The organism is Mesorhizobium abyssinicae, from assembly GCF_049887195.1.
GTDB classification, from domain to species: Bacteria; Pseudomonadota; Alphaproteobacteria; order Rhizobiales; family Rhizobiaceae; genus Mesorhizobium; species Mesorhizobium abyssinicae.
In genome coordinates, this window is the sequence record NZ_JARAKC010000010.1 from 1 (window position 1) to 57,671 (window position 57,671).

Below are 57,671 nucleotides of genomic sequence, written 5' to 3' on the forward strand. Positions count from 1 at the left end.
GTCGGCAAGCCGAAGATCGTCGCCGTCGTGGCCGTCATGCGAAAGCTGCTGACCATTCTCAACGCCATCATCCGCGACCAAAAACCATGGCAAACAGCTTGACAGCCAAGACAGTCGCTCTCCCCGTCACTATACGGGGAGAGGGTGCCGGCAGGCAGGTGAGGGGCGGCGCGACGGTTGAAAATGGGAATGAGGCCGTCGCCTGAGGAGTTCGTTCCCTGCTCAAAGGCTTACCGTTGACGCCGCCTTCCAAATGCACTATTGAACAGGATTATACAGGTTCACTGAACAGGTATTGATATGGCCCGTCGCGCGACGCAGCTCACCCCCGGAACGGGCAAGCCCGAGCAGATCGCGACAGTTTTGGAGCACGAAATCCGCTCCGGGGTGCTCGGTTTCGGCGACCGCCTGCAGAGCGAGAACGAACTCGTCCAGCGCTTCTCCGTCAGCCGCAACACGGTCCGCAAAGGGCTCGAGGAATTGTCGAGCCGGGGCCTGATCACCACCAGGGTCGGCATCGGCTCCTTCGTCACCTTCGACGGCATGCCGGTCGACGATGCCGTCGGTTGGTCGCGCGCGCTTGCCAATGCCGGCGCCAATGCCGAGACGCGCACGCTGCGGCTCGAAGTCATCGAGGACGCGGACCTTGCCGCCAGACTCGGTGTCGACAATCCGGCCTTCATCGCCGTCGATCGCGTCCGCACCAATGCAAATGACGGCCATGCGATTTCGATCGAGCGCAGCCGCCTGCCGCTTTCGCCCGAGTTGGAAGACGTGCCGCTGCGCGGCCTGCGCGAAGGCTCGCTGCACCAGACGCTGCGCGGGGCAGGGCTGGTGCCCGACCGTGGCGAGGAATGGGTCGACATCGAGATGCTGAGCCCGGCGGATGCCGCCATCCTCGATTGCGCGCCGGGCACGCCCTTCCTGCGCACCCGGCGCCTGACCCGCGCCGCCGACGGCCGCGCCATCGAATTCGTCACCAGCCTGCTCAACCCGGCGCATTTCGCCCTGCATCTGGAGTTTTGAGATGACGGATGCGGCCGGGGCGATCGACCGCGCCATGGGCGCGCTGATCGGCGGCGCGCTTGGCGACGCGCTGGGCATGCCGACGCAGCTTCTGTCGCCGGCCCGGATCGCCGAACTTTATGGCCATGTCGAGGACTTCGTCGCGCCCGTCGACGACCATCCGGTGTCGAAGGGCCTTGCTGCCGGCACGATCACCGACGACACGGAACAGGCGCTGCTGCTTGGCCGCATTATGGTCGAGTCCGGCGACCGTTTCGACCACACGCGCTGGGTCAATGCGCTGCTCGACTGGGAGCGCGAGGTCAAGGCGCGCGGCAGCTACGACCTGCTCGGCCCGTCGACCAAGCGCGCCATCGACGCCATCAATGACGGCGTGCCGCCGGAGGAAGCCGGCAGCGGCGGCGATACCAATGGCGCGGCGATGCGCATCGCGCCGGTCGGCATCATGATGCCACCGGAGCCGCTCGACGCGCTGGTTGCGAAGGTCGCGGAAACCTGCCGGGCGACGCACAACACCTCGATTGCCATAGCTTCGGCCGCCGCGGTCGCTGCGGCGGTCAGCAGCGGAGTCTCAGGCGCCGACTGGCGCGCGGCTTCCGCGCGCGCCGTGACCGCGGCGCGGCTGGGGGCAACGCACGGGAATTGGGTCACCGGCGGCGATATCGCAGCGCGGATCGCCTGGGCGCAGGACCTCGTGCGCGGCAAGACGGAGAAAGAAGCGATCAGGCTGATCGTCGATCTGGTCGGCACCGGCGTCGCCAGCCAGGAATCGGTTCCGGCGGCGTTCGCCGTGCTGGAGGTCGCCGATGGCGATCCCTGGCGGGCGGCCGTCATCAGCGCCAATCTCGGCGGCGACACCGACACGATCGGCGCCATCGCCGCCGGCATGGCAGGCGCCTCAGCCGGACTGTCGCGCCTGCCGCAGCACCGCATCGCCAAGTTGCACGGCATCGATCTCGCCGAGGTTCGCGCGCTGGCAGACGATCTCGTCGCGGCACGCAAGGCAAAGATCCGCTCCGGCAAGGAGGCTGCCGCATGAGCGGACGGCTGGTCCATGTCGGCAGCGCCGTGGTGGACTATGTCTACCGCATCGACGCCTTGCCGGCGCCAGGCACCGAGAAGACCGCGTCAAGCTACGCGCGGGTCGCCGGTGGCGGCTTCAACATGATGGTGGCGGCGAGCCGCACCGGCATGAGGGTGGTGTTCGGCGGTCAGCTCGGCACCGGGCCCGACGGCGATTTCCTGCGCACGGCTTTTGCCGCCGAAGGCATCGCGACGTTGACGCCGCCATCGCCGTTGATGGACAGCGGCAATTGCGTCGCCATGATCAGCGGCGATGCCGAACGGACCTTCGTCTCCTGGCCGGGGGCTGAGAGCAGGCTCACGCTCGACATGATGAAGCCGGTCCAAATCCTTTCGGGCGATTGGGTTTTCACCTCTGGCTACACGCTGAGCTATCCGGGAAGCCGAGATACGCTCACCGACTGGATCGAGGCGCTGCCTGCGGAAGTCCCCTTCGTCTTCGATCCGACGCCGGTGATAGCCGAGATTCCGCGGCCGATCCTGGACCGGGTGCTGGCGCGCGCGACCTGGCTGAGCTGCAACACCATCGAGGCGGCCGAGATCGCCGGTTCGGGCGACGCGCAGACCGTCGCCATCCGGCTGCTCGCCGACCATTGCCAGAGAGCGGCGGGCGTCGTCATCCGCGCCGGCGCGCAGGGCTGCCTCGTACGACTTGCCGATGGCCGGACACAGGCGGTGCCGGGCTTTGACGTGGAAGCCATCGATACCAACGGCGCCGGCGATGCCCATATCGGCGCCTTCGTCAGCGGCCTGTCGCGCGGAATGCCGCCTTACGAAGCAGCGCGCTACGCCAACGCGGCGGCTGCGCTTTCCGTCACTCGTCATGGCGGATCGTCGGCGCCGACCGACGCCGAAATCCAGGAATTCCTTGCCCGGCGCGTTCAAGCGGCGAGCGCGCAGGACCGGGAACAAGAGGCCACAACTTAACAAGCCCGCAAACCGGGCAAACAATGAGAGGAAAGAAACATGCGCATGCCCAGACTGACCGCTTTTCTGACGGCGACAGCCGTCTTCGCTTCAGCATTCACGCTTGCCGCCAATGCCGGCGAAGTGCATGTGCTCAACTGGAAGGGTTACGGCGCCGACGAGCCATGGGCGATCGCAGCCTTCGAGAAGGCGACCGGCAACAAGGTGGTCAACGACTTCTTCAACTCCGAACAGGAGATGCTGACCAAGCTCAGGACCAATCCCGGCCTTTACGACGTCGTCATGATCAATGCCGCCTTCAACGATCAGTCAATGGCCGGCAAGCTGATCCAGCCGATCGACGTGTCGAAGCTTGCCAACTACGCCGACATCAGCAAGGACAAGGCCGGCTCACCGATGCTCAACCATGACGGCAAGGTCTATGGCGTGCCGTGGGTCTGGGGGCTGACCGCCTTGGCGATCAACGAGAAGTCGTTCCCCAAGCCACCGACAAGCATCGCCGAAATGTGGGATCCGGCGCATAAGGGCCGCGTCATCATCCGCGACGACGCCGTAGAGGCAGTGCAGTTCGGCGCCATTGCCAGCGGCCAGAACATCAACGACATCAAGGATATGGAAGCGGTCAAGGCGAAGCTCACCTCGCTGATGCCGCAGATCAAGACGTTCTGGAGCTCGGAGAACGACTGGAACCAGATGGTCGCCTCCAACCAGATCGACATCGGCACCTACTGGAGCGGCTCGGCCGACCGCGCCAAGACGCACTTCAAGCTGCCAGTTTCGCTGGTCATCCCGCAGGAAGGCGCCGTCGCCTGGCTCGACGCCTTCTCGATCCCGGCCGGCTCCAAGAATGTCGAGGGCGCCGAAGCCTTCATCAACTACATGATCGACCCGAAATTCTACGTCGAATGGGTCACCAAGGTCGGCGCGCCGGTGTCGGCAAACACCAAGGCGGTCGAGGCGCTGCCTGAGGATGCCTTCAACCGCAAGGTCATGGGCGATCCGGAGGTCGCCAAGCGCATCCAGTTCCAGGCGCCGGTCACCGACGAGCAGCGCGAGAAGTACCTGGCGCTCTGGCAGGAGCTGAAGGTCAACGTGAAGTAGTCGGCGTCTTTCGGGGAGGAGAGGCATCCATGGCTGACCAGCATGCGATCGGTTCGCGGCGCGGGCTGAAGCCGGCCCTGCCGCTTCTCCTTCCGGCCTATCTGTGGCTGACGGTGGCGATCTTCCTGCCGCTGTCGGCCATGGTCTTCTTCTCGTTCATGACCGACCTGCCGCTGGCCGGGAAGGAATGGGCGTTCACACTCGACAATTACGCGGCCTTCTTCTCGCAGAGCCTCTATCTGACGCTTCTGCTTGCCTCGCTGCGGCTCGGCCTCGAGGTCACCCTTTGGTGCGTGGTGATCGGCTATCCGGCGGCCTATGTGCTGGCCAAGGTGCTGAAGGGACGCAGCCGCGAGGCGATCTTCCTGCTCGTCATCCTGCCGTTCTGGTCGAACGGGCTGGTGCGCATCTTCTCCTGGGCGATGGTGCTGCGCGAGGGCGGCATCCTCGACACGGCGCTCAACGCCGTGCTGCCGTTCAAGATCAACATCGATCTGATGTATTCCTATCCGGCCGTCATCATCGGCCTGGTGCACTCCTATGTGCCCTACATGGTGCTGACCTGCTACCTGACGCTGCAGGCGATCGACGATTCGCTGATCGAGGCCGGCCGCTCGCTCGGCGCCTCGCGGCGGCAGGTTCTTTGGCGCGTGATCATCCCGCTGTCGATGCCGGGCCTGATCGCCGGGGCAGCGCTGATCTTCGTGCCCGTCGTCGGCTCCTTCATGGAGCCGCGCATCCTCGGCGGCCGCACCGGTACCTTCTACGGCACTGTCATCGAGGACCAGTTCGTCGCGGTCTTCAACTGGCCGCTGGGCGCGGCGCTGTCCTTCATCCTGCTCGCCGTCGTGCTGGTGATCCTGGCGGTGGCGTCGCCGATGCTGAAAAGGGCCGCCTGATGGCGACGACGCGCATCCTCGAATGGCTTGGGCGCTGCTACATCGTGCTGCTGCTCGCCTTCCTCTATCTGCCGATCATCATCATGGCGCTGATGTCGTTCAACGCCTCGCCCTTCTACCAATTGCCGCTCGAGTGGACGACGGACTGGTATGCCTCGCTCTGGCAGAACGACCAGCTGATCGCGGCGACCTGGAACAGCATCGAGATTGCGGTGATAACCACCGTCATCGCGACCGTGCTCGGTTCGGCCGCCTCGCTGGCGCTCTACCGCTACGACTTCCCGGGCAAGAAAGTCCTGCAGGCGCTGCTCTTCCCGCCGGTCGCCATTCCGTGGCTGATCACCGGCACGGCGATGCTGATCTTCTTCTTCGGCATTGGCATCGGCCGCGGGCTGGTGGCGATCCTGCTCGGCCATGTCGCGCTGGCGCTGCCTTACGTCATCGTGGTCGTGTCGGCCCGGCTGCAGACCTTCGCGCCCGAGCTGGAGGAGGCGGCGCGCTCGCTCGGCGCCAATCAGTGGCAAGTGACGAACCGCGTCACCTTGCCGTGGATCATGCCCGGCGTCATCGCCGGCGGGCTGTTCGCCTTCGCAGTGTCGTTCGACCAGTTCGTGGTTTCCTACTTCCTGTCGACGCCCGGCCAGACGACGCTGCCGGTCGAGATCTATGCCGCGATCCGCAAGGGCTTCACGCCCGAGATCAACGCGGTTTCCACCATCATCATCGTGGTCTCGATGGCGCTGATGCTGCTCACGGCGCGCTTCTTCAAATTCGGCGGAGAGAAATAATGGCAGGCGTCCAGGTAGCGAATGTCTCCCGCAGTTTCGTCGCGCACAGGGCGCTGGATAACGTCTCGATCGATTTTGCCGATGGCGGCTTCTATGCGCTGCTCGGGCCGTCGGGCAGCGGCAAGACCACCCTGTTGCGGCAGATCGCCGGTTTCGATTTTCCCGACACCGGCCGCATCGCCATCGGCGGCGAAAGCGTCGAGCGCGTGCCGGTCGAGAAGCGGCGGATCGGCATGGTGTTCCAGAATTATGCGCTGTTTCCCAATATGAGCGTCGCCGACAACGTCGCCTTCGGCCTGTCGGTGCGCGGCGAGCCGAAGGCGTCGATCGCTACCGAAGTGCAGCGCGCGCTCGACCTCGTGCAGCTCGGCAAGCTCGGCGGCCGTCGGCCGCACCAGCTCTCCGGCGGCCAGCGCCAGCGTGTGGCGTTGGCGCGCGCCATCGTCACCAGGCCGCGCGTGCTGTTGCTCGACGAGCCGCTCGGCGCGCTCGACAAGGCGCTGCGCGTCGACATGCAGATCGAGTTGAAGCGCATCCAGCGCGAGATCGGCATCACCACCATCTTCGTCACGCACGACCAGGAAGAGGCGCTGACGATGAGCGACCGCATCGGCATCCTGCGCGATGGCAGGCTGGTGCAGGAGGGGCCGCCGGAGGAGATCTACGACCGGCCGCAAAGCGAGTTCGCTGCGACCTTCCTCGGCGACGCCAACATCTTTCGCGGCGACGCGATCGGCAATGGGATCAGGCTGCCCGACGGCACGACGATCGCCGCTGCCTCTGGGCCTTCGCTGGCAGCCGGCGCCAGGGCGAGCTGCGCGGTGCGGCCGGAGCGGATCCAGATCTCGACCGGCGCGGCGAAGCCCGATGCGGACAATGCCAATACGCTCAAGGGACAGGTGTCCAAGCGTATCTTCGCCGGCAACAACAGCACCTATTTTGTCGACCGCGACGGCCAGACGCTGAAGGTGATCGTGCAGAACACCGGCGCCGAAAGGTTGGCTGAAGGTCAGCCGGTGGTGCTCAGCTGGTCGCCGGACAGTACTGTGCTGATCGCGGCGGGCTAATCGACGCCGTCGGGCGGTCATCTGAAGCGTGTCGCGCTGACGCCGATTCAAGAAACGCGGCTAACTCTTTGTTTTTCAGGCCCGCCAAGAGCCGTCGGCGAGCGCGGCGTAGAGCACGTTGGCGTTGGCTCCGAGCGGCCTGTCCTCCTTGAGTGCCGGGACATGCGTGCGGACAGAAGCGTGGATGACGGCGGTTGCCGGCGCCAGCGTGATCCCTTCACGCAGGTCAACGGCTTGGGCCGCCGCCATCAGTTCCATGGCGATCAGGCGTCGCCACAGCACGATCATGTCGGCGCATTTCGAAACCGCCAGAAGCGTTTGCGTTGCGTGATCCTCCACGCCTTCCGAGACCGGCAGGTAATCGAGCATCACGGGGTTGGCCTTATGGCGGATCGCGGCCAGGATCGCCGTAACGGTCTTCTGCAGAGGCACGAAGCCGGCGGAGGCGCCGCCGAGCGGCGACAGGTATTTGGGCAGGCCGTTGCGGCCGGAGCCGGTGAGCTGGATGAAGCGAGCGGCGCAAGCCCCCGCGCATTGCGCGATTGCCAGGCCAAGCGTCTCGAAGGCGAGCGCGAGTGACGCGGTGTGAAAGTTGCCGGTCGACAGCACCAACGCGTCTTCGACCAGCACCAGCGGATTGTCGGCGGCGGCGTTGAGCTCGATCTCGACCGCCAGCCTGGCATGATCGATCGCCTGGATCAGCGCCCCGTGGATCGAGGGCATGCAGCGGATCGACAGCGGATCCTGCAAGCTCGTCGGCGTCGTTTCATGATCGCGCGCGAGCAGGTCGCGCAGCGTCCTTGCCGCCAGCAATTGGCAGGCCGCGGGCCGCGCGACATGCAGGCGCGGATCGAGAATGGTGCGGTTGGCCGCAAGCGCTTCCATGGTCAGCGCGCCGGCCTGCTGCTGCTGTTCCATCGCCGACAGCGCGTCGACAAGTGCCAGTGCACCGGCCCCGGTGGAGACCGCCGAAGCATTGATCAGCGACAAGCCGTCCTTCGGCGCCAGGCTGACCGGTGGGAGGCGCGCCATCATAAGCGCCTTGGCCGAAGGCATGCGCCGGCTTTGGTAGTCGGCGTCGCCTTCGCCGATCAGCGTGTGGGCGATCGCCGTCATCATCACCAGGTCGCCGGCGCCGATCGAGCCGAGTGCCGGCATCACCGGATGCACGCCCGCGTTCAGCATTTCGACCAGCGCGCTGAACACATGCGGCGACAGGCCCGAGCCGCCGGCTGAAAGCATGGCGATGCGGGCAAACATCGCTGCCCGCACGAGCTGGATGGGCAACGCGTCACCCACGGCGGCGCCGCGCCCATCGAGAAGCTGGCGCTGGAAGGCGCTGGCGTCGCCCTCGACTGCGGTGCCTAGATTGGCGCCGAGCCCGGTGTTCAGGCCGTAGATCTGCTGGCCGGCGGCGGCAGCTTCATCGAGGACTTTGCGCGCCTTGGCCAGGTGTTCCATGACGGAGGGCGTGACCTCCACCTTGGCCGCATTGCGCGCGGCAGCGGCGACATCCTCGATGCTGACGCCGGCGCCGGTGAGGACGAGCGGGGTCATGCGAAACGCAGCCTCTGGCCGACGCCTTGCGTGCCGGCCTTGGCCAGCATCGCCTTGCCGAGCGCGATGTCTGAGAGCGACAGGCCGCGATGCCAGAACAGGATGGTCTCGTCGTCGCCCTGGCGGCCAGGCTTCAGGCCGGCGGCGATCTGGCCGAGTTCGGCATGCAACGTCGCCTCGCTCAGCCGCCCGGTCTCGACATGGGCGCGCAGCGAGCCGAACTTGCCGCTCTTGCACTGGCCCCAATCGTCGACGACGATCTTCCCCATGATATCGGTCAAGGACAGCTCCACCGCGCTCATCGTGCCATAGGGCACCACCAGCGCGCCCGGCTTGATCCATTGGGTCTTGAGCAGCGGCTGCGGTTCGTTGAGCCGCGAGGCCTCGACGACGATGTCGGCTCCGTGGACGCAGCTTTTCCAGTCGGCGACCGCGGTGACTTTCTTGCCGAGGTCGGCCGACAGTTTCGCCGCGAAAGCATCGCGGCTTTCCGGCCGGCGCGAATGGACGCGGATCTCGTCGAAGTCGAAAAGATGGTCGAGCAGGCGGGCGTTCCAGTAGGCGGTGCCGCGCGCGCCGATATGGCCGAGCACCTTGGATGTCTTCTTCGCCAGGTGCTTGGCGCCGATGGCGGTGACGGCGCCGGTGCGCATGTCGGTGATGACGGTGGCGTCGAGGATGGCGCGCGGCGTGCCGGTGCGTGGATCGAATAGATTGAGGATGCCGAATTCCGAAGGCAGGCCGTGCAAATAGTTGTCGACGTAGTCGCCGACGATCTTGACGCCGGCCGCGTCGAGCGGCGCCACATAGCCGCGCAAGACATTGAAATGGCCGTGGAAGGACGGGTCCGGCTCGAGATGGACGCGCGGTTCGATCACCGTCTGGCCCTTGCCTTGCGCGACAAGGCCGGCCTCGACCGCGCCGATGATCTCGGCATCGGTCATCGCCAGCGCTTCGATATCGAGAGCGTTGAGATAGTCGATATAGATGGGCTTCATCCCATTTCCCCTCTTAGGCCCACTTTCCCATAACAGGCGGCGAGGCACCACAAAAGTTTGTTGGATAACCACTGGACTAGGCTGGTCCAATGCTGTTCAAACCAGGTCCGTCATGAGCAGCATCCCCGACAATCCGATGTTGTCCCAGCCGTCGACAGCCATGCCAACGCGCCAGGCACGGCGCGTGGCGCTGATCGTCGCCGTCGCCTTCTTCATGCAGCTCTTGGATTCGACGATCATCTCGACGTCGCTGCCGCAAATGGGCCAGTCCTTCGGCGTGCCGGCGGTGGCGATGAGCATCGGCATCACCGTTTACATGCTGGCCATGGCCGTGTTCGTGCCGCTGTCCGGCTGGCTTGCCGACCGTTTCGGCGCGCGCAACGTCTTCCTGGTCGCCATCGCCCTGTTCACCCTGGCCTCGATGGCCTGTGGCTTCTCACATAACCTTTCCCAATTTGTCGCCGCCCGCGTCGTGCAGGGTCTTGGCAGCGCGCTGATGACGCCGGTTGGCCGCATCCTGGTGCTGCGCAATGCGTCGAAGTCGGAGCTGATCGCCGCCACCGCGCTGATCACCTGGCCGGCGCTGTTCGCGCCGGTGGTCGGACCGGTGCTTGGCGGCTTCATCACCACCTATCTCTCCTGGCACTGGAATTTCTTCATCAACATCCCGCTCGGCCTGGCCGGCCTGCTGCTGGTCGCCCGCTTCGTTCCGGGCGACCGCGAAGCCGAGACCAGGCCGCTCGACTGGCCGGGGTTCGTACTCACCTCGCTCGGGCTCGCCGCGATGCTCTACGGGCTGGAGCGCATCGCGCATCCTGAGGACGGCGTCTTGCCGACCGTGGCGCTGATTGCCGCCGGCGTGCTGGTCGGCTGGCTGGCGGTGCGGCACCTCGCGCGCACGCCGCATCCGCTGCTCGACCTCAAGGCGTTCAAGGTCCTGACCTTCGCCATCTCGACGCTGTCGGCCGGAACGATTTTCCGGGTGTCGATCAATGCCACCCCGTTCCTGCTGCCGCTGCTGTTCCAGGTCGGCTTCGGCTTGCGGCCGGTCGATGCCGGCTTGCTCGTCCTGGCCTATTTCCTCGGCAATCTCGGCATGAAGGCGGTGACGACGCCGACGCTGAGGCGTTTCGGCTTCCGTCGCGTGCTGGTCGTCAACGGCCTGATCGCCTCGCTCGCGGTGATGGCCTGCGCGGCGATCTCGCCTGAAACGCCGCAGGCGCTGGTGGTGGCGCTGATGCTGGTCGCCGGCCTGTCGCGTTCGATGCAGTTCACCGCGCTCAACACGCTGGCTTTCGCCGATATCTCGGGCGCGCAGCGCAGTTCGGCGGCGACGCTGTCCAGCATGCTGCAGCAGATATCGATGCTGTTCGGCGTGGCGGTCGCGGCGGCGGTCCTCAATCTGTCGCAGATCGCGAGGGGCGGGGCAGCACTCGATCTCGTCGATTTCCGCATCGCCTTCCTGGTGGTCGGCGGAATCGGCCTTGCGGCCGCCTTCCGCTTCCTGGTGCTGCCGCCGGCGGCGGGCGCCGAGGTTTCAGGCCATTCGCCGCGGAATTGACATCCGGATTTTGGGCCGATCGCCGAGATAAACTTCGCTCCGCCTTTGGTCGCGCCCTCATCCGTCTCGGGCCGCGCGCCGATCCACCGTCTCCCACAGGGGTGCAGGCTCTCATGCCGGTCGATAAACCCTTTCCGCAGTGATCCAGAAGATATCCGCTTCTGCCGCCGCGCCGTGCCTGGCCACCGCCGCGCGGTGCGCCTTGATCAGCTCGGCGTGGCTGGTCCACAGCTTCTCGATCGGGAAATTCGAGCCGAACATCAGATGGTCCGAGCCGAGGATATCGATCGCGTTGTCGACGATGTAGGCGATCAGCGCCGGATCGTTGCGGTGGACGAAGGTGCCGAGGCCGGACAGCTTGGCGTAGACATTGGGCGCGGCGGAGAGCGTGCGCAGGCCGGTCTTCCATGCCTCGGTGGTTTCCGGTTCCATGCCGGTCAGCATGCCGGCATGGGTGAGGATGAAGTTGGTCTGAGGGTTCTCGCCGACCAGCGTCAGGCCGTCCTTCATCTGCGCCGGGAAAAGCTGGAGGTCGAAGGACAGGCCGTAGTCCTTCAGCCGCGCCACATTCTTCCGCACTGTGGGATCGATGACCTGGTCTGCCGAGGCGGCGAAGCGGAAAGCCGGCGTCTCGTGCCAGTGCAACTGCATGCGCACGCCGCGCAGCAGCTTGTATTTCATCAGCCGGTCGATCTGCGGCCGGACATCGTCGACGGTCATGTCGGCAAAGCCGACGATGGCGTGCGGCCAGCCGGTTTCGTCGGCGGTCTTCTGTAGGAAGGCGACTTCCTTCTCGAAATCCTCCTTGGCCCAGTTGGTCTGGACATAGACGGTCTTTTCGACGCCAGACCCCCTCTGGTCTTCGAGGAATTCCTCGATTGGATAGTCGCGGCGGATCGGCTCGTAGGGGCCGAAGATGCGCGGCACCATCGGTCCCACCAGCCAGGGCTGGTCCTTCTGGCGCCAGATGTGGAAATGCGAGTCGATCGCCTTCTGCATCACGATACCCTTTTCCAGATGGCCTCGGCCGACGGAGCGGGCCGGGCGAGCGACAGGATGAAATCCGTGAGGCTCTTCAGCGACGAGCCGTCGACCAAATCGTCGAGCACCGGCAGGATGGCGCGCAGCGCCGCCGTCGCCGGCCGGAAACGCGGATCGCCGGCGAGCGGCGTCGCCAGCGACAATCGGAAGGCGCGGGCGCTCAGGCGACGCATCGCGGTCTCGAGATCGGCGTGGTCGCCGCGCTCCAGCGCATCCGAAAGGATGACCACCGCCGCGCCGCGGGCGAAGGCGGAAAACCGTGGCACCGAAAGGAAGGCGAGCAGCGTCGGCCCCATGCGAGTGCCGCCGTCCCAGTCGTCGACCAAAGCCGCCGCCCGGGCGAGCGCCTGGTCGCGATCGCGGACCCGCAGCGCCGAGGTGATGCGCGTGAGCCGAGTGCCGAAGGTGAAGACTTCGGCACGGTCGGCGCTCTGCACGGCGGCGTGCGCCAACTTCAGGTAATCGGAGGTGTGGAGCTTCATCGAGCCGGAGACGTCGATGAGCAGGAGCAGCTTGCGCGGCACGGTCTGCCGGCGGCGGAGCTGCGGCGAAGGAATGTCGCCGTCGGCGCTGACGATTTCGCTGAGTGAACGCCTGAGGTCGAGCGTGCCGCGCGAGCGGGTGCGGATGGTGCGGAAGGAGCGGCGGGCGGGCAGGGCGGAGGCGAGCCCGCGGCGGAATGCGCCAAGACCGTCGGCGTCGCGCTGGAAATCGCGGCTGCTCAACTGCTCGCGCGCCGAGGACAGCTCGCCGCCTTTCTCCTGGCGAGCGGCCTGGCTTTCTTCCTCGCGCGTGCCACGATCGTCCTTGATGCGGGTTTCATCCTCTTCGCCCTCGATCGACGGTTTTACGTCGCCATAGAAGTGGCTGCGGAAATGTGCGTCGAATTCGATGCGACGGTCGGGCGAAGGCGCGAGCGTGGCAAGTGCGGCCTCGCGGATGTCGTTCATCGAGCGCGGCCCAAGCAGTGTCACCGCCTGCATGAAGCTGGTGGCCTGTTCCGGCGCGACGGCGAAGGCGTGGCGCCGCAACAGGCGGGCAAAGCCAAGGAAGGGCGCGGCGGCGCGGGGCAAGCTTTCCTCGCCCCGTTCACGGGGAGAGGATGCCGGCAGGCAGGTGAGGGGCAGCGCCATCGTCTGCCCATGTTGGCGCCGCCCCTCATCCGCCCCTTCGGGGCACCTTCTCCCCGTGAACGGGGAGAAGGGATTGTTGAGGTCGCGGCTCACGCCAGTGACTCCTCGACGATCCTCCCAAGTTCCGGCGCGATCGCGGACAGATCCTCCTCGTCCTTGATCAGCAAGCCGATGGCGCGGCGAAAGGCTTCCGGCCACGGGTTGCCGCCCTTTTCGAGAATGGTGGCGGCATTCGCCCATTCCACCGCCTCGGCGATGCCCGGCGGCTTTGCCAGCGGACGGGCGCGGATCTGCTGCACGGCATTGGCCACCGCGCGCGCCGTAGCCTCGGCGACATCGCCCGCGCGCAGCATGATGATCTCGGCTTCGCGCGCGGCGTCGGGATAGCCGATCCAGTGGTAGACGCAGCGCCGGCGCAGCGCCTCGGCCAGCTCGCGGGTGCGGTTGGAGGTCAGGATGACGATCGGCTGCGTTGCGGCGCGGATCGTGCCGCGTTCCGGGATGCTGATCTGGAAATCGGAGAGGAATTCAAGCAGCAGGGCTTCGAATTCGTGGTCGGAGCGATCGATCTCGTCGACCAGAAGCACACGCTGTTCCGGCGCGCGCAGCACCTGCAGCAGCGGCCGCGCGATCAGGAAGCGGTCGTCATAGATGTCGATTTCGTGCTCGCCGGCATGGCGGATGGCGAGCAGCTGGCGCTGGTAGTTCCATTCATAGAGCGCATGCGCGGCGTCGATGCCTTCATAGCATTGCAGCCGCACCAGGTCGCGGCCGAGCAGTTCGGCCACTGCCTTGGCGGCTTCGGTCTTGCCGACGCCCGGCGCGCCTTCGAGCAGCAGCGGTTTTCCCAGCCGGATCGCCAGGAAGATTGCGGTCGCAAGGCTGTCGTCGGCGAGATAGCGCGAGGCGGCAAGGCGTGCCGCCACCGCTTCCGGCGAAGCCGCGATCTGTTCGGCGTCGGCGCGGGTCATTGTCCGCTCAACCCGCGGCTTGCGCCTTTAGCGCGCGCAGGATGCGCTCGGGCGTGATCGGTAAAGTGTCGATGCGCACGCCAACGGCGTCGAAGACAGCATTGGCGACCGCCGGGATCTGCGGGTTGGCGCACATCTCGCCCGGCCCCTTGGCGCCGAACGGACCGTCCGCTGACGGCCGTTCCAGCACGATGATCTCGGTCTCGGCGAGATCGCCGGGACCCGGCATCAGATATTGGTTGAAGTCGGTGCCGCCATGGTCGCGGTTCGGATAGTAGGGCTCGGTCGTCTCGTAGAGCGCGTGGCTGATGCCCATCCAGGAACCACCGACGAGCTGCTGCTCGACCATCTTGGGGTTCAGCGCGCGGCCGATCTCGAAGACGTTCTTGACGTTGAGCACCGTCACCTCGCCGGTTTCGTCGTCGACCTCGACCTCGGCCACCGTACAGGCATGCGCGTAGCAGGTCGACGGCTTCATCGCGCCGGTCTCCTTCTCCGGATAGGAGCGCGGGATCAAAAACATGCCGCGGCCGGAGATCGAGCGGCCGCGCTTGAAATGCGCCGACAGCGCGACGTCGAAGATCGAGATCGATTTCTGCGGCGCGCCCTTCACCAATATGTTGCCCTGGCCGTCGGTCTCGAGGTCCGAGGCGTTGACTTCCAGCTCTTCCGCCGCCACTTCCAGCATCACCTGGCGGGCTTCCCTGGCCGCCTGAATGACGGCGTTGCCGGCGCGGTGCGTGCCGCGCGAGGCAAAGGTGCCCATGCAGTGCGGGCCGGTGTCGGTGTCGGCGGTGTCGACGATGACACGGTCGGTCGGCACGCCGATGGTCTCGGCGCAGATCTGCGCCATGATCTGCTTCATGCCCTGGCCGAGGTCGACGCTGGAGAGCGTGACCATGAAATTGCCGGTCGGGGTCGAATGGACCAGCGCCTGGGTGGGGTCGCCACCGAGGTTCATGCCGGTCGGATAGTTGATCGCGGCGACGCCGCGTCCGCGCCGGATCGCCATCTCAGCCTCCCTTCCTGTAGGACGACATCGCCATGAATTTCTCCGCCACCGGCCAGTTGGCGGCGCGCGAGGCTTCCTGCATGCACTCGATCAGCGCTGCGCCCTCGGTCGGCTGGCGATGCGCCTTCATGTCGCCGTCGCGGTAGGCGTTGATGAAGCGGAACTCGAGCGGGTCCATGGCGATCAGCCGCGCCAGCTTGTCCATCTGCACCTCAAGCGCGAAGTCGCCGATGGTGACGCCGAAGCCGCGCATGGCGGAGGAGGGGGTGCGGTTGGTGTAGACGCAATAAGTGTCGATCCAGACATTGGGGATCGTGTAGGGACCGGGATAGTGCGCCGCACCCTTCTGCGCGCCATAGGGCGAATGGCGCGAATAGGCGCCGGCGTCGGTGTAGCCGGTCACCTTGCGGGCGACGATGCGGCCGTCCTTCATGACGCCGTCCTTGATCACGATCTTTTCGGCCGCGCGGGGCGACGAAATCTGCATCTCCTCCTCGCGGCTGTAGATGAAACAGACCGGTCGCCCGGTTAATTTTGCGCCGAGGATGGCAATCGGTTCGACGATGACGTCGACCTTGCCGCCGAAACCGCCGCCGACCGTGCCGCCGACGAAATGCAGTTTCGAGCCCGGCATTTGCAGGATGATCGAGGCGTTGTCGAGGGTGAAGAACATCGCCTGCGTGTTGGTGTAGCAGGTGAAGCGGTCGTTGCCCTCGGGCGCTACGACACAGCCGGTCGTCTCGGTCGGCGCATGCTCGATCGGCGAGGACTGGTAGGTCTGCTCGAGGATGTGGTCGGCCTCGGCAAAGCCCGCCTCGACATCGCCGAAGCGGACCTTGCGGCACTCGCCGCTGTCATACAGGTAGTGGTTCTGGCCGTGGTATTCGTTGACGAGCGGCGCGCCGGGCTTCAGCGCTTCCTCCATGTCGAAGACGGCGGGCAGCACCTCGTAGTCGACCTTGACCTTGGCCGCTGCCTCCTGCGCCGCACGCTCGGTCTCGGCCAGCACCGCAACCACCGCCTCGCCCTTCCAGCGCACCTTGCCGTCGGCGAGCACGGTTTCGTCCTCCGGCCCGATCTGGATCAGGATCAGGATGGTGTAGACATTGTGCGGCACGTCCTTGGCCGTCAGCACCTTTACCACGCCGGGGTGCTTCTCGGCTTCCGAGGTGTCGATCGCGCGGATGCGGGCGTGATGGTGCGGGCTGCGCACCATCTTCAAATGCAACATGCCCGGAAAATTGCGGTCGGCGAAATAGGCGGTCTTGCCGGTGACATGGCCGGGCGAATCGAGCCGCGGCCTCGGCTGTCCGATCTCGTTGAGCCCGTCCTTGCGCTGATCGGCGAAATAGCTCTTGCGCAGTTCCATTCTCTTGGTCCCCTCAGGCCACGTTCTGCGAATTGGAACGCGCGGCGCTCAGCACCGCCTGGATGATCGGCTCATAGCCGGTGCAGCGGCAGATGTTGCCGGACAGCGCCTCGACCACCTCTTCGCGACTGGGATTGGGCGTGCGGTCGAGCAACACCTTGGCGGCCATGATCATGCCCGGGGTGCAGAAGCCGCATTGGGTGGCGAAGGCATCGAGGAAGGCGCGCTGCAGCGGATGCAGCACGCCGCCCTCGGCGAGACCTGCCGTGGTCCTGATGACGGCGCCGTTGCAGGTCTCGGCCAGCGTCAGGCAGGAGAGCCTCAGCTCACCGTCGACGATGACCGAGCAGGCGCCGCAGGTGCCCTGGTGGCAGCCGCCTTTCGGCGAGGTGTCGCCGATCTTGTCGCGGAGCGCGTGGAGCAGCGTCGTGCCGCTTTCGATGAACTCGGCTTTTTCCGAGCCGTTGAGCGTGAACTGAACCGGGACCTTCGCCATGTGTTTCCTCCCAGCGCGCCTGCCCGGATATCCGGACAGACGCGCGCCCCCGACGTGTGAGACTTCCTGCCTGTCGCAATTCCAAAGCCGCTACGCGCTTTTGGGCGACAGGCATCATGCGAGCAGGAGCCGGCCGAGATGGACCGGCAGCACTTCGGCGCGATACCAGGCGCTGGCGACCGGATCGGTGATCGGTGCTATGCCCTCGTTTGCCACGGCCAGCGCCGGCGCGATCTCCCCGCGCGTCAGCCGGCAGCCGAGCAGCGCCTTCTCGGCCGCCCGGGCGCGCATCGGCCGGTCGGCCATGCAGCCAAGCCCAATGCGCGCGGAAGTGATCGTGCCGTCGTCCGCCCGTTCCAGCAACGCGGCGATGCTGAGGACCGAAATGCCCTTGGGCTTGATCCGCGACACTTTGAGAAAGCGGAAGCTCTCCGGGCGGGGCAAGGCGAAGGTGACGGAGGTGACGATGGAACGGCTGGCGTCGCGTCCGGCCAGGAAGGTCTCGATCGGCACTTCGCCATCCTCGGCGGCGACGCTCGCGTCCAGCGCAAGCAGCGCGACGGCGAAGTCGCCGTAGGGCGCAGGCGCGAAGAGATTGCCGCCGACGCTTGCCATGTTGCGGATCGCCGGACCGCCGACGGCGCGCGCGGCGGGCGCGAGCCATGCGAGCTGCGGGTGGCGGGCGATCGCAGCCATGGTGACGGAGGCGCCGAGGCGAACCTTGCCGCCGGAAACGGCGATCGCCGACAGTGACGGTTCGGTGGCGCGGACGAGGCTGGAGACAGAGACATCGCCTTCATTGGCGGCGCGCACGACCAGCGTGCCGCCGCCGAGATAGCGCGTGCCGGCGGCCTGCAGCGCCGCGTTCGCGTCCTTCACCGTCGGGAATGTCTGGAGGGCAAGCGCCATGGCACGCTCCTTGGCTCAGCTTTGGCCGGCGAAATGGCTCTTCAGCGCGTTGAAGCCGCCCTGGAAGACATTGGCGCCCATGCCTTCGGCGAGCTTGTCGGCTTCCTCGGGAGCGGCGTCGAAGCTCGCGCTCCATTCGGCAAAGGTGCGGTCGCCGTCGGTGACACGCCGCAACTGCAGCGTCGCCTTGTGATTGGTGATCGGCTGCGGGGTCTCGAGGATGGAGTAGCTGACCAGAAACTTCTCGTCGGAGAAGTCGAGCAGCTTTTCGCGCAGGCGGGCGCCGCTGACGAGCTGGAAGTTGCGCACGCAGCCAACCGTGCTTGCGTCCTTGCCGTCCTCGATATGGCTTTCGACCATTCGCGGGTGCCAGCCCGGCAGGCCGTTGAAGTCGCGTATCCGCGCCCAGACCTGTTCGACCGGCGCGTCGATGACGCTGGAGATGGTGACTTTCGCCATGGAGCCGTTCCCTTGCGGATGCGTATGGCGGAAAGGGTAGGGCGCACAGGCAGCCGGCGCTTATCAATGCGTCTTGAGTGCCTATCAATCAGTCTGAAAATAGAGCCGCTGCAGCCAGGGCCGCTCAAGCCATCGCTCGCGCGGCCTCGCGATAGAGCGTCGGCGGCACGCCGACATGGTCGCGGAAGAAGCGCGAGAAATTGCCCTGGGTGGTGAAGCCGAGATTGCAGGCGACCGAGATCAGCGGTTCCTGCGACCATTGCAGCTGGCGCACGGCTTCCTCCATCCGCAGCGTGTTCCAATAGACGTTCGGCGTCAGATTGGTCTGCTCCTTGAACAGGGCGAAGAAATGCGGCCTCGACAGGCCGACGCTGCGGGCCACGTCGTCGAAGGAGATGCGTTCGCAGACATTGGCCTTCATCAGCTGGATCGCCTTGCGGACGCGGAAATCCTGCATGGTGTTGACGCGGCCGCGCGCCACATGCGGCGCCGAGGCGTCGGCGGCGTCGAGCACGCTGTCGATGAAGCGCTCGATCTCGTAATTGGCGATGTCGTCGATGCTCTCATTGTCGCTGAGATGATCAAGCAGGTGCGCCGCCGCCTGGTGCAGCCACGGCTCCAGCGTGATCGCCGCCTGCGCGAACAGCGGCGCCGACGAGGGCAGGTCACGGCGCCGGCGAGCCCAGTCGGGATCGATGTAAAAGGCGAGGAACAGGCCCGGCCTGCCATCGTGCGACAAGGCATGGCTGTGCGGCTGGAAGGAGTTGATGCCGGCGGCGGTGTCTGGTCCGAGCCGCACCGTCTCGCGGCCGATGGTCATCTCGCCGGCCGTGCCGTCCAGCCAGATGATCAGATGCGCCTCGACATGGGCATGGGTGACGAAGTCGTTGGCGACATTCAGGACAGAAACATGTCCGAACCGGCCCCAGTAGAGCCTGATCGCTTCCGTCATGGGTATATCCTCCCGCGGGCGACTGGCCTCCCTTCGCCCGCCCAGCGATTGTGCGGCGGGCGTCGGGCGCTCGTCAAGGCGCGTGCGCCAGGCCTCACAGGCGCCTTGCGCCGCACGGGCGGATTTTCAGACTGAGCGATAGGAGCCGGATCCGGTCCGGCCTAGTCGCTGCGCCGGAAGTTGCGGATACGGTCGAACAGCACTGCGAGCAGGATGGCGCCGCCGATGAAGGTGCCTTGCCAGAAGGCGTTGATGCCGAGCAGGCCGAGGCTGTTGCGGATCACCTCGATCAGCGCCGCACCGACGATGGCGCCGAAAGCGGTGCCGACGCCGCCGGCGAGGTTGGCGCCGCCGATGACGGTGGCGGCAATCACCTGCAATTCCATGCCGGTGCCGATGTTGGTGGTGACGGCGCCCAGCCAGCCGGTCTCGATGATGCCGGCAATGCCGGCGGAGAGCGCCGAGATCATGTAGACCGCGACCTTGATCTGCTTGACGGGAACACCGGTGAGCGTCGCCGCATGCTCGTTGCCACCGATGGCGAAGATGTGCCGGCCGAACTTGGTCCAGCGCAGCGTGAAGCCGGTGATCAGCGCCAGAAGGATCATGTAGAGCACCGGATTGGCGATGCCGAACACCCAGGCGCCGCCGCCCAGCGCCAGCAGCTTGTCGTGGTCCGGACCGAACTGGAAGACGACGGTGTTGTTGGAGGCGACCATGGCGAGGCTGCGCGCGATGGACAGCATGCCGAGCGTCACCACGAATGGCGGAAAGCCGAGATATGCGATCAGAATGCCGTTGAAAGCACCGATGACGAGCGCTGTCAGGATGGTGGCGAGGATGCCGACTTCGATGCCGTAGCCGGCATGCATGGTCACGGCCAGCACCATCGAGCACAGGCAAAGCACCGAGCCGACCGACAGGTCGATGCCGCCGGTGATGATGACGAAGGTCATGCCGAGCGCGACGATGGCGACGAAGGTGATGTTGCGGGTGATGTTGTAGAGGTTCTTCTGCGTGGCGAAGGCGTCGGTGGCGAAGGACAGGAACAGGCAGGCGAGGATCACCGCGATCACCACCCAGAAAGTCTGGCTGCCAAGCAGCCGCGACATGAAGGTGTGCTGCTTCTGCGCGATCGTCTGGTCAAGGGTGACTGCCATTATCGACCTTTCCTGCCGGGCCGCGCCAGCACCGTAAATTCCGGGGTTGCCGTGCTCATGCGACCTGCTCGATAGCGCCGGTGATCAGACCGGTTACCTCCTCGGGCGAGCTGGACGCGATGGTCTTGTCGGCCACTTTCCTGCCGCGCCGCATGACGATGACGCGGTCGGCGACGTCGAAGACGTCGGGCATGCGGTGGCTGATCAGCACCACCGCGATGCCCTGGTCGCGCAAATGGCGGATCAGGTTCAGGACTTCCGCGACCTGGCGTACGGAGATCGCCGCGGTCGGCTCGTCCATCAGCACGATCTTGGCCTGCGACAGCATGGTGCGGGCGATCGCCACCGCCTGGCGCTGGCCGCCCGACATCTGCTTGACGAGATCGCGCGGGCGGGTCTCGGACTTCAGTTCGGCAAAGAGTTGGCCGGCACGCTTGTACATGGCGGCATAGTCGAGGATGCGGAACGGACCGACGCCCCTGCGCAGCTCACGGCCGAGATAGACATTGGCGGCGGCGGTCAGGTTGTTGCACAGCGCCAGGTCCTGATGGACGATCTCGATGCCGTGCTGGCGGGCCTCCGCCGGCTTGTGCAGGACAAGCTCCCTGCCGTCCAGCTGCATGTTGCCATGGCTCGGGCGGAAATTGCCGGCGATCATCTTGACCAGCGTCGACTTGCCGGCGCCGTTGTCGCCCATCAGGCCGACGACCTGGCCAGGCTCGATCGACAACGACACGTCGTTGACCGCCTGGATGGCGCCGAAATGCTTCGAGATGTTGGTGAGTTCGAGAACCGCCACCAGCCTAATGCCTCCCTGTTGCGGCCTGCGGTTTTGCCGCGGCCCCGCTCTCCCCGGCTCCCCCCGGGAACGGCGATTTGGCGCATTTACGCAAATGCTCATGCAGGCGTCAATCAATTGTCGGACGAATTGAAGGAATGTTTTTGCAAAAATCCGTTTTGTAGGACAAATAGCAATTGACGTTGGCCGCAAGCCGATATTACCTAAGCATCGGAGGAAGATTATGCCGATCTTTCGACCCGGCTGGGCGGGCGGAATCGGCGGGCGCGATACCGGTCCGGGACTTGGCGGCAGTTCTCGTCAGCGCGGTTCGGCATTGCATCTGGAAATGCTTATCGGCCTGGACTGGCGGGGCACGAGCGCTCGTGAAACGATGCTCTGTTTTCGCGCACCGGGTTGATCTGCGTGGCGGGCACGCCGTGCCCGTCTGTTTCAAGGGAGGACTGATATGAGGAAATCACTTTTGCTCGCCGCTGCCGCCGTCATGGCGTTGGGCGCCGGGCCGGCACTGGCCAAGAAACAGCTCGTCATTGTGGTGAAGGGGCTCGACAACCCATTCTTCGAAGCCATTCACCAGGGCTGCGAGAAGTGGAACAAGGAAAACGCCAGCTCGGAATATGAATGCTTCTACACCGGCCCGGCATCGACTTCGGACGAGGCCGGCGAGGCCCAGATCGTGCAGGACATGCTGAGCAAGCCCGACACGGTGGCGATGGCGATTTCGCCTTCCAATGCGCCGCTGATCGCGCAGACGATCAAGACCGCCAATCCCTCGATCCCGATCATGACGGTCGATGCCGACCTTGCCAAGGAAGATGCGGGCCTTCGCAAGACCTATCTCGGCACCGACAACTATCTGATGGGCAAGAAGATCGGTGAATACATCAAGAAGGCCAAGCCCAATGGCGGCAAGATCTGCACCATCGAGGGCAATCCGGCGGCCGACAACATCCTGCGCCGCGCGCAAGGCATGCGTGACGCGCTGTCGGGCAAGGACGGTCTCGCCGCGCTTGCCGGCGAAGGCGGCTGGACGGAAGTCGCCGGCTGCCCGGTGTTCACCAATGACGACGGCGCCAAGGGCGTGCAGGCGATGACCGACATCCTCGCCGCAAATCCCGACCTCGACGCCTTCGGCATCATGGGCGGCTGGCCGCTGTTCGGCGCGCCGCAGCCCTATCGCGACCTGTTCAAGCCGATGGCCGACAAGATCGCCAGCAACGCCTTCGTCATCGGCGCCGCCGACACGATCGGCGACGAGGTGGCGATCGCCAGGGATGGTCTGGTGACCGCGCTGGTCGGCCAGCGGCCGTTCGAAATGGGCTACAAGGCGCCGTCGGTGATGATCGACCTCATCGAAGGCAAGAAGGTCGACGATCCGGTCTTCACCGGCCTCGACGAATGCACCAAGGATACGGTCGACACCTGCATCCAGAAGTAGTCCGCGATAGCGGGGCGTCCTTTCGAGGCGCCCCGTCACTTCCCTCAGGGACAAGGACAGGCAGCATTGTCGGGGCGGCAGGCTCCGGCTTTGACGCGCCCATGCGTCTTGCTTTCGACGAGACATTGGCTTTTCGACGAAGACATCGGCGGGTGCGGACAATCCCGGACAGTTTCCCAACGACAGCGCGCCGACGCCGGAACGCCGATGCCGGACGACAGATCAAGAAAGCGCGCCGCCAGTACCGGGACGATAGCCGGCCCTGCCGTTACCGCTCGACGGCCCGAGATGGCCTGGACCCCGGGGTCCAGCGTGCATGCCTCCCTGGCCAGCGAGATCGGCCTCAGGATCGTGCGCGGCGACTATCCGCCCGGCACCATCCTGCCGAACGAAGCCAAATGGTCGGAGACCTTCAACGTCAGCCGCTCGGCGGTGCGCGAAGCGATCAAGATGCTGATGGCGAAGAGCCTTTTGGCGTCGCGCCCCAAGATCGGCAGTTGGGTCGAACCGAAAGAGCGCTGGAACCTGCTCGATCGCGATGTGCTTGCCTGGTACGCGACGGCGCCGGATCGCGAGCTGTTCCTGAAGACGGTGCAGGAGTTCCGCCACATCATCGAACCGGAAGCCAGCGCCTTCGCCGCCATGCGCAGGAGCGAGGAGCAGATGGCGGAGATCAGCCAGGCCTGCCGCGAGATGGGGGCTGCCACCAACCTGCAGGAGCGCACGCGCGCCGACACGCGCTTCCACCTCGCCATCCTGCGCGCCTCCGGCAACGAGCTTCTGGTGCCGCTCGGCGTGCTGATCGAATCGGCGCTCGACCATCTGTTCGTCTTCGTCACGCGCGAGCACAGCGACCAGCGGCGGGCGCAGTCGCTGCACGAGGCCATCGAGAAGAGTATCCGCCTCAAACGCCCGGCCGCCGCCAGAAACGCCGTGCACAGGCTGCTCGCCAACACCGACGAGGTCATCCAGCGGTCGCGGCGGTGAAGCGACGTCCGTCTTCCATGGCCCGGAGCCGTTCAGCTCCAGAATCAGCGTTCCGCTCTAAGCATTTATTTTACCGAAGCCGGACGGACGACCGGTACCGCTTTTCCTGGGTCGCGCTCAGATCTTTTGCTTCACGCGGTCCTTCGACGGCATCAGGTCGACGCCGTTGACCTTGCCGATATGGGTCGCCAGCATCGGCACGAACTGCTCGGCCGGGCCGGCGGCAAAGGCGCCGGCGAAGGAGTTCTTGGTGGCGTTGCCGAGCGGGTTGGCGATGCCGGCGGCGCCCGCCATGGACTCCAGATAGGTGAGGTCCTTGAAAGCGTTGGCGATGGAGAATTTATGCGCGTCGCGGTCGCCCTCCAGCGTCCAGCGCATGAAGGTCTGATAGAAGGGGCAGTCCATGCGGCCGTTGCGGATGACGCTGTCGAAGCGCGACGGCGAGATGCCGACCTTCTCGGCCAGCGCCAGTGCCTCGGAATAAATCGCGGCGTAGCCCAGCGAGATGAAATTGTTGAGCAATTTCATGCGGTGGCCGTCGCCGGTGTCGCCGATATGGACGATACGGCCGGCCCAGGTCTCGATCACCGGCTTCACCCTGTTGAAAACCGGGTCGGGCGCGCCGACCATGGCGTCCAGCGTGCCTTCCCAGGCCTCCTTCGGCGTGCGGCTGAGCGGCGCGTCGACATAGTCGACGCCAAGCGCCTTGAGTTCGGCCGCCAGCGCCACCGTCGAGACCGGGTCGGAGGTCGAGCAATCGACGACCACGGCGCCTTGCTTCAGCCCTTCCTTCAGGCCGCCGGGGCCGCGAATGATGGCTTCGACCTCGCGCGAGCCGGTGACGCAGATGAAGACGATGTCGGATGATGCCGCCACCTCGCGTGACGTCGCCGCTTCGGTGGCGCCGCGGCCAGCCAGGTCCTCCGCCGGTTTGCGGTCCTTGCGACCGAGGAAGGTCAGCGGATAGCCCTTGTCGACGATGTTCTTGGCGATGCCGTGCCCCATCAGGCCCAGGCCGATGAAGCCGATTTTTTCGCGTGCGGCGGTGGTGGTCATGTCGTTCCGTCCTGTCTGGGGATTATCGATAATTTCGCCGTTGTTCTTGCCGCATATGGTTGCGGAATGCAATATTGTCTGACAATACACGGCAATATCGAGCGATGTGGAGAGCGAAATGACGAAGCGGATCATGTTCACCGGCGGCAGCGGCAAGGCAGGGCGGCACGTCGTGCAGTATCTGGTCGATCATGGCTGCCAGGTGCTCAACATCGACACCAAGCCGCTCGACAATCCGAAAGTGCGCACGTTGATCACCGACATCACCGACAGCGGCCAGGTGTTCAACGCGCTGTCGAGCTATATGGGCCTGCACGAGTTCGATCCGTCGCTGCGTCCGCAGCCGGTCGACGCGGTTGTGCATTTCGCCGCCATCCCGCGCATCATGATCACGCCCGACAACGAGGTGTTCCGTATCAACGCGATGGGCACCTACAATGTCATCGAGGCGGCGGTGAAACTCGGCATCCGCAAGGTGGTGGTTGCGTCCAGCGAGACGACCTACGGCCTGGTCTTCGCCAACGAGCCGCGCGATCCCAAATATTTCCCGCTCGACGAGGAGTACGACGTCGATCCAATGGACAGCTACGCGCTGTCCAAGATCGTCAACGAAAAGACGGCGCGCGCCTTCGCGCAGCGCAACGGCACCGACATCTACGCCTTGCGCATCGGCAACGTCATCGAGCCGCATGAGTATTCGCTGTTCCCGAAATGGTTCGCCGATCCGGGCTTCCGCAAGCGGATCGCCTGGAGCTATGTCGACGCCCGCGACCTTGGCCAGATCACGCTCCGCGCCATCGAGAAGGACGGGCTCGGCTACCAGGTGTTCAACGCCGCCAACGACGACACCTCGTCCGACCTGCCGACAGCGGAACTCCTGAAGCGGTTCTATCCGAACGTGCCGGTCAAGGTGGAGCTCGGCGAATACGAGACGCTGCTCTCCAACCGCAAGGCGCGCGACCTGCTCGGCTTCCGTCCGGAGCACAGCTGGCGCAAATACGTCAAAACGGCCTGATGGGGCGCAAAGCCGTGGCTGATCTGTGCACAGCCGCCGGCTTTGCGCTCCATCAGCCTTGCCGTGCTTGACAGGGTCCGAAATCCGGACTTTCTGGGGCAGATGCGGAACGGGAAGCCGAACAAAGAAAAATCACCGGAGCAGGCGGCGTCCGCCGAGCGCCAGGCCGCCATTCGCCGAGCCGATGCGCCGCGCATTCCGGGATCGAGCGTGCATGCTTCGCTGGCCAGCGAGATCGGCCTTCGGATTGTGCGCGGCGACTATCCGCCGGGCACCATCCTGCCCAACGAGGCCAAATGGTCGGAGACCTTCGACGTCAGCCGTTCGGCCGTGCGCGAGGCAATCAAGATGCTGATGGCCAAGAGCCTTTTGGCATCACGCCCGAAGATCGGCAGCTGGGTGGAGCCGAAAGAGCGCTGGAACCTGCTCGACCGCGACGTGCTTGCCTGGTACGCGACCTCGCCCGACCGCGAGGTGTTCCTGAAGACGGTGCAGGAATTCCGCCATATCATCGAGCCGGAGGCGACGGCTTTTGCCGCGATGCGGCGTACCGAAGAACAGATGGCCGAGATAAGCCAGGCCTGCCGCGAGATGGGCGAGGCGCCGACGCTGCAGGAGCGGACGCGCGCCGACACGCGCTTCCATCTCGCGATCCTGAGGGCCTCGGGCAACGACTTGCTGGTGCCGCTCGGCGTGCTGATCGAATCCGCGTTCGATCACCTGTTCAGCTACACGACGCGAGAGGTCGACGACCTGCAGCATGCGCAGAAACTGCATGAGGCGATCGAGAAGAACATCCGGCTGCAGCGGCCGGACGCGGCGCGCGCCGCGGTGCGCAAGCTGCTCGCCAACACCGATGACGTCATTAAATCGAGATAGGCCACGCGACCCGAGCGAAATCAATCGTCTCGCTCGCGGCCGAAAGCGGCACGCAGCTCGTCCTTGGCCTTCTCCAGCACTCGCTTGCGTTCCGCCGGCAGGTTGCTGCCGGCACGGTTGATGTAGAAGTTCAGCATCGACATGGCGGACTGGAACGGCTCGGCCTTGCGCCGGTCGCTGTGCTCGGCCGATCGCTTGAGCGAGGCGGCGATCTTCCTGGCATCGTCGGATTCGAAGACATGCTCCTCGAGATCCATCGCGTTGCTGTGCCCGGTCACTTCGGCCGACCATTTTCGTTTCGCGGTCATGGCAGCACTCCTTTCATGACGGAAACTCAGCGCGGAGATGTCTGTTCCCGCGGGATCCTTGCTTCTGGAGCGACGGATTTGCCTGTCGTGGCGCTGCTCGATGCCCGTCGATGCGCCGAATAGTGGGGCCGAACCGCTCGATCCCGAAAACACCGCGGACAGGAAACGCCTTGGCCACCACCTTCTCCAGCAGCGCCCAGGGCCCAGGCATCGACAGCGCCTATGCCTGGATCCGGCTCGCCATCTCGGTGGTTCTGGCGACGATCGGCGGTGTCGGCATGTGGGCGGTGGTCGTGGTGCTGCCGGCGGTGCAGGCGGAGTTCGGCGTCGATCGTGCCGCGGCCTCGATGCCTTATACCGCGACCATGGTCGGCTTTGCCGCCGGCAATGTGCTGGTCGGCCGCGCCATCGACCGGGTGGGCTACCGGATCCCGGCGCTGGTTTCCGCGACGGCGCTCGGCACCGGTTTCCTGCTCGCCTCGCTCACCAGTTCGATCCTCGGCTTCACCCTGGTCCAGGGACTTCTGATCGGCGTCGGGACGTCGGCAATCTTCGGCCCGCTGATCGCCGACATCTCGCATTGGTTCAACCGGCGCCGCGGCGTCGCGGTGACGGTTGCGGCATCGGGCAATTACCTCGCCGGGGCGGTCTGGCCCTTCGTCATGCCGACGATCATGCGGGCGGAAGGCTGGCGCTTCACCTATGCGGCGATCGGCGTCGTCTGCCTGCTCACAATGGTGCCGCTGGTGCTGATGCTGCGGCGCGGCGCTCCGCATGAAGCGATGGCCGGCACTGCCGGCGGCCGTCCGGTGCGGCCGATCTCGCTTTCGCCGTCGGCGCTGCAGCTTCTGCTGGTCGTCGCCGGCTTCGGCTGCTGCATGGCCATGTCGATGCCGCAGGTGCACATCGTCGCCTATTGCATGGACCTCGGCTATGGCATGGCGCATGGCGCCGACATGCTGTCGATCATGCTGGCGGCGGGCGTCGCCAGCCGCATCGGCTCGGGCTTCCTTGCCGATCGCATCGGCGCGGTGAGGACGCTGCTGATCGGCTCGGTGCTGCAATGCCTGTCGCTGCTGTTCTACATCCCCTTCGACGGGCTTGCCTCGCTCTATGTCGTGTCGCTGGTCTTCGGCCTGTCGCAAGGCGGCATCGTGCCCTGCTATGCGATCATCATACGCGACTACATGCCGGCAAGGGAGGCCGGCCAGCGCGTCGGCATCGTCATGATGGCCACCATCTTCGGCATGGCGGTCGGCGGCTGGATGTCGGGCTGGATCTATGATCTCACCGGCTCCTATGCCGCCGCCTTCCTCAACGGCATCGCCTGGAACCTGGTGAATCTGGCGGCCATCCTCCTGCTGATGTGGAAGGCGCGGCGCAGCGCCATGGCGATGGCCTGACGGCGGGCCGCGGGGTCCCGCCTGCTTGACAAGGGCGGCAGGCTGCGCGACGCCAGAATGGCGCGGCGAGGGATTGGCATGGCGATACCGACAAAGACCATCGTTTCGCGGCCCAGCCTGGGAGATGGCGGGGCGTCGAGGGCAGGGCGGTGACCAAGCCGCGCTCGCGCCGCGGCGGCGGCCGTCCGACCATCGCCGACGTGGCGCGCAAGGCCGGCGTCGGCGCGATCACCGTATCGCGGGCGCTGCGCGAACCGGGGCGGGTTTCGGAAGAGCTGCGCCGCCAGATCCAGGCCGCCGTCGACGAGCTCGGCTACGTTCCCGATCCGAACGCAAGGGCGCTGGCCTCGGCCCGCGCCGAGGTGTTCGGCGTACTGGTGCCGTCGCTCACCAACAACGTCTTCGCCGAGGTCGTGCGCGGCATCTATGACAGCCTGTCGGACAGTCCCTTCCGCATCCAGCTCGGCAACACCCATTATTCCGGCCTCGAAGAGGAGCGCCTCCTGCAGGTGTTCGCGCCGCAACGTCCGGCGGCTTTGATCGTGGCCGGCATCGACCAGACGCCAACCTCGCGCCGCCTGCTGGAGACGGCCGGCTGCCCGGTGGTTCAGGTCATGGAGACCGGTCCCGATCCGGTCGACATGCTGGTCGGCTTTTCGCATTTCGACGGCGGCCGGGCGGCGACCGAGCACCTGATCGAGGCGGGCTACCGGCGGGTCGGCTTCATCGGCGCCCGCATGGACCCGCGCTCGCAGCGGCGCCTGGCCGGCTATCGCGCCGCCATGGAAGCGGCGGGCCTGTTCGACCCGCGGCTGGTGACCACCACGCCACTGCTGTCCAGCGTGACGCTCGGTCGCGAGCTTCTTCGCGATGCGTTGGCCAAGATGCCGTCGCTCGACGCGGTTTTCTGCAACAATGACGATATCGCGCTTGGCGTCCTGTTCGAATGCCATCGCGCCGCTATCGAAGTTCCCAAGACCATCGGCATCGTCGGCTTCAACGATCTCGACATGATGCAGGCGGCGTTTCCGTCGGTCACCAGCATCCGCACCCATCGCTATGAAATCGGCCGCCAGGCAGTCGCCATGGCGCTGGCGGCGATCGCGGGGGAGAGGCCGCGACAGCGTGTTGTCGACCTCGGCTTCGAGCTGATGCGGCGCGAGAGCACAGCACGGTGAAACACGCAGAAGCGACTGTGCAAATGCCGGTTTACACTGCGCAATGGTAGCGCTACCAGTTGTTTCGCGCGAAAATTCAAAGCAAGATCGAGGTCTGTTTATTATATATAAGCGACAGCTCATGCTTGTTTATTATATATAATATGCTAGCTTTGTTTTCTCCTTGAGGGAGATGGAGGAGGGGCATCGGGTGGCAAACCGCCACCCTGAAAGGCGTCATGGGCAAGGCTGGAGGGCCTTCCCAGATGTGGATAGGCGCCAGAACCACGCAGCATCAAGCAGAACTGCAACCGGGAGGAATATCAATGATCAAGTCACTTGTTGGTGGCATCGTTGCCGCCACTGCATTCGTCATGCTGAGCTCATCGGCGATCGCCGAGCCGGAAGTCGTCAAGGGGCCGGCAGCCGAGCCGGATTGCTTCGCGCCGTGGGCGGCCGACACCCAGTTCTTCAAATTCCCCAAGAAGGATGGCCCGTACCGCATCGCGCTCGCCAACGGCTATATCGCCAACACCTGGCGCATCCAGATGATCCAGACGGCCAAGGCCTATGCCGCGCAGAAGGACGTCGCGGCAAAGCTGAAGGAATTCAAGGTCGTATCGACCGGCGAGGATGTCCCGGCGCAGATTTCGGCGATCAACAACTTCATCGATTCCGGCTTTGATGCGATCGTCGTCAATGCCCAGAACCCGACGGCCTTCGGGCCGGTGATCAAGCGCGCCAAGGAAGCCGGCGTCGTCCTTGTCGCCTTCGACAACATCCTCGACACCAAGGATGCCATCAACGTCAATGTCGACCAGAAGGGCCTCGGAGAACTGTGGGCCAAGTGGCTGATCAGCCATATACCCGATGGCGGCAAGATCCTTGAAGTACGCGGTGTTGCCGGTACCTCGGTCGACACCGATCGCCACAATGGCATCCATGAGGTCCTGGACGCTTCGGGCAAGAAGTGGGACGTCACCGAAGTCGCCGGCAAATGGGATGATCCGACAGCGCAGAAGGTCACCGCCGACGCCATCGCCACCAACGGTCCGTTCGTCGGCATCACCGGCCAGGGCGGCGACACCGGCATCGTGCAGGCGATGATCGATGCAAAGCATGCTTTCGTGCCGTTCGGCGGCGAGACCGAAAATGGCTTCCGCAAGTTCTGCGCGGCGCACGCCGCCGATGGCCTGAAGTGCTCGTCTGCCGGCACCGGCCCCGCCCAGGTGGCGGTCGCGATCAAGACGGCGATCTCGGCGCTCGAGGGCAACGTCGTGCCGCAATCGGTGAAACTGCCGCTGGCGATCGTCGAGGATCCGAACTTCAAGGAAGGCCAGGACTACTTCCCCGATCAGTCCGACAATTTCTTCGTCGGCAATTCCTTCCCGACCTGCGGGATCAATTTCACCGCGCAGGAAATCATGGGCCAGACCAAGGAAAACAAGTAGTCTGACCGGCCGGAGCGGCGGGCATCTCCCGCGGCTCCGGCTGCTTGCCACCTGTCGACAGCAAATTGCCTCGGAGGGCTGATGGACGGCGCGGTTCCGCTCTTTAGCATGCAAGGCATATCCAAACGCTATGGCGGCGTGCGGGCTCTGGAAAAGGCGGAGCTGTCCGTCACGGCGGGCAGCATCCATGCCATTCTCGGCGAAAACGGCGCCGGCAAGTCGACACTGATCAAGGTGATGGCCGGCGTCGTGGCGCCCGATGAGGGCCGTATGCTGCTCGACGGAAGCGAGGTGAGTTTCGCCTCGCCGGCGGCGGCCAACCGGGCGGGGATCGTCTGCATTTTCCAGGAGCTGTCGCTGATCCCCGAGCTCAGCGTCGCCGACAACATCGTCATTTCCGATCCGCCGAAGCGTTTCGGCCTGATCGACCGCAAGGCGCAGCGCCGTATCGCCGAAGAGGCGCTCGCCCGCGCCGGTGCTTCCGACATCCACCCGCTGGCGCTGGTGAAGGACCTTCCACTTTCAAGAAGGCAGATGGTCGAGATCGCCAAGGCGTTGGCCCGCAAGCCGCGCATCCTGATCCTCGACGAGGCGACCTCGGCGCTGACCGCGACCGACGTCGCCAAGATCTTCGGCGTGCTGAAGCGGCTGCGGGAAGAGGGGCTGGCGCTGCTCTACATCTCGCACCGGATGAACGAGATCGCCGAGCTTGCCGACCAGTGCACCGTCTTCCGCAACGGCCGCAACGTCGCCAGCTACGCGGCCGGCTCGAAGAGTGACAGCGAGGTCGTCGAACTGATGATCGGACGCGAATACAGCCACATCTTCCCGCCGAAGCCGGCGCGGCACGGTGCCGCCGTCCCGGTGCTGGAGGCGCGCAACCTGTGCTGGACCGACCGGCTGGACAATGTCTCGCTCACCGTCGGGGCGGGCGAGGTCGTCGGCCTCGGCGGCCTCGACGGCCAGGGCCAGCGGGAGTTGCTGCTTGCCTTCTTCGGCGTGCTGCGCGGCCTTGCCGGCGAGATACTGGTCGATGGCAAGGCGGTTTCCATCGCCAGTCCCTCAGCCGCGCGCGACGGCCGCATCGGCATGGCGCTCATCCCCGAGGACCGCAAGACCGAGGGGCTCATGCTGCCGATGACGGTGCGCGAGAACCTTTCCTTCGCGGCGCTCGACCGGCTGTCGAAGGCCGGCGTCATCGACCGCGCGACCGAGCAGCGGCTGATCGACGACATGGTGGAGCTGCTCGCGATCAAGACCGCCGGCCTCGACATTCCGGTCGGCGCGCTGTCGGGCGGCAACCAGCAGAAGGTCGTCATCGCCAAATGGCTGATGCGGCAGCCGCGCATCGTCTTGCTCAACGACCCGACACGCGGCATCGATGTCGGCACCAAGCAGGAACTCTACCAACTGATGCGCAAGCTCGCCGACGCCGGGGCCGCGATCCTGTTCTATTCGACCGACTATGACGAACTGATCGGCTGCTGCAACCGGGTGCTGGTGCTCTATGACGGGGCGGTCAAGCGCGAGCTGGTCGGTGCCGAGATCACCGAGCATGCGCTGATCGCCAGCGCGCTCAACATCCACGGCGAGGGCGCCGGTCCGCTGCAGGGAGAGGGCGCATGAAGGGGATCGTAGCGTGAAGGATTGGCGTTACTGGCTGGCCGAGCAACGCGGAACGTTGCTCGCACTCGGTATCTTCGTCGCCATGTTCGCGATCTACAGCGCGAACCATCCGGCCGGCTTTACCGCCAATGTCGTGCAGACGGCCGCCAACAAAGGCGTGCTGCTTGCCTTCGTCGCCATGGCGCAGACACTGGTGGTGATCACCGCCGGCATCGACCTTTCGGTCGGCATGATCTTCACGCTGACCAATTGCCTGGCTTCCTGGCTGGTGATCGGCACCGGCCTCGAGACCGCCTTCGGCGTCATCGCCGTGCTCGGCACCGGGCTCGTCTGCGGCGCCATCAACGGCGCCATCGTCATCTATGGACGGCTGCAGCCGATCGTCGCCACCATCGCCACCGGTGCCGTCTATTTCGGCCTCGCGCTGCTGCTGCGGCCGTTTCCCGGCGGTTCGGTCAATGAGGATCTTGCCGACGCCCTCACCGGGCGGCTGTTCGGCCTGGTCCCGGCGAGCCTGGTCGCGCTGGCGGTCGTTGTGCTGATCGTGTGGGTGCCGTTCAGCCGCTCGGAGCTTGGCCGCGCGGCCTACGCCGCCGGCTCCTCGGAAACCGCCGCCTACATGTCGGGCGTGCCGATCCGGCGCGGAAAATTCGTCGCCTACACGCTTGCCGGGCTGCTGGCCGCGATCGGCGGGCTGTTCCTGACCTTCTTCACCTATACGGGCGACGCCGCCTATGCCAGCGGCAACGCCTACACGCTGTTTTCGATCGCCGCCGTGGTGCTCGGCGGCGTCTCGCTGTTCGGCGGCAAGGGCAGCGCGCTCGGCGCGATCTTCGGCGCGCTGGCCTTCCGCACCATCGGCGACCTGCTCTTCGTCTTCGACCTCGACCCGCTCTGGCAGCCGCTGTTCCAGGGCGTTATCCTGCTGATCGCGGTCAGCCTCGGCGCCTTCGCCCTGTTCAGGGTCCGCAACCGGCTGGAGTGGTTCCTGTGAGCGATACGACCCTCATCGGCGGCATTGCCGGGCGCATGCCGAAATTCCTTCGCCGCGCCGATCCGGCCGTCGTCACCGCCTTCGCCTGCATCGTGCTGCTCCTGCTTGTCGGCAGCCTCTATTCGCGCAGCTTCCTGTCGCCGGAATATCTGCTGCAGCAGCTCAAGGTGGCATCGTTCCTCGGCGTCATCGCCACCGGCATGATGCTGGTCATCCTGCTCGGCCAGATCGACCTGTCGGTGCCATGGTCGGTGGCGGTCGGCGCCATGATGGCGTGCGCGGCCGCGGCTTACGGGCCGCTCGGGTCGGTGCTCGCCATCCCGTTCGGCATTGTCTGCGGCATCGCGATCGGCGTCGTCAACGGCATCGGCGTCGCGTACCTGCGCATCCCCTCGATGATCATCACGCTGGCCACCAATGCCGTCGCGCAAGGGCTGATGGTGGTCTACACGGGAGGCTTCTCGCCGCAGGATTCGGCAACGCCGGCGATGCGCTATCTGGCGACCGGCTTTGCCATTCCGGCGGTGCCCAACGCCGTCATCATCTGGGCGCTGATCGGAGCGGCCATGGTCTTCCTGCTGACCCGCACCGGATTCGGCCGCGCCGTCTACGGCATCGGTAACCGGGAGCGCGCCGCCTATCTTTCGGGCATCGACACACGCCGCGTGGTGATGGTCGCCTTCGCGGTTTCTGGCGGGCTCTCGGCCTTTGGCGGCGTGCTTTTGGCCGGTTACGCTTCGAAGGCGGCGCAGTCGATGGGCGATGCCTATCTGTTGCCGTCGATCGCTGCTGTTGTGCTCGGCGGCACCTCGATCCTTGGCGGACGCGGTTCCTATCTGGGCACCGTCGCAGGCGTCATCCTGATCACGCTTCTGCAGTCCATCCTCTCGGTCATGCAGATGCCGGAGGCAGGGCGGCAGATCGTCTACGGCGTGGTCATCGTCGTCATGCTCCTGCTCTACGGCCGGGCGCCGGCGAGCCGCTGACCGTGACCGAAAAAGCTGGACCGCTGCCGAGCGAGGCACGGACGAGCGACGCCCGACCGCCACTGGCCATCGTGGCGATGGGGGTGGCCGGCTGTGGCAAGTCCGCAGTCGGCGAGTCGCTGGCGGCGGCGCTGGGTGCGGCATTCGTCGAGGGCGACAGGCTGCATCCGCCCGAGAACGTGGCGCGCATGGCAAGCGGTGAGCCGCTCACCGACGAATTGCGCGCCGGCTGGCTGGATGCGATCGGGGGGCGTATCGCGGCCGCGATCGCCGACGGGCAGAGCGTGGTCGCCGCCTGCTCGGCGCTGAAGCGCGGCTACCGCGCGCGACTGCTCGGCTTTTGCCCGGAGCTGCGCTTCGTCTATCTGGAAATCGATGCGGAAACCGCCAGGCGCCGTGTCGGCAGCCGCAAGGGGCATTTCATGCCGGCGAGCCTGGTCGACAGCCAGTTCGCCACGCTCGAAGCGCCGACGGCGGATGAACCGGCGTTGACCGTGGACGGCACCGGCCCGATCTCCGACATCGTCGCCGGCGTGCTTGACGAACTCAGGACAAAGACCTCATGAGGATATGTCGGCGCCCGCGTCCGTCGTGTCGCCCGACCGCTCGGTGAACCTCTGGGCGCCTGCCCATACCATCATCTGTTCCGGGTACAATTTCATCGCCTCCAGGAGGCGATCGCGCTTGAGCAGGATGTAGCGCGCCTGCGTTTCGAGGTTCTTCGCCGCCATGTCCCTTGTCGCGGCGGATGCCGGCCTTGCCGGCGGCGCCAGTTCGGGGCTGATGACCGCGCGGTATTCGCGAAAGGGCACGGTCTCGAAGGTCGACATGGCAAACAGCGCCGTTCCGCCTCGCGCGGCGAAGTTTGCCGGAGCCGAGGCCAGTTGGGTCCAGCCGCTTTCCCCGATGCCGACTTCTGTGAAGGTGGTGCCCGCGTGGGTCGTGTTGGTCATCAGGACGATGCCGTTTTCCCTCAGCATGCGTTGCATGCGCACCGTCACCTGGTAGGCATCGCCGCGCTCGAAGACGACCCGGCTTTTGAGGTAGCGGTTCTCCACCGCGATCAGCGGCCGGTTGAGGAAACGCAGGCCGAAAACCGAGTCTGAAAAGCCGTGGAAGTTGACGCTGACCTGGTGCGTTTCGAGGCCGGCGGCATGCAGGGCCCGCTTGCCGATGATGGTCTGGGCGGTGAACTGATCGCACCAGATGATGGCGCCGCGGCCGCGCCGCAGCGCCGCGCGCAGGCCCTCAAGCCCTTCCAGCCGGATTTCCGGCGACCAGCCGTGGCCGGTGAGGTGCGCGGCAAGCAGCAATTGCCGGCGATGAACAGCGGCAAGCAATTGCCTGAACAGCGCTTGCGCATCGACGCGGTCGCCAAGGACGGTGCGGACCGCTGCGGCGTAGCGTGGAAAATCCTTGCGGAGATGGCGCTTCAGCCGAAGCTTCGAACTCCAGGCGCAGATCGGCGCCCACCAGACGACCGGCAGTGTCGCGGCGACGACGAGAAGGAAAGAAAAGAGCAGGCTTTCGCGAAGATCGCGGTTCGAGAAGCGGCGCAGCCGGCCGGGCCCGACCAGCCTGCGGCTGAAGAAGCGCACCGCTTCGCCACGCTCCGGCACCGGCACGTCGGCGATGATCTCGGTGTGATGGACGGGGGACGATCTCCTGCGGTCGGCCCTGCGGGATTTTCCGAACCACGGCAGCCTCATCGGATCGGTGTCCCGCCTGTTCCTGGTTGCGTCCGAAAGGCCGCTCTACTGCGTCCATGGCCGCTGCGCAATCGGGCACGAGCATTCGAGCGCCCAGGGGACGGGCGCAGGCCTTGATGCGGAGCTTCAGGTCCGGGCTAATTATTTGTTTCTACGCAATTCCGGACGGAAGGCTACGGCGAAGTCGCCGAGCCTAACCGTTACATGCTTTTCCTGGAATTGCTCTAGATCTGCGACGTCAGCTCGACGGGGAAATCGTCATTGTCGGCGTCGCGCATGGCGGCGAGGCTGCGGTTGTCGAGCACTTCGGCGATCGCCTGGCGCACTTCCAGCATCATGTGCCGGACCTGGCAGGTCGCCTCGTCGCAATCCTCGCAGCGCTGGTACTGCGTGCGGCTGGCGCAGGGGATCGGCGCCAGCGGACCGTCGAGGACACGCACGACATGGCCGATCTTGATCTCGGAGGCCGGGCGGGCAAGGCGATAGCCGCCTTCCTTGCCCTTGCGGCTCTGGACGAAGCCGGCATTGCGCAACTCGCCCAGAATGGCGTCGAGGAATTTCTTCGGAATGTTGTTGGCGACGGCGATATCGTTGACGAATGCAAGCTGGCCGGCCGGCAGGCCGGAAAGATGCACGAGGGCCTTGAGGCCGTATTTGCCTTTTTTGGTAAGCATGCCCGATTCAGTTCATGAAAAACCCCAACCGCCTGCATCTGGCGGTTGTTTGTGTGCAAATCATGACGTCTCGGATCGCGTATTGCCGTTTCGCGCAAAACAAGCCGCCCGACGGCACGTTAGGCACAAACGCGTTGATTCTTTGTAACGTTTCTCACAGATGAGGTCGGGATTTTGCCAGGAATCGGCCTGCTGGCGCATGAAATGAGGAAAGCCGGCGAAGCCGGCTTTCCTGTTCAGGTCGACGCCGAGGCGCTGGAGCCGTCAGCGGCTGCCATAGGCCTGGTCGAGCAGGCCGCCAGCGGCGAAATGCTCGGCCTGCACCTTGGGCCAGCCGCCGAAGACGTCGTCCACCGTCAGCAGGCGGACATCGGGGAACTGGTCCTTGTACTTCGCCGCGACCGCCGTATCGCGGATGCGGTTGCCGTTGCGGGCAAGGATGTCCTGGCCTTCGGAAGTATAGAGGAAGTCGAGATAGGTCCTGGCGAGATCGCGCGTGCCATGCTCGTCGGCAACCTTGCCGACGATGGCGACGGGGAATTCCGCCAGCAAGCTGACCGAGGGCGTGACCTGCTCGAACTTGTCGTCGCCATACTCCTTGCGGATGCCGCGCGTCTCCGATTCGAAGGTGATCAGCACGTCGCCGATCTCGCGCTGCACGAAGGTCGTTGTGGCGGCACGGCCGCCGGTGTCGAAGACCGGCACGTTGTTGAACAGTTTGGTGATGAACTCCTTCACCTTGGCGTCGTCGCCCTTGAAGGCCTCCTTGGCGTAAGCGGTGGCGGCGAGATAGGTGTAGCGCGCATTGCCCGATGTCTTGGGGTTGGGGAAGATCACCTGCACGTCGTCGCGCACCAGATCGTTCCAGTCCTTGATGTGCTTGGGGTTGCCGGCGCGCACCAGGAAGGACGGCAGCGAATAGAAGGGCGAGGCGTTGTCTGGGAAATCCTTCTGCCAGTCGGCGGAAACGAGCCCCTTCTTGACCAGGAAATCGACATCGGTGACCTGGTTCAAGGTGACGACATCGGCGCCGAGCCCTTCGGCGATGGCGCGCGCCTGAGCGGAGGACCCGGCATGCGACTGGTCGATCGTCACGCCCGGATGTTCGGCGACGAAGGCCTTGTTGACTTCGGCGAACAGCTCGCGGCCGACGTCGTAGGACGCGTTAAGCAACCTGTCGGCCGACCAGGCCTCGGAGGATGCGAGGAAGAGGGTGGCCAGTGCCGCCGCGCCAAGCAAAAATCGCTTCATGAAAACCGGCTCCTTGAGAGTTGCAACAAGGGCGCAGGATAATAGCACAAGGCCGGCCAGCGCCAGACATGCGAGCCGGCGCTATCGTGTCGTCGTCGGAAAAGATTCCGCCGAAACAAATGCTTGTTAGGATTTTCTTTCAGGCTGATTCAGCTGGCTTTTCCGGGCTCGGACGCCGGGAAAAGTTTCCAGCGCCGCGGCCTGAATGCCACCCGGCTCTTCTGCGCCGCCGGATGATCGACGGGCAGCTCGACCTCGACCCGCTGGCGCTCGCCGCCGATCTCGAGCTCCACCCGCCTGGTGCCGGCGACGCGGCGGCTGGCGGCAACGGTGCCGGCGATGCAGCCGCTGCAGCCGTCGAGCAGTTCGACGTCATGGGGGCGGAAATACAGCAGCGCGTCGCCCGAGGCCGCATGCGGGGCGGACAGGCCGATCGACCGGTCGGCGATCCAGACCTCGCCGCTCTCGACCTTGACCGGCAGGCAGCTCGATTCGCCGATGAAGCTATAGACGAAGGGCGAGTTCGGGGTGTCGTAGATTTCATCGGCGGAACCGACCTGCTCGATGCGGCCCTGGCTCATCACCACGACGCGGTCGGCGAGCTCCAGCGCCTCTTCCTGGTCGTGGGTGACGAAGACCGTGGTGTGGCCGGTGCGGTCGTGGATCTCGCGCAACCAGCGGCGAAGCTCACGGCGCACCTGGGCGTCGAGCGCGCCGAACGGCTCGTCGAGCAACAGCACCTTCGGTTCGATCGCCATGGCGCGGGCAAGCGCGACGCGCTGGCGCTGGCCGCCCGAGAGCTGCGCCGGGTAGCGCTTCTCCAGGCCCGAGAGCTGGACGAGGTCGAGAAGCTCCGAGGCGCGGCGACGGATCTCCTGCGCCGGCGGGCGTGCCGCGCCGTGGCGGACCTTGAGGCCGAAGCCGATATTGTCGGCGACGGTCATGTGGCGGAACAGCGCGTAGTGCTGGAAGACAAAGCCGACATTGCGCTCCTGTATCGACTTCTGCGAGGCGTCATCGTCGCCGAAGAAGATCGTGCCCTTGGTCGGCCGCTCCAGCCCGGCGATCAGGCGCAGAAGCGTCGTCTTGCCGGAGCCGGACGGGCCCAGCAGCGCGATCAGCTCGCCCGACTTGATGTCGAGCGAGACGTCGTGGAGGGCAGGAAACCGCTCAAACTCCTTGCGCACGTTGGCAACGCGAACTTCCATAAACCGTCCCTTTTGTCGGTGCCTGCCGTTATCCCAAAACCGGTTCGCGCTTTTGGGCGATATGCATTCAGTGTCCGCGCGTGGCGGCGATCTCGGCGCCGTAGCGCATCTCGAGAAGTGTTTTCAAGACCAACGTCACCAGCGCCAGGCCGGCAAGCAGCGAAGCGACGGCGAAGGCGCCGACGGCATTGTACTCGTTGTAGAGGATTTCGACATGCAGCGGCATGGTGTTGGTGAGGCCCCGTATGTGCCCCGACACCACCGACACCGCGCCGAACTCGCCCATGGCGCGGGCGTTGCAGAGCAGGACGCCGTAGAGCAGGCCCCATTTGATGTTCGGCAGCGTCACGTACCAGAAGGTCTGCCAGCCATTGGCGCCGAGCGAAAGCGCGGCCTCCTCGTCGCCATTGCCCTGTTCCTGCATCAGCGGGATCAGTTCGCGGGCAACGAAGGGGAAGGTGACGAAGACGGTGGCGAGCACGATGCCCGGCACGGCGAACAGGATGACGACGCCATGCGCCTTCAACCAGGCGCCGAGCACGCCCTGGGCGCCGAACAGCAGCACGTAGACCAGGCCGGAAATCACCGGCGAGACCGAGAACGGCAGGTCGATGAGGGTGGTCAGGAAGGCCTTGCCCTTGAACTCGAACTTGGCGATCGCCCAGGCGGCGGAAATGCCGAAGACGAGGTTGAGCGGCACCGAGATCGCCGCCACCAGCAGTGTCAGCCGGATGGCCGAGCGCGTGTCGGAACTGGCCAGCGCCTCCGAATAGGCACCGACGCCCTTTGCCAGCGCCTCGTGGAAGACGACGATCAGCGGCATGAGCAGGAAGACGGCGAGGAAGGCGAAGGCCACGGCCATCGCCACGATGCGCACCGGCCGGCTTTCGGTGACCGCCGCCGACTGGCTTTCGTGATGCGGTTCGTAGGATTTGATTTCGGGGTCAGCCATAGCGTTTGCGGCTCCATGACTGTGCCAGGTTGACGACCAGCAGCATCAGGAACGACAGCGCCAGCATGATGGCTGCGATAGCGGTGGCGGCCGGATAATTGTACTCCTCCAGCCTGATCACGATCAGCAGCGGTGCGATCTCCGACTTGAACGGCAGGTTGCCGGCGATGAAGATGACCGAGCCGTACTCGCCGACACCGCGCGCGAAGGCGAGCGAGAAGCCGGTGATGATCGCCGGCGCCAGGCCCGGGAACAGGATGCGGGTGATGATCTGGAAACGGTTGGCGCCGAGCGTGGCGGCCGCTTCCTCGACCTCCTTGTCGAGCTCTTCCATGATCGGCTGCACGGTGCGCACGACGAAGGGCAAGCCGATGAACACCAGCGCGATGACGATGCCGAGCGGCGTATAGGCGACCTTGATGCCCAGCGGCATCAGCAATTTGCCGATCCAGCCGTTCGGCGCGTAAAGCGTGGTGAGCGCGATGCCGGCGACGGCGGTCGGGAGCGCGAAAGGCAGGTCGACCATGGCATCGACGATGCGACGGCCGGGAAAGCGGTAGCGCACCAGCACCCAGGCGACGATGGTGCCGAAGACGACATTGACGCCGGCGGCGATGAAGGCGGTGCCGAAACTGATTTCAAGCGCGTTGATGGTGCGGCGGTCGGCAGCGATCGCCCAGAAATCGGTCCAGCCGAGTGCCGCCGAGCGCCAGACCAGCCCGGAGAGCGGGATGAGGATGATGAGCGTGAGGTAGGCAAGCGAGAAGCCGAGCGTCAGTCCGAAACCTGGAATGACACTCGGCTGCTTGAATCGCCACCCCGCCGGAGCGGGTGCTGTGGTCATGGAATTCTGGTTCGTCCCTTCTTATTCAGACCAGACTGCCGTCGATGAATGTCCCGGCCGCGAGGCCGTCGCGCTTCACTGGGCGGGCTTGTAGATCTGGTCGAATATACCACCATCGCCGAAATGATAAGGCTGTGCCTTCTTCCAGCCGCCGAAAAGCGGATCGTCGATGGTGATCAGCTTGATCTCGGGCAGTTTGGCGAGGTCCTCGGCGGGAACCAGATCGGGCTTTGCCGGACGATAGTGGTTCTTGGCGATCAGCGTCTGGCCCTCCTTGGAATAGAGGTAGCCGAGATATGCCTCGGCGACCTTGCGCGTGCCCTTGGCGTCGACATTGGCGTCGACCACCGCGACAGGCGGTTCGGCCAGGATCGAGGTCGGCGGATAGACGATGTCGAAATTGTCGGCGCCGAATTCGTCGAGCGCGAGATAGGCCTCGTTTTCCCAGGCCAGAAGCACGTCGCCCAGACCCTTTTGCGCGAAGGTCACGGTCGAGCCGCGCGCGCCGGTGTCGAGGACCGGCACTTGGGAGTAGAGCTTGGCGATGAATTCCTTGGTCTTGGCCTCGTCGCCGCCGTCATTGGCGTTGGCATAGGCCCAGGCGGCGAGATAGTTCCAGCGCGCGCCGCCGGAGGTCTTCGGGTTGGGCGTGATCACCTGGACGCCGTCCTTGATCAGATCGTTCCAGTCATGGATGCCCTTCGGGTTGCCCTTGCGGACCAGGAAGATGATGGTCGAGGTGTAAGGGGCCGAATTGTTCTCGAACTTTTTGCGCCAGTCCGGATTGATCTTCTTCGCCTTCGAGACGATTGCGTTGATGTCGCCTTCGAGCGCCAGCGTCACGACATCGGCGTCGAGGCCGTCGATCACGGCGCGAGCCTGCGCGCCCGATCCGCCATGCGACTGCTGGATGGTCACGGTCTCGCCGGTCTCGGCCTTCCAGTGCGCGGCGAAGGCCTCGTCATAGGCCTTGTAGAGTTCACGCGTCGGATCGTAGGACACGTTGAGAAGGGTCGTATCGGCGAACGCCAAACCGAGCGTGCCGAACTGGACAGATGAGGCGACCAGCGCGCCAAGCAGTTTCTTGAAATGAGGTTTGGTCATTTCCGCCTCCGTTGATGACGGCCGAACTCTAGCGAATTGATAGAATTTAGATGCATTCAATGTTGCCTTTTTTGGCCTATCGGAGAAATTTTTCGCCGATCGCCTGCCCCTTGGGGAAATGGTTTCCTCATATTAGATAGACCGCCTCCTCGCCGGCCCGACGCTATCTAGAAGTGGGGCGCGTCCAGGCAAGGCTGCGCGGCGACAGGTCGGCCTTCGCGACCGGACCTCTAAGGCGCGGTGACGGGAAAGTCGAAGCGTTGCTTCGGGAACGGCTCGTCTGTCAGCGTGAAGTGCCACCATTCGCGGGCGTAGTTGCGGAAACCGGCGGCGCGCATGGCCTCGACCAGTCGCTTGCGGTTTGCCGCCGGGTTGCCGGGGAGCGGAAGGTGGTCGGTTTCGCTGGCTTGGTCGAAACAGTCGAAGCCGGTGCCGAAATCGAGCGTTTCGGCATCGGGCGCGCCGCAGGCAGGGCGGGGTGCGGCCGCGCCAGCAACGGGCGCAATGGCGAGATCCACGGTCGAGCCGCGCGAATGGTTGGAGAGCTCGCCGATATAACCCTTGGCGATGAGGTCGCCGCGTTTCACGGAGGGGTACCATTGCGGGTCCGGAGGTCCGCCCGATCGCGTCCACCCGACCATGTCGGCGACGGCCCGCGCCGGGCGATAGCAGTCGAAGACGACCAGAGTCTGGCCCTTTGCTGAAAGAGCTTTCTGGACGATGGACAGCGCCTTTGCCGCCTGCCTAGTCAGGATGCATACCGGCGCCTCATAGCCGTCGACCTGGCGGCGCAGGAAGTTTTTGTTCCCGGCATAGCGGATGTCCTGGCGAATGGTCGCATCGACATCGGCGAGCCTGACGAAGCCGAAGGGCGGGGCATCTGCGTAAGCCGAGAGAGGGCTCGCGATTGCTAGCGCCAGCGCTGCGAAGAATGCTCCCCACAGAGGTCGGCGCGAGGCCCCCCTCTCAGCCCTGCCGGGCATCTCCCCCTCAGGGGGGGAGATTGGCATTTTCGGCGCGGCTCCCGCCTTTCCAAGGTCGAAAATTGGCGAAGGTGGCGAAGCGAATAATCTCCCCCCTTGAGGGGGAGATGGCCGGCAGGCCAGAGAGGGGGGCCTCGCGCCATACATCAGGCGAAGAAGCGCAATCCCATGAATCGCTTGGCGCTGTCTATTCAACGAAAACCTTCACGCTTGCCGCGCGGCCGGCGGCGTCGATCACGGTGAGCGTCGAATAGCCGGCGCCGTCGGGCAGCCAGGTGGCGGTGCGGCGCCGGTCGATGCCGGACAGCGGCTTGCCGTTGGCCAGCCAGCGGAAGGGCGCGCGGCCGCCCTGCAGCTTCAGCACCAGCGGCGAGGCGTCGGCCGAATTGGCGGCGAGGTCAACGCGCGCGCCGTCGGGCGGAAAGACGATCGTCGGCGCGGGCTCGGCCGGCGTTGCCTGCACCAGTCCGTCCGATCCGGCGCCAAAGCGCGCCAGCGTCACCGGCAACTCGTCGCGTTTCGGGCGGTGGACGCCGGCCGGCTGGCTGGGAAGCGGAACGGTGGCGAGGCCGGAGCGGACAAAGCCCTCGAACAGGATCGGCGCGGCCGAGACGTATCCGGAAAGACCAGGCACGGCGCCGGCATCGGCGCGGCCGACCCAGACGCCCAGCACATAGCGGCCGTCGAAACCGACCGACCAGGCGTCGCGGTAGCCATAGGAGGTGCCGGTCTTGTAGGCGATGCCGCGCTGCAAGGCGCCCTCGGGCGGCTTCACGCCCGACAATATGTCGGTGATCTGCCAGTTGGCCTGGTCGTCGAGGATGGTGGCGGTGGTGCGTTCGGCGTTGGCCGGCTCGGTGCCGTCATGCAGCGTGTTCGCCTTGCCGCCATTGGCGAGGCCCGTATAGAGCTGGACGAGATCGCGCAAGGTCACGCCGACGCCGCCGAGGCCGATCGCCAGGCCCGGCGCCTCGTTGACCGGCAGCACCGGGTTGACGCCGGCCTGGCGGAAGCGCGCCGTCAGCCTGGCCGGTCCGACCGCGTCGAGGACTCGGATCGCCGGCACGTTGAGCGAGAGCTGCAGCGCCTGGCGGATGCTGACGTCGCCCTGATAGCCCATGTCGAAATTCTTCGGCCGGTAGCCGGCGAAATCCGCCGGGCTGTCCTCGATGATGGTCTCCTGTGCGACCAGGCCCTGCTCGAAGGCGAGCCCGTAGATGAACGGTTTCAGCGTCGACCCCGGCGAGCGGACGATCCTGGTCATGTCGATCCAGCCGGAGCGGCTGGCGTCGAAGAAATCGGCCGAACCGACCTCGCCGAGGATGTCGCCGGTGCGGGCATCGGCCAGCACCATGGCGACGGAAAGTTTCGGGCCGAGCCTGGCGGCGGCTTCCTTCGCCACCTGTTCCAGTCCTTGCTGGACGCTCCTGCGGATGGTGAGTTGCAGCGGCTTGCTCGGCTCGGCCTTGGGCAGCATGGCATAGGCGGCATGCGCGGCCAGCGCCGGCAGTTTGCGGCGCAGGCCGGAGACATCGTCCAGCGCAGCGCGCGCGGCTTCCCGGTCGCCGAGCAGGCCGGCCGAGACCATGCGCGTCAGCACGCGGTCGCGCGCGGCATGCGCGATGTCGAGGTTGCGGTCGGGCCGCCGCTTCTCCGGCAGTTGCGGCAGGGCGACGAGCAAAGCGGCTTCCGAGACCGTCAGCCGCTTCGGCTCCTTGCCGAAATAGGCGAGAGAGGCGGCGCGAACGCCTTCGAGATTGCCACCGTAGGGGGCCAGCGTCAGATAGCGTTCGAGGATCTCGCGTTTGGAAAGTCGCCGCTCGATCTGGATGGCGCGCAGCATCTGCTTGATCTTGGAGCCGAGGCTGCGGCTGTCGCGCGGCTCGATCAGCCGGGCAAGCTGCATCGACAGGGTCGAGCCGCCGGAGACGATGTGGCCGTTGCTGACGAACTGGCCGGCGGCCCGGCAAAGGGCCAGCACATCGACACCGTCATGGTCCCAGAAGCGCTTGTCCTCATAGGCGACCAGCATGTCGACGAACTGTTTGTCGACCTGGTCGAGACGGGTTTCGAGCCGCCAGTAGCCGTCGGGCGTGGCGAAGGCGCGTAGCAACTGGCCGTCGCGGTCCTGCACCTCGGTGGAGACTGCCAGTTTTTCTGGCAGTGGCGGCGGATAGGCGCGGTCGAGCTGCCAGAGGATGGCTGTGGAAAGGGCAACAACGCCGACGCAACAAGCCGCAGCTACGGCGCTGCGTCGCAGGAATTTTCTGGAGAGCATGGCGCCGCCCCTCATTGTCCTGCCGGACATTTCTCCCCGTATAGAGACGGGGAGAAAGGGGCTGTTGCCGATGGTTTCGCCAATCGCCAACGGTGCGGAATAGGCGGAGAAATTCGCGACAGCCCCCTTCTCCCCGTCTCTATACGGGGAGAAGGTGCCGGCAGGACAATGAGGGGCAGCGCCATCGCCACGTCTATCAAGGCGCTTACGGCGCCTTGACCTCCATCATGCCGCTGGCGGTGCGGGCCGAGTATTGCGGCCGGTACATATCCTCCACCGTTGCCGCCGGATGGGCATAGGTGCCGGGCGTCACCGCGCGCACGACGTAGGCCAGCGTGATGTTGCGGTCGCCGTCGCCATCGTTCGGGTTGAAGGCCGCGACGAAGCGGTCGTCGCGGAACTCGAGATGAGCGGCGTCGGTCTGCGCCAGCCAGGAGAAGTTCGACAGCTGGGCGCTGGACACCAGGCCCGGATTGTCGATCTCGAAGCCGGCCGGCAGCAGGTCGGTGATCAGCAGCCGCGAGGGCCAGCTGTTCTGCTCGTAGACCTTGAGCACGACGACATAGCGTTCGTTCTGCTTGACCTCGGTGACGTTGGCCTCGGTGCCATCGAGCCTGTAGTAGGTGCGATCGATGGTGAAGCCGTCGCCGTCGGCCGGCAGCGTCTCGACCGGCGAGGCCACCGTGGTGACCACCGCCTGCAGCGGCGTCTTGCCGGTGTTGGCGATGGTGAGCGGGCTGTCGGCGATGTCGCTGCCGCTGAAGCGGTCGGAATAGCCGCCGGCATGCGGCGCGCCGTTGACGGAGAGCGTGATGGAATCATTGCCCTCCTTCAGCGCCCGCGCCGCCAGGAGCATCCAGGACTCGTCCTGCGTGCTCGTCCAGCGGGCATCGGCGCGCGCCCTGGCCACCAGCTTGATCAACGCCGGCACAATGGTCGGCACCGGCTTCGATTCGGCGGCCAGCGCCAGGATCGCCGCGCCGTCGCGGAGCGGCGATCCATAGTCGGAGCGGTAGTAATCGTACTCGGTGGCCCCCTTCGCCAGCCGCAGCGCGGTCTGGAAGGTGGCTTCCGAGCGCTGCGCGTCGCCATAGAGCGCAAGGCTCGCCGCAAGCTGTGCGACGGCCATCGGGCTGGTGAAGGCTTCGAGTTGGGTGTCGGCGTAATAGCGCAGATCGCCGATCGAAGCCTTCTTGTTGCGGGCCAGCACATAGAGCGCGTAGGCGATCTCGCTGCCGCGGTCCTGGACGTCCTGGTCATAGCCGAGCGAGTTCTGCAGGTTGCTCAGCGCCTGGTTCATCGCCAGCGCCGGCACGTCGTATTTCTGCTCGCGCGCCCGGGTCAGGAAGTCGCTGACATAGGCGTCGAGCCAGAGGTCGCCGGAGCCGGGACCCCACAGGCCGAAGCTGCCGGCCGAGGCCTGGTAGCTCAGCACCTTGTAGATGGCATCCTGGATGCGGCCATGCAGGTCCGGATCGCTGGCCATGCCGATGCCCGAGGCCAACTCATTGACATAGAGCAGCGGCAGGGCGCGGCTGGTGGTCTGCTCGGCGCAGCCATAGGGGTAGCGGTCGAGCGTCATAAGCAGCGACGGCACGTCGAAGGCGGCCGCCTGCGAAACGCCGACGCTGACCGAAGCGCCGTCGAGCAAGCTTGCCGCCAGGAGTTCCTTGTCGACGCGCAAGGCGCCGACATTGGGCTTGAGGTCGACCACCAGCCGGGTGGTGACCGGCAGCTGCGCCGGCCGCACCGGCACATAGAGCGTCTGCTCGACCTCGGTGCCGTCGGCATGAGCGAGCTTGACGGTGATCGAGGCGTTGCCGGCGGTTTTGGCAACCAGCGGCACGGTCAGCGTCTGGCGCTTGCCCTGGGCGAGCGTCAGTTTCGCCGGCAGCGGCTTGTCGCCCGTCGACAGGTCGCCTGTCGTGTCGATCGACAGGGCATAGTCGCCGGCCGGGCCGTCGGTATCGGCGACGTCGAGGCGCATGACGGCGTTGTCGCCGGGTGCCAGGAAGCGCGGCAGGCCGGCGGTGATCACCACCGGATCGCGCACGATGACATCGGCCTGCGCGTGGCCGACCGCTTCTCTGGTCCAGGCAACAGTCATGACACGCACGGTGCCATTGAACTGCGGGATGTCGAAGTCGATCCTGGCCTTGCCGTCGGCGTCGAGCTGGACCGGACCGGAGAAGAAGGCAACCAGCTTTTCGGTCGGCGGATTGCCTTGCGCCTGCAAGGCGGCGCCGTCGCCGCCGGTGCGCAGCTTGCCGGTGGTGCCGAGCGAGCCGTCGATCAGGCGGCCGTAGAGGTCGCGGATCTCAAGCCCCAGCATGCGCTGGCCGAAGAACCAGTTTTCCGGATCGGGCGCCTTGTAGTTGGTCAGGTTGAGGATGCCGACATCGACGGCGGCAACCATCACATAGGCATTGCTGCCAGGCTGGACGCCCGCCACCGCGACCGGGATCGACAGTTGCTGGCGCGGCATTGCCTTCTCGGGCGGCGTCAAGGTGACGGCGAGCTTCTTCGAGCCCGGGTCGACCGTCAGCCATTTGACGCCGATGGCGCGGGCCGGCATGCGCGTCTCCTGCGCGTCGCCCGGCCGGAACAGCGTCGCCGTGACATAGGCGCCGGCGCCCCAGTCGTCGCCGACCGGGATGTCGACGGTGCCGCCGCCGGCCGGTACGCTGGCGGTGATGGTCTTCAGCAATTTGTCGGCGCCGATGGTGACCAGCAGTTCGCCGGCAAAATGCGGCGAGACCTTGAGCTTGGCCACTTCGCCGGCGGCGTAGGTGTCCTTGTCGAGGGCGACCTCGAGGCCGTCGGGGGTTTCGGTGGTGGTGGAGCTGACATACCAGCCGCCATCGAATTCGTAGCTGGTCGCCGGACCCTCGGGATCAGCCGTCTCGACCTCGAGCCGGTAGCGGCCCCAGTCGACCGGCAGCGACACGGTCGCCTCGCCATCGGCGGCAAGATCGACCTGACCGTTGGCCACCGATTTGGTGAAGGTGACCGGCTCGTAATTCCATGAGTTGTTTGAGCGGTACCACTGGTAATTGCGCTCGACCTTTACAAGCGACCACAGCGCGCCCTTCAGCGCCTCGCGCTTGCCGTCGGGGTCGACGGCGATCAGGCTGAACTTCGCCGTGCCGCCCTGCGGCACCTCGTCGTTCTCGAAATCCGGACGGATGCCGATCATGTGGCCCTGCGGGCGGATGCCGATGTTGAGCGAGCGCTCGACGGCGCGGCCGCCGGTTTCGCGCATGCGGACGGTGACCTTGGCGTCGACGAGCTTGGTGGTCGAGGGCAACTGGTCGACGGCGACCGGGAAGGTCGCCTTGCCATCGTCGCCGACCACGGGCAGGCCGGTGAGCGGCGTCACCGAAGGTTCGGCCGACTGCTCGTCGGCGAGGCCGAAGGAATAACCCTTGAAGCGGTCCCAGTCGCGGGCGGTCGACAGCGTCAATTCGCCTTCGAGTGCCAGTCCGGCGGCCGGCGCGCCATAAAGGAAGCGGCCGTCGACGGTGACGTTGGCGGTTTCGCCCTGCGCGATCTCCTTCTTGTCGGCGGAGAGGTCGAACTCGATGCGATCCGGCACGAAGTCTTCGACCAGGAACATCTGGCTGGCGACGGCCGCCTGCTTGGGATCGGTATGGATCGACACCGTCCAGGTGCCGCGCATGGCGTTGGGCTCGAGCGGCAGGTCGACGGCATGGCCGCCGGCGGAGGCGCCGTCGCTGACGATGCGGCGGTCCTCGACGCCGTCGGGGCGGGTGAAGATGAAGGTCAGCGGCAGGTTCTCGACCGCCTTGGCGGCGCCGTCGCGGGCAAGGGCCGCGACATGCACGTCCTCGCCGACGCGGTAGATGCCGCGCTCGGTCCAGGCATAGACGTCGAGCGCGCCGGGCGCCGGACGTCCGGTGACGCCACGGTCGGACAGGTCGAAGCCGGCCCGGCCCATGTCGAGGAAGACGAAGTCGTTGTCGCCCTGCTTGGCCATCAGCACGGCCGGCACCATGCCGCCTTCGCCGCGCGTGAGGCCGGGATTGAAGACGGCGCGGCCCTCGGCGTCGGTGGTGGCGGTGCCGAGGATCTCGTTGTTGCGCGCGAGCAGCGTCAGTTCGGCGCCGGCGATCGACTTGGCGCTTCCAAGCGAGCGGGCAAAGACGTTCAGCCCGTCCTGGCCGGTATAGGTGGAGAGCCCAATGTCGGAGACGACGAACCACTGCGTCGCACGCGAATCATACTCGTCGCTGTGGTCGTCGACAGCCTGGGCGGTCAGCACATAGACGCCGGGCTTGCGCTGCGGCAGCGCTTCGTCGACCGGGAAGGAGGTGGTGACCTCCTTGTTGAGGTCGTTGGCGATGTCGAGCTGGCCTTCCCAGACCGGCGAACCCATCTGGTCGGAAATGTTGGAAAGGTCGTAGCCGTCGAGCTGCTTCAGGAACTGGTAGCCGGACAGAAGCTGCGCCAGCGAACGGTCGCCGATGCGGTAAAGCTTCATCTTGGCGGCGTTCATGTTGACGGTGACGACCGGTATGCCGCGGCGCGCGCCCGCCGGCAGCACGAAGCTGTCGCCGGTGAAGCGGGCGGAAGGCGCGCGATCCTGGACATAGATCGACAGCACCACAGGCGCGCTGGTCACCTCGCCGATAGCGGCCGGCAGGCCGGCGCGGAAGGTCACCTCATAGTGCTGGCCATGCTCCAGCCCTTCGACGCAGATCTGCTTGTCCTTGGCTTCGACGCCCTTGGGGGCGGCGTTGTCGACGGTGACGAACTGCGAATAGTCGACCCCGGTCTTGACCAGATCCTCGGAGTATTGCGCGCAGATGCGCGGCGCGCTGGTGTCGGCATCGACCGTGTGATCGATGACGCGGAAGCCCTTGCGGGCCTTGAGGTCGGCATAGTCGGCCTGCACCGAAGGTGAACTGACCAGCGCGAGGCTCGCTTCATAAGCCTGCAGCGACGGCCGGTAGAGATCGCGGCGGTCGAGACCGGCGCCGAGCAGCGCGAGCGCTTCGGCGCGCGTCTTGGTGGTGCGCAGCAGCTTGTAGGCGTTGAAGGCGGCGGACGTGCCGTTTGTCGGCAAGGTCGACGATTCGGAGGTGTTGGAGGCCGGCTGCACGGCAAGCGTCTCGCGCGCCAGCTCGAGCCAGAGATGGCCGTCATCGGGCAGCACCGTAGCCGCGGCCTCGTATTTCTGCATGGCCAGGCGATGGTCGCCGGTAAGCTGCGCCTGCTCGGCCGCGGCCTGCAGCGCCGCCAGCCCTTCGGTCGGCTTGTCATAGGCCGGATCGGTCAGCTTGTTGCGGTACTGCTGCGCCTGGTCGGCCATCCAGCTGGGGAAAAAGGCCAGTTCCGGCGGTGCGCCGATATCGGGATCGCCATCGACATTGGCGACCTTGCCGGCAATGGCGCCGTTGAAGGGTTTAAGCTGGTTATAGTCGGATTTGAGAAAGCACCATTTGGCCTTGGTGTTGTAGGTGAAGGCGCGGCAGGCGGGGTCGCCGAGGCATGTCGTCTTGCATTGGTCGAGGCTGACATTCTGGTCGGACCTGAGGTCGAACCCGAAATAGTCGGAATTGTCCGTCGTCACGATCCGCCGGGCTTCGGCCGCTTGCGCGACGCCGCTGAAGGCGAAAAAGAGAAGGACCAGGAACGAGATACCACGAGCCGCGCGCATTGCCACATCACCCTCCAGACATCGCCAGCGTTCCGGCATGATCAAGCTTCAGTCGAGCTTGTCAACGCCGGAGCTCGGCAGGTTCGCACCCGCCAACGGTTTCCATGCCGGCCAAAGGCCGGTATTTCGACAGAACCTCCATAGGACAAGGGATCACGCAATCTTGCGAAGACGCAAAAGGTGTGAATTCCAAGCCCTGTCTATTTCAGACAATTGGATTGTGGCCCCTTTACGAGCGTTTCAGAACTTCATTCCAATTTTAGTTTTGTCGACTAGGTTGTCTTAATGCCGGCGCATGAAAAGCAGATGTCAGGGGGGATCGCGCCAGGGCGCGGGCTTTCGCGCGCCCTGCTTCTGGCCGCGCTTTGCTCTGCTGTTTTCATTGCCGAATCGCGGCCGGCGACGGCTTTCGAGATATTCGGCATCAAGCTCTGGGGCTCCTCAAGCGACGAAGACGCCGATATTGTCGATCCGCTGCGCTATTCCGTGACCCTCGAGGCGCCCGATGCGGACAAGGACCTGGTCAAGAATCTGGAAAATGCCTCGACGCTGAAGGCGGACGAGGAGCGCCCGGTCTCCGGCTCGCTCGGCCTGCTGGCCAAGGCGCGGGCCGACCGCGAGGGGCTGGTCGCCGCCCTCTATGCCGACGCCCGCTACGAAGGCGTCGTCACCATAACCATCGAAGGCAAGCCGCTCGACGACTTGCCGCCCGACGCCGAGTTCAAGGGGCCGCAACCGATCCCGGTGGCCATATCCATCGCCGCCGGGCCGAAATTCACGCTCGGCAACATCAGGCTCGAAGGTGACGCCGCGGGGCTCGCCAGCGCCGATTTCGGCCTGATCGCTGGCGGCGATGCCGGGTCGGGCGCCGTGCTCAAGGCCGAAGCGCTGATCGTGCGGGCACTCAAGCAGGAGGGGCGGCCGCTGGCGACGATCACGGACCGCCAGATCGTCGCCGAGCACGCCACCTCGACGCTCGACGTGACGCTGACGGTCGCGGCCGGCCCGGTCGCCGGCTATGGCGACACCACGGTCGAGGGCACCGAGAAGGTCGATCGCAACTTCACCGAATACATGACCGGGCTGAAGCGCGGCCGCCAATATTCGCCCGACGAGATCGACGACGCGCGCGACCGGCTGCTCGGGCTGGAAGTGTTCAACAGCGTGACGATGAAGGAAGGCGAAAGCCTCGACGCCGACGGCAATATCCCGATCAACGTCCAGGTCAGCGAGCGTAAACCGCGTTATTTCGGGCTTGGCGGCACCGTCTCCAACACGGAAGGGCTTGGGTTGGAGGGCTATTGGGGCCACCGCAACCTGTTTGGCCGCGCCGAAAAGCTGCGCATCGAGGGCGCCATCAGCGGCATCGGCAGCAACGATCTCGGCGAGCTCAACTACAATGCCGGCATCATGTTCGAGAAACCGGGCGTGCTCGGGCCGTCATCGAAATTCTTCACTGGCGTGAAGACGGTGTTCGAGCATCCCGACGCCTACGACCATTTCTCGGTCAAGGGCAACATGGGCGTCTCCTACGATCTGGACAAGAAGCAGAGGGTTTCGGCGGAATTCGCCCTCGACTATTCCCGGATCACCGACACCTTCGGCAAGCACACCTATCTGATCGCCAGCGTTCCCTTGCAGTATGTCTATGACGGCAGGGACAACCGGCTCAACCCGACCAGCGGCTTCCGCGTGCTGGCCTATGCCGAGCCCAGCTACGACCTATTGAACGGCGCGACGTTCCTCAAACTGAAGGGCGAAGGGTCGGCCTATCAGTCGCTCGACACGGCGAGCAAATTCGTTCTCGCCGAACGCGCCACCATCGGTTCCATCGTCGGCACCGGCCTGCAAAACGTTCCGGCCGACCGGCGCTTCTATTCCGGAGGCGGCGGTTCGGTGCGCGGCTATGCCTATCAGGGCATCGGCCCCAAGGACATCGACGGACAGCCGATCGGCGGGCTGTCGTTCTTCGAGACTTCGGTCGAGATGCGCATCGCCGTCACCGACACGATCGGCATCGTGCCATTCGTCGACGCCGGCACCGTGTCGACGAAGTCGTTTCCGGACTTTTCCGACATGAAGGTCGGCGCCGGCGTCGGCGTGCGCTATCTTACACCGTTCGGGCCGCTGCGTGTCGATGCGGCGGTGCCGCTCAACCGCGGTCCGGGCGACCCGCATTTCGGCATTTATGCCGGCATCGGTCAGGCCTTCTGATGAAGACGTTCCGGCGCATCCTTCGCATTGTTCTCTACACGCTGCTCGTCGTGGTGGCGGCGGTGGTCGGCGCGCTGGTCGTGCTGACCAAGACCGAGCGCGGGCGCGACAATCTCGCCGGCATGATCTCGAATCTGGCGTCGAGCGACGAGCGCAAGGTCACCGTCAGCGGCATAGACGGCATCTGGTCCGGCGCGCTCAGGCTCGACCATGTCGTGGTCGAAGACCGCGGCGGGCCCTGGCTGGTGGCGCGCAAGGTGGCGCTCGACTGGTCGCCGCTGGCGCTGCTGTCGAAGAATTTCAGCGCCGAGCGCCTCGCTGCCGAGCGGATCGAGCTGGCGCGGCTGCCAGTGGCAAGCAATCAGCCGGCGGAGAGCGGCACGACATCGCTGCCGGTTTCGATCGACGTGAAGCAGATAGACCTGCCGGAGATCGCGCTGGGCGAGGCGCTGGCCGGCAGCGGCATCGCCGAACTTGCCGCCAAGGGATCCGTCAAGGCCGAAGCCGCGCCGCTCTCGGTCGATACGGTTCTCAACGTCATCCGCCACGACGGCAAGCAAGGCAATGTCGACGCCAAGCTGCATTTCGCTCCTGCCGACAACAAGCTCGACCTCGATCTCAAGGCATCGGAGCCGGCCGGCGGTATCATCGCCAATCTGCTCCAGCTGCCGGGCCAACCGCCGGTCGAGATCGTCGTCTCCGGCACAGGACCGCTGGCCAACTGGAGCGGCATCGGCACGTTCGTCGTCGACGGCCAGATCGTCACCCAGCTCACCGGACGCCACCAGCTCACCGACAAGGGACATATGGTGGAGGCCAAGGGCGACGGCGATTTCGAGCGCTTCCTGCCCGAAAAGCTGAAGCCGTTGTTTGCCGGCAAGACCAGCTTTGATCTTGCCGGCATCGCGACCCCCAGCGGCGGCGTCGACATCGAGCGGGCGGTGGTCGAGAGCGGCTCCGTGCACAGCGCCGCCGCCGGTTCCGTCGATCCCAAGGGCGCCAGCGACCTGTCGGTCGAATTCGCCGCCAAGGGCGAGCCCGTGGTGCTCGACGTCGGCACCAAGGCGCAGCCGGTCACGGTGGCGGTCAGGAACGCCACCGTCCGCGCCTTCGGCGACGGCAAGGCGCCGATGGTCGATATCGGCGCTTCGCTGGTGTCGGTGGCGGCGGGCGGCACACAGCTCAACGATCTCACAGCCGCGATCCATTCCGACGGCTTCGACATAGAGGACCGCAGCGGCCCGATATCCATCAAACTCGCGGCCGGCGGCCTCAAGACCGACGTGGCGACACTGGAGCCGCTGGTGACCGGCAAGCTCGTCGCCGATCTCGCCGGCAAGATCAGCAAGCAGGAGATTTCCCTCGACGAGGGCACATTGCGCAGCGATGCGCTGAATGCATCGCTGACGGCCACGGTTTCGCTCACCGACCTGGCGATGAAGCTGAAGATGAATGCCGACGCGGTGTCGAGCGCGCTGCCGCCGCAGATCCGCTCGGTGCTGGGCGAGCGCGTCACGTTCTCGGCGGCCGCCACCCGCGATCCGCAAGGGGCGTTTGCCGCCAATTCGCTGTCGTTGACCTCCGGCTCGCTCAGCGCCAGCGGCACCGCCAGCGCGCAAGGCTCGGACATCCAGGCCGACGTCAAGGGAACGCTGGGCGACGTCTCGACACTGTCGTCGCTGGCCGGCACGCCGCTCGCCGGCGGAATCAATTTCACCCTGACCGCGAGCGGCCCGCGCTTCGCCCCGGACTTTTCGGTCTCGGCCGACAGCGCCAGCCTGACGGCGGCCGGGCGCACGGTGAAGGACGTCAAGCTTTCGGCGAAGGGCAAGGCCGACATCGCCAGCCCCCAGGCCGACATCGCGCTTACCGGCGCCGTCGAGGAGCAGGCGCTGGACATAAGGGCGTCGCTGGTGACCAGCGAGGGCAAACGCTCGATCAAGGGGCTCAGCCTGGCGCTCGGCGACAACAAGATCTCCGGCGACCTTGCGCTGGATGATCATTTGCTGCCGCAAGGAACGCTGACGCTGGCGGTGCAAGACATTGCGCCGCTGGCGGCGCTTGGCGGTCAAACGGTGACCGGCGACATCAATGGCACCATCGTCCTCGCCAAGGAAGGCGAGGCGCCGACCGTCACCATCAATGCCGCCAGTGGCTCGATCGCGCGCGGCGACGTGGCGGCGAAGACGATTACGGTCAACGCGCTGATCGCCAACTATCTCAAGAGCCCGGCGATCTCGGGTACGATCAAGGCCGACAGCGTGACATCGGGGACCACCGTCGTCAGCGGCATCGGCGTCGACCTGAAGCGCGACGGCGACTGGACCAATTTCAGCGGCGGCGCCACGATTGCCGGCATTCCGGCCACCGCCGCCGGCCGGGTCAAGATCGCGAACGGCACCACCAATGTCGAGGTCGCCTCGGGCGAAGCCACCGTTCGAGGCATCAAGGCGGCGATCGCCGGGCCGTCGAACCTCACCATCGCCAATGGCGTGACCAGCATCGAAAGGCTGGTGCTCGATCTTGGCGGCGGTTCGGTGACGCTTTCCGGCAAGGCTGGCCAGACGCTCGACCTCGCGGCCACGGTCTCGGCGCTGCCGGCCGCCCTTGCCAACGATTTCTCGCCCGGCCTCGACGCCGCGGGCACGCTCGACGGCACGGCCGAAGTCACCGGCCCGGCGGCAAATCCGGACGTCCGCTTCAATGCCAAGTTGACCGGCGGCGAGACCAGCCAGACCCGCCAGGCGGGGCTTGGGCCGCTCAGCCTCAATGCGATGGGAAGCTTCACCACCGCGGGCGGTATCGTCCTCGATCAGGCGATGCTTTCGGGCGAGAAGATTTCCGGCAAGGCTTCCGGCACCATCAATCCGAACGGCGCCAGCGATTTCGCCCTCGACCTTGTCTCGACGGGTCCCAGCCTGCCGCTGTCGTTCGGCAGTGCGGAAAGCCCGATCAAGCTTGGATTGCAGGCGCTGTCGGTGAAGGCGGCCGGGCAGGGCACCCAGCCGAAGCTCGACATCTCGGCCGTGCTGCCTTCGGTCACGACGAATTTCACCAAGTCGGAAGGCATCACGCTGGCGCTGCATTCCGATGCCTTCGATGTTAAGAGCCGCACGGGACCGATTTCCGGCACAGTGACGGTGGAGACGATCGGGCTCGACAATCCGACGATCGCGCCGCTGATCGCGGGCAAGATCACCGCCAAGGTCGCCGGCACCCTTGCCACCGACGCGATCACGATCGATAGCGGCTCGGTGCAGGGCGCGGCGCTGGACAGCGCCTTCAACGGCCGCGTGTCGTTCGCCGATGGCGCCATCGACCTCAACCTCAAGGCGGACGCCCTCTCGGCGGCTTTGCCGGCGGCGGCGCGCGGCGTGCTGGCCGAGCGGACGCAGCTCAGCGCCACGCTGAAGCGGGATACCCATGGCGGCGTCACCATCAATCCGGTCAAGCTTGCCTCCGGCGCGTTGACGGCCGACGGGCAAGCCAGCCTCGCCGACAACAAGCTCAGCGCCGACATCAAGGGCGCGCTGGCCGATATCTCGCTGCTGTCGAAGGACGCCAAGGGCGCGATTGCCTTCGCGCTCAATGCGCAAGGGCCAAGCCTGGCGCCGGACCTGTCGTTGACGGTGGACAGCGACCGGCTTTCGGTAGCGGCGCGCGAGATCACCAGGCTGAAGCTGACCGCCACCGGCAAGGCCGATGCCGCCAACCCGGCCGCGAATGTGCAACTGACCGGCAATGTCGCCGGACAGGCACTGCAAGGCAGCGCGGTGCTGGCGACAACCGATGGCAAGAGCGCGATCAACGGGCTGCTCCTGTCGCTCGGCAAGAACAGGATCTCCGGCGACCTCGCGCTTGACGAGGCCTTCGTGCCCGCCGGCACCATCGCGCTCGACCTGCCCGATATCGGCCCGCTGGCGGCGCTGGCGCTGGAAAAGGCCGAAGGCGACGTGCGCGGCACCATCGCCTTCACCAAGACGGCCAACGGCCCCAACGTCACCGTCAAGGCGACGACCGCCGCAATTTCGCGTGGCGATCTCTCCGCCCGCAACGTCGCGATCGACGCGCTGGTCGCCAACTACCTGGCCGCCCCGGTGATCTCCGGCAAGGTCCGCGCCGACAGCGTCACCTCGGGCGGCACCGTGGTCAGCGGCATCAATGTC

Annotated in this window: 46 protein-coding genes and 1 pseudogene (1 of these 47 running past the window's edge); 22 read left to right on the plus strand and 25 right to left on the minus strand. The window is 65.6% G+C overall.

All coding sequences use genetic code 11. The annotated features are described in order from the left end of the window. The 8 genes and pseudogenes from PU724_RS21320 to PU724_RS21355 all read left to right on the plus strand — a co-directional run. Positions 1-102 (plus strand): annotated as a pseudogene (locus PU724_RS21320) (IS110 family transposase); the annotation flags it as partial. Positions 103-300: 198 nt separating this feature from the next. Beyond that, a complete protein-coding gene (locus PU724_RS21325; protein ID WP_354423814.1) occupies positions 301-1,026 on the plus strand; it encodes a GntR family transcriptional regulator in 726 nt (241 codons plus the stop codon). 1 nt (position 1,027) lies between these two features. Then, positions 1,028-2,065 carry an ADP-ribosylglycohydrolase family protein gene (locus tag PU724_RS21330; RefSeq protein ID WP_128273722.1) on the plus strand — a complete coding sequence of 346 codons (1,038 nt, stop codon included), beginning with the start codon at positions 1,028-1,030 and terminating at the stop codon, positions 2,063-2,065. Next, a complete protein-coding gene (locus PU724_RS21335) occupies positions 2,062-3,036 on the plus strand; it encodes a PfkB family carbohydrate kinase (protein ID WP_354423812.1) in 975 nt (324 codons plus the stop codon). Before PU724_RS21330 ends, PU724_RS21335 begins: the two co-directional genes overlap by 4 nt. 39 nt (positions 3,037-3,075) lie before the next feature. Further along, on the plus strand, positions 3,076-4,137 hold the full coding sequence (locus tag PU724_RS21340; protein WP_354423810.1) for an ABC transporter substrate-binding protein: 1,062 nt from the start codon (positions 3,076-3,078) through the stop codon (positions 4,135-4,137). A 29-nt stretch (positions 4,138-4,166) separates the two neighbouring features. Next, positions 4,167-5,036, plus strand: a complete 870-nt coding sequence (locus PU724_RS21345) for an ABC transporter permease (RefSeq protein ID WP_127287151.1) — start codon at positions 4,167-4,169, stop codon at positions 5,034-5,036. Continuing rightward, positions 5,036-5,824 (plus strand): ABC transporter permease, encoded by a 789-nt coding sequence (locus PU724_RS21350; RefSeq protein WP_354423808.1) that lies wholly within the window; start codon positions 5,036-5,038, stop codon positions 5,822-5,824. Before PU724_RS21345 ends, PU724_RS21350 begins: the two co-directional genes overlap by 1 nt. Next, positions 5,824-6,891, plus strand: a complete 1,068-nt coding sequence (locus PU724_RS21355) for an ABC transporter ATP-binding protein (protein ID WP_354423807.1) — start codon at positions 5,824-5,826, stop codon at positions 6,889-6,891. Before PU724_RS21350 ends, PU724_RS21355 begins: the two co-directional genes overlap by 1 nt. Before the next feature lie 75 nt (positions 6,892-6,966). On the opposite strand, the gene PU724_RS21360 is transcribed toward PU724_RS21355, so the two are convergent. Both PU724_RS21360 and PU724_RS21365 read right to left on the minus strand, forming a co-directional pair. Next, a complete protein-coding gene (locus PU724_RS21360) occupies positions 6,967-8,448 on the minus strand; it encodes an HAL/PAL/TAL family ammonia-lyase (protein ID WP_354423805.1) in 1,482 nt (493 codons plus the stop codon). Next, positions 8,445-9,446 (minus strand): ornithine cyclodeaminase family protein, encoded by a 1,002-nt coding sequence (locus tag PU724_RS21365; protein WP_354423803.1) that lies wholly within the window; start codon positions 9,444-9,446, stop codon positions 8,445-8,447. Before PU724_RS21365 ends, PU724_RS21360 begins: the two co-directional genes overlap by 4 nt. Positions 9,447-9,558: 112 nt before the next feature. Between PU724_RS21365 and PU724_RS21370 the strand changes: the two genes are divergently transcribed. Continuing rightward, positions 9,559-11,007 (plus strand): DHA2 family efflux MFS transporter permease subunit, encoded by a 1,449-nt coding sequence (locus PU724_RS21370; RefSeq protein WP_354423802.1) that lies wholly within the window; start codon positions 9,559-9,561, stop codon positions 11,005-11,007. A gap of 111 nt (positions 11,008-11,118) precedes the next feature. Here the strand turns inward: PU724_RS21370 and PU724_RS21375 are convergent, their stop codons facing one another. The 11 genes from PU724_RS21375 to PU724_RS21425 form a co-directional block, all read right to left on the minus strand. After that, positions 11,119-12,006, minus strand: coding sequence for an amidohydrolase family protein (locus PU724_RS21375; protein WP_189340479.1), 888 nt, complete (start codon positions 12,004-12,006; stop codon positions 11,119-11,121). Continuing rightward, complete coding sequence (locus PU724_RS21380; protein ID WP_354423800.1) at positions 12,006-13,181, minus strand: vWA domain-containing protein; 1,176 nt, start codon at positions 13,179-13,181, stop codon at positions 12,006-12,008. Before PU724_RS21380 ends, PU724_RS21375 begins: the two co-directional genes overlap by 1 nt. Positions 13,182-13,270: 89 nt before the next feature. Beyond that, positions 13,271-14,152 (minus strand): AAA family ATPase, encoded by an 882-nt coding sequence (locus tag PU724_RS21385; RefSeq protein ID WP_354423798.1) that lies wholly within the window; start codon positions 14,150-14,152, stop codon positions 13,271-13,273. A gap of 7 nt (positions 14,153-14,159) precedes the next feature. Then, positions 14,160-15,164 carry a xanthine dehydrogenase family protein molybdopterin-binding subunit gene (locus PU724_RS21390; protein WP_127390975.1) on the minus strand — a complete coding sequence of 335 codons (1,005 nt, stop codon included), beginning with the start codon at positions 15,162-15,164 and terminating at the stop codon, positions 14,160-14,162. Position 15,165: 1 nt separating this feature from the next. Beyond that, on the minus strand, positions 15,166-16,533 hold the full coding sequence (locus PU724_RS21395; protein WP_354423796.1) for a xanthine dehydrogenase family protein molybdopterin-binding subunit: 1,368 nt from the start codon (positions 16,531-16,533) through the stop codon (positions 15,166-15,168). A gap of 13 nt (positions 16,534-16,546) precedes the next feature. After that, on the minus strand, positions 16,547-17,029 hold the full coding sequence (locus PU724_RS21400; protein ID WP_354423794.1) for a (2Fe-2S)-binding protein: 483 nt from the start codon (positions 17,027-17,029) through the stop codon (positions 16,547-16,549). A gap of 114 nt (positions 17,030-17,143) precedes the next feature. Beyond that, a complete protein-coding gene (locus PU724_RS21405) occupies positions 17,144-17,938 on the minus strand; it encodes an FAD binding domain-containing protein (RefSeq protein WP_354423792.1) in 795 nt (264 codons plus the stop codon). 15 nt (positions 17,939-17,953) lie between these two features. Beyond that, positions 17,954-18,397, minus strand: a complete 444-nt coding sequence (locus PU724_RS21410) for an SRPBCC family protein (protein ID WP_127286803.1) — start codon at positions 18,395-18,397, stop codon at positions 17,954-17,956. A gap of 124 nt (positions 18,398-18,521) precedes the next feature. Then, positions 18,522-19,349 carry an AraC family transcriptional regulator gene (locus PU724_RS21415; protein WP_127286804.1) on the minus strand — a complete coding sequence of 276 codons (828 nt, stop codon included), beginning with the start codon at positions 19,347-19,349 and terminating at the stop codon, positions 18,522-18,524. A 161-nt stretch (positions 19,350-19,510) separates the two neighbouring features. After that, complete coding sequence (locus tag PU724_RS21420; RefSeq protein WP_127286805.1) at positions 19,511-20,509, minus strand: ABC transporter permease; 999 nt, start codon at positions 20,507-20,509, stop codon at positions 19,511-19,513. A gap of 55 nt (positions 20,510-20,564) precedes the next feature. After that, the gene (locus tag PU724_RS21425) at positions 20,565-21,308 is read right to left on the minus strand and encodes an ATP-binding cassette domain-containing protein (protein ID WP_127390979.1); all 744 of its coding nucleotides are present in this window, start codon (positions 21,306-21,308) and stop codon (positions 20,565-20,567) included. 448 nt (positions 21,309-21,756) lie between these two features. Here PU724_RS21425 and PU724_RS21430 point away from each other — a divergent pair, with 448 nt between their 5' ends. Both PU724_RS21430 and PU724_RS21435 read left to right on the plus strand, forming a co-directional pair. Beyond that, positions 21,757-22,746 carry a sugar-binding protein gene (locus PU724_RS21430; protein ID WP_126059019.1) on the plus strand — a complete coding sequence of 330 codons (990 nt, stop codon included), beginning with the start codon at positions 21,757-21,759 and terminating at the stop codon, positions 22,744-22,746. Between the two features lie 207 nt (positions 22,747-22,953). Beyond that, on the plus strand, positions 22,954-23,733 hold the full coding sequence (locus PU724_RS21435) for a FadR/GntR family transcriptional regulator (protein ID WP_128347023.1): 780 nt from the start codon (positions 22,954-22,956) through the stop codon (positions 23,731-23,733). A 117-nt stretch (positions 23,734-23,850) separates the two neighbouring features. Here PU724_RS21435 and PU724_RS21440 read toward each other — a convergent pair whose 3' ends face one another. Next, complete coding sequence (locus tag PU724_RS21440) at positions 23,851-24,789, minus strand: NAD(P)-dependent oxidoreductase (RefSeq protein ID WP_354423789.1); 939 nt, start codon at positions 24,787-24,789, stop codon at positions 23,851-23,853. Positions 24,790-24,907: 118 nt separating this feature from the next. Here PU724_RS21440 and PU724_RS21445 point away from each other — a divergent pair, with 118 nt between their 5' ends. Further along, a complete protein-coding gene (locus tag PU724_RS21445; protein ID WP_354423787.1) occupies positions 24,908-25,804 on the plus strand; it encodes an NAD-dependent epimerase/dehydratase family protein in 897 nt (298 codons plus the stop codon). A 102-nt stretch (positions 25,805-25,906) separates the two neighbouring features. Continuing rightward, positions 25,907-26,683 (plus strand): FadR/GntR family transcriptional regulator, encoded by a 777-nt coding sequence (locus tag PU724_RS21450; RefSeq protein WP_126059023.1) that lies wholly within the window; start codon positions 25,907-25,909, stop codon positions 26,681-26,683. Between the two features lie 20 nt (positions 26,684-26,703). On the opposite strand, the gene PU724_RS21455 is transcribed toward PU724_RS21450, so the two are convergent. After that, positions 26,704-26,991: a DUF3175 domain-containing protein gene (locus tag PU724_RS21455; RefSeq protein WP_292101584.1), complete on the minus strand. Its 288-nt coding sequence runs from the start codon at positions 26,989-26,991 to the stop codon at positions 26,704-26,706. Between the two features lie 170 nt (positions 26,992-27,161). Between PU724_RS21455 and PU724_RS21460 the strand changes: the two genes are divergently transcribed. From PU724_RS21460 to PU724_RS21490, 7 genes are all read left to right on the plus strand, one after another. After that, positions 27,162-28,394: an MFS transporter gene (locus PU724_RS21460; protein ID WP_354423785.1), complete on the plus strand. Its 1,233-nt coding sequence runs from the start codon at positions 27,162-27,164 to the stop codon at positions 28,392-28,394. Positions 28,395-28,543: 149 nt separating this feature from the next. Beyond that, on the plus strand, positions 28,544-29,572 hold the full coding sequence (gene gntR / locus PU724_RS21465; protein ID WP_127285460.1) for an HTH-type transcriptional regulator GntR: 1,029 nt from the start codon (positions 28,544-28,546) through the stop codon (positions 29,570-29,572). Positions 29,573-29,877: 305 nt separating this feature from the next. Beyond that, positions 29,878-31,002: a sugar ABC transporter substrate-binding protein gene (locus tag PU724_RS21470; protein ID WP_127285459.1), complete on the plus strand. Its 1,125-nt coding sequence runs from the start codon at positions 29,878-29,880 to the stop codon at positions 31,000-31,002. 81 nt (positions 31,003-31,083) lie between these two features. After that, positions 31,084-32,628 carry a sugar ABC transporter ATP-binding protein gene (locus tag PU724_RS21475; RefSeq protein WP_354423782.1) on the plus strand — a complete coding sequence of 515 codons (1,545 nt, stop codon included), beginning with the start codon at positions 31,084-31,086 and terminating at the stop codon, positions 32,626-32,628. A gap of 13 nt (positions 32,629-32,641) precedes the next feature. Beyond that, a complete protein-coding gene (locus PU724_RS21480; protein ID WP_127285457.1) occupies positions 32,642-33,622 on the plus strand; it encodes an ABC transporter permease in 981 nt (326 codons plus the stop codon). Continuing rightward, positions 33,619-34,608, plus strand: a complete 990-nt coding sequence (locus PU724_RS21485; protein WP_127285456.1) for an ABC transporter permease — start codon at positions 33,619-33,621, stop codon at positions 34,606-34,608. Before PU724_RS21480 ends, PU724_RS21485 begins: the two co-directional genes overlap by 4 nt. 2 nt (positions 34,609-34,610) lie before the next feature. Beyond that, positions 34,611-35,174 carry a gluconokinase gene (locus PU724_RS21490; RefSeq protein ID WP_407046112.1) on the plus strand — a complete coding sequence of 188 codons (564 nt, stop codon included), beginning with the start codon at positions 34,611-34,613 and terminating at the stop codon, positions 35,172-35,174. Here PU724_RS21490 and PU724_RS21495 read toward each other — a convergent pair. The 10 genes from PU724_RS21495 to PU724_RS21540 all read right to left on the minus strand — a co-directional run bounded on the left by PU724_RS21495 (position 35,169) and on the right by PU724_RS21540 (position 51,297). Next, positions 35,169-36,317 carry a hypothetical protein gene (locus tag PU724_RS21495; RefSeq protein ID WP_127311279.1) on the minus strand — a complete coding sequence of 383 codons (1,149 nt, stop codon included), beginning with the start codon at positions 36,315-36,317 and terminating at the stop codon, positions 35,169-35,171. The two genes, PU724_RS21490 and PU724_RS21495, sit on opposite strands and share 6 nt — an antisense overlap. A gap of 224 nt (positions 36,318-36,541) precedes the next feature. Continuing rightward, positions 36,542-36,991, minus strand: coding sequence for an RrF2 family transcriptional regulator (locus tag PU724_RS21500; RefSeq protein WP_013530871.1), 450 nt, complete (start codon positions 36,989-36,991; stop codon positions 36,542-36,544). A gap of 264 nt (positions 36,992-37,255) precedes the next feature. Beyond that, entirely contained in the window at positions 37,256-38,242 is a 987-nt protein-coding gene (locus PU724_RS21505; RefSeq protein ID WP_127286388.1) for a sulfate ABC transporter substrate-binding protein, read from the minus strand. A gap of 149 nt (positions 38,243-38,391) precedes the next feature. After that, positions 38,392-39,450 carry a sulfate/molybdate ABC transporter ATP-binding protein gene (locus PU724_RS21510; protein ID WP_127286389.1) on the minus strand — a complete coding sequence of 353 codons (1,059 nt, stop codon included), beginning with the start codon at positions 39,448-39,450 and terminating at the stop codon, positions 38,392-38,394. A 67-nt stretch (positions 39,451-39,517) separates the two neighbouring features. Further along, entirely contained in the window at positions 39,518-40,402 is an 885-nt protein-coding gene (gene cysW / locus PU724_RS21515) for a sulfate ABC transporter permease subunit CysW (RefSeq protein WP_127286390.1), read from the minus strand. After that, positions 40,395-41,246 carry a sulfate ABC transporter permease subunit CysT gene (cysT, locus tag PU724_RS21520; protein ID WP_127311280.1) on the minus strand — a complete coding sequence of 284 codons (852 nt, stop codon included), beginning with the start codon at positions 41,244-41,246 and terminating at the stop codon, positions 40,395-40,397. Before cysT ends, cysW begins: the two co-directional genes overlap by 8 nt. Before the next feature lie 75 nt (positions 41,247-41,321). Continuing rightward, the gene (locus PU724_RS21525) at positions 41,322-42,350 is read right to left on the minus strand and encodes a sulfate ABC transporter substrate-binding protein (RefSeq protein WP_126056369.1); all 1,029 of its coding nucleotides are present in this window, start codon (positions 42,348-42,350) and stop codon (positions 41,322-41,324) included. A 230-nt stretch (positions 42,351-42,580) separates the two neighbouring features. Next, positions 42,581-43,333, minus strand: a complete 753-nt coding sequence (locus tag PU724_RS21530; protein WP_354423776.1) for a M15 family metallopeptidase — start codon at positions 43,331-43,333, stop codon at positions 42,581-42,583. Between the two features lie 187 nt (positions 43,334-43,520). Then, the gene (pbpC, locus tag PU724_RS21535) at positions 43,521-45,611 is read right to left on the minus strand and encodes a penicillin-binding protein 1C (protein WP_354423774.1); all 2,091 of its coding nucleotides are present in this window, start codon (positions 45,609-45,611) and stop codon (positions 43,521-43,523) included. Between the two features lie 205 nt (positions 45,612-45,816). Then, positions 45,817-51,297, minus strand: coding sequence for an alpha-2-macroglobulin family protein (locus tag PU724_RS21540; RefSeq protein WP_354423772.1), 5,481 nt, complete (start codon positions 51,295-51,297; stop codon positions 45,817-45,819). 279 nt (positions 51,298-51,576) lie between these two features. Here PU724_RS21540 and PU724_RS21545 point away from each other — a divergent pair, with 279 nt between their 5' ends. Then, positions 51,577-53,505 carry an autotransporter assembly complex protein TamA gene (locus PU724_RS21545; protein WP_354423770.1) on the plus strand — a complete coding sequence of 643 codons (1,929 nt, stop codon included), beginning with the start codon at positions 51,577-51,579 and terminating at the stop codon, positions 53,503-53,505. Continuing rightward, on the plus strand, positions 53,505-57,671 hold the 5' portion of the coding sequence (locus PU724_RS21550; protein WP_354423768.1) for a translocation/assembly module TamB domain-containing protein. It continues 1,884 nt past the right edge of the window; 4,167 of the gene's 6,051 nt are visible here — the first part of the coding sequence; its start codon is at positions 53,505-53,507; its stop codon lies beyond the right edge, outside the window. Before PU724_RS21545 ends, PU724_RS21550 begins: the two co-directional genes overlap by 1 nt.

Coding starts and splice junctions, on each gene's coding strand:
- PU724_RS21500 (WP_013530871.1), bottom strand. CDS start 36,991: ATGCTTACCAAAAAAGGCAAATACGGCCTCAAGGCCCTCGTGCATCTT.
- PU724_RS21360 (WP_354423805.1), bottom strand. CDS start 8,448: ATGACCCCGCTCGTCCTCACCGGCGCCGGCGTCAGCATCGAGGATGTC.
- PU724_RS21335 (WP_354423812.1), top strand. CDS start 2,062: ATGAGCGGACGGCTGGTCCATGTCGGCAGCGCCGTGGTGGACTATGTC.
- PU724_RS21440 (WP_354423789.1), bottom strand. CDS start 24,789: ATGACCACCACCGCCGCACGCGAAAAAATCGGCTTCATCGGCCTGGGC.
- PU724_RS21525 (WP_126056369.1), bottom strand. CDS start 42,350: ATGACCAAACCTCATTTCAAGAAACTGCTTGGCGCGCTGGTCGCCTCA.
- PU724_RS21355 (WP_354423807.1), top strand. CDS start 5,824: ATGGCAGGCGTCCAGGTAGCGAATGTCTCCCGCAGTTTCGTCGCGCAC.
- PU724_RS21545 (WP_354423770.1), top strand. CDS start 51,577: ATGCCGGCGCATGAAAAGCAGATGTCAGGGGGGATCGCGCCAGGGCGC.
- PU724_RS21435 (WP_128347023.1), top strand. CDS start 22,954: ATGCCGGACGACAGATCAAGAAAGCGCGCCGCCAGTACCGGGACGATA.
- PU724_RS21375 (WP_189340479.1), bottom strand. CDS start 12,006: ATGCAGAAGGCGATCGACTCGCATTTCCACATCTGGCGCCAGAAGGAC.
- PU724_RS21370 (WP_354423802.1), top strand. CDS start 9,559: ATGAGCAGCATCCCCGACAATCCGATGTTGTCCCAGCCGTCGACAGCC.
- PU724_RS21330 (WP_128273722.1), top strand. CDS start 1,028: ATGACGGATGCGGCCGGGGCGATCGACCGCGCCATGGGCGCGCTGATC.
- PU724_RS21390 (WP_127390975.1), bottom strand. CDS start 15,164: ATGGCGATCCGGCGCGGACGCGGCGTCGCCGCGATCAACTATCCGACC.
- PU724_RS21470 (WP_127285459.1), top strand. CDS start 29,878: ATGATCAAGTCACTTGTTGGTGGCATCGTTGCCGCCACTGCATTCGTC.
- PU724_RS21475 (WP_354423782.1), top strand. CDS start 31,084: ATGGACGGCGCGGTTCCGCTCTTTAGCATGCAAGGCATATCCAAACGC.
- PU724_RS21385 (WP_354423798.1), bottom strand. CDS start 14,152: ATGACCCGCGCCGACGCCGAACAGATCGCGGCTTCGCCGGAAGCGGTG.
- PU724_RS21410 (WP_127286803.1), bottom strand. CDS start 18,397: ATGGCGAAAGTCACCATCTCCAGCGTCATCGACGCGCCGGTCGAACAG.
- PU724_RS21345 (WP_127287151.1), top strand. CDS start 4,167: ATGGCTGACCAGCATGCGATCGGTTCGCGGCGCGGGCTGAAGCCGGCC.
- PU724_RS21530 (WP_354423776.1), bottom strand. CDS start 43,333: ATGCCCGGCAGGGCTGAGAGGGGGGCCTCGCGCCGACCTCTGTGGGGA.
- PU724_RS21365 (WP_354423803.1), bottom strand. CDS start 9,446: ATGAAGCCCATCTATATCGACTATCTCAACGCTCTCGATATCGAAGCG.
- PU724_RS21445 (WP_354423787.1), top strand. CDS start 24,908: ATGACGAAGCGGATCATGTTCACCGGCGGCAGCGGCAAGGCAGGGCGG.
- PU724_RS21495 (WP_127311279.1), bottom strand. CDS start 36,317: ATGAGGCTGCCGTGGTTCGGAAAATCCCGCAGGGCCGACCGCAGGAGA.
- PU724_RS21395 (WP_354423796.1), bottom strand. CDS start 16,533: ATGGAACTGCGCAAGAGCTATTTCGCCGATCAGCGCAAGGACGGGCTC.
- PU724_RS21450 (WP_126059023.1), top strand. CDS start 25,907: ATGCGGAACGGGAAGCCGAACAAAGAAAAATCACCGGAGCAGGCGGCG.
- PU724_RS21350 (WP_354423808.1), top strand. CDS start 5,036: ATGGCGACGACGCGCATCCTCGAATGGCTTGGGCGCTGCTACATCGTG.
- cysT (WP_127311280.1), bottom strand. CDS start 41,246: ATGACCACAGCACCCGCTCCGGCGGGGTGGCGATTCAAGCAGCCGAGT.
- PU724_RS21325 (WP_354423814.1), top strand. CDS start 301: ATGGCCCGTCGCGCGACGCAGCTCACCCCCGGAACGGGCAAGCCCGAG.
- cysW (WP_127286390.1), bottom strand. CDS start 40,402: ATGGCTGACCCCGAAATCAAATCCTACGAACCGCATCACGAAAGCCAG.
- pbpC (WP_354423774.1), bottom strand. CDS start 45,611: ATGCTCTCCAGAAAATTCCTGCGACGCAGCGCCGTAGCTGCGGCTTGT.
- PU724_RS21405 (WP_354423792.1), bottom strand. CDS start 17,938: ATGGCGCTTGCCCTCCAGACATTCCCGACGGTGAAGGACGCGAACGCG.
- PU724_RS21400 (WP_354423794.1), bottom strand. CDS start 17,029: ATGGCGAAGGTCCCGGTTCAGTTCACGCTCAACGGCTCGGAAAAAGCC.
- PU724_RS21510 (WP_127286389.1), bottom strand. CDS start 39,450: ATGGAAGTTCGCGTTGCCAACGTGCGCAAGGAGTTTGAGCGGTTTCCT.
- PU724_RS21505 (WP_127286388.1), bottom strand. CDS start 38,242: ATGAAGCGATTTTTGCTTGGCGCGGCGGCACTGGCCACCCTCTTCCTC.
- PU724_RS21340 (WP_354423810.1), top strand. CDS start 3,076: ATGCGCATGCCCAGACTGACCGCTTTTCTGACGGCGACAGCCGTCTTC.
- PU724_RS21415 (WP_127286804.1), bottom strand. CDS start 19,349: ATGACGGAAGCGATCAGGCTCTACTGGGGCCGGTTCGGACATGTTTCT.
- PU724_RS21455 (WP_292101584.1), bottom strand. CDS start 26,991: ATGACCGCGAAACGAAAATGGTCGGCCGAAGTGACCGGGCACAGCAAC.
- PU724_RS21380 (WP_354423800.1), bottom strand. CDS start 13,181: ATGGCGCTGCCCCTCACCTGCCTGCCGGCATCCTCTCCCCGTGAACGG.
- PU724_RS21420 (WP_127286805.1), bottom strand. CDS start 20,509: ATGGCAGTCACCCTTGACCAGACGATCGCGCAGAAGCAGCACACCTTC.
- PU724_RS21430 (WP_126059019.1), top strand. CDS start 21,757: ATGAGGAAATCACTTTTGCTCGCCGCTGCCGCCGTCATGGCGTTGGGC.